Origin of the sequence: Photobacterium japonica (assembly GCF_050337005.1) — a bacterium.
Classification (GTDB): Bacteria; Pseudomonadota; Gammaproteobacteria; order Enterobacterales; family Vibrionaceae; genus Photobacterium; species Photobacterium japonica.
Window position 1 is genome coordinate 1 of sequence record NZ_JAKJSN010000009.1, and the last position, 57,671, is coordinate 57,671.

35 protein-coding genes, 1 tRNA gene, 3 rRNA genes and 1 other annotated feature (1 of these 40 running past the window's edge) are annotated in these 57,671 nt (G+C 52.1%); of the genes, 13 read left to right on the plus strand and 26 right to left on the minus strand.

Translation table 11 applies throughout. From position 1 onward, the window contains the following. The 4 genes from L4C36_RS02335 to L4C36_RS02350 form a co-directional block, all read left to right on the plus strand. A 23S ribosomal RNA gene (locus L4C36_RS02335) occupies positions 1–132 on the plus strand; the annotation flags it as partial. Between the two features lie 134 nt (positions 133–266). Further along, positions 267–382: ribosomal RNA gene (gene rrf, locus L4C36_RS02340) — 5S ribosomal RNA — on the plus strand. A gap of 48 nt (positions 383–430) precedes the next feature. Continuing rightward, positions 431–546 (plus strand): 5S ribosomal RNA (gene rrf / locus L4C36_RS02345). A 42-nt stretch (positions 547–588) separates the two neighbouring features. Next, a tRNA-Asp gene (locus tag L4C36_RS02350) sits at positions 589–665 on the plus strand. A gap of 855 nt (positions 666–1,520) precedes the next feature. Here L4C36_RS02350 and L4C36_RS02355 read toward each other — a convergent pair. The 14 genes from L4C36_RS02355 to hemL all read right to left on the minus strand — a co-directional run bounded on the left by L4C36_RS02355 (position 1,521) and on the right by hemL (position 24,201). Next, positions 1,521–2,933, minus strand: a complete 1,413-nt coding sequence (locus L4C36_RS02355) for a phosphoglucomutase/phosphomannomutase family protein (protein ID WP_428476177.1) — start codon at positions 2,931–2,933, stop codon at positions 1,521–1,523. Between the two features lie 66 nt (positions 2,934–2,999). After that, entirely contained in the window at positions 3,000–5,405 is a 2,406-nt protein-coding gene (locus L4C36_RS02360; protein WP_428476178.1) for a glycoside hydrolase family 94 protein, read from the minus strand. A 38-nt stretch (positions 5,406–5,443) separates the two neighbouring features. Further along, positions 5,444–7,375, minus strand: coding sequence for a beta-N-acetylhexosaminidase (locus tag L4C36_RS02365; protein WP_428476179.1), 1,932 nt, complete (start codon positions 7,373–7,375; stop codon positions 5,444–5,446). Between the two features lie 8 nt (positions 7,376–7,383). Further along, positions 7,384–8,259, minus strand: a complete 876-nt coding sequence (locus L4C36_RS02370; protein WP_428476298.1) for a glucosamine kinase nucleotide-binding domain-containing protein — start codon at positions 8,257–8,259, stop codon at positions 7,384–7,386. Positions 8,260–8,263: 4 nt separating this feature from the next. Continuing rightward, on the minus strand, positions 8,264–9,997 hold the full coding sequence (locus tag L4C36_RS02375; protein WP_428476180.1) for a glycoside hydrolase family 9 protein: 1,734 nt from the start codon (positions 9,995–9,997) through the stop codon (positions 8,264–8,266). Positions 9,998–10,008: 11 nt separating this feature from the next. Then, the gene (locus L4C36_RS02380; protein WP_428476181.1) at positions 10,009–11,004 is read right to left on the minus strand and encodes an ABC transporter ATP-binding protein; all 996 of its coding nucleotides are present in this window, start codon (positions 11,002–11,004) and stop codon (positions 10,009–10,011) included. 21 nt (positions 11,005–11,025) lie between these two features. Then, positions 11,026–11,997, minus strand: a complete 972-nt coding sequence (locus L4C36_RS02385; protein ID WP_428476182.1) for an ABC transporter ATP-binding protein — start codon at positions 11,995–11,997, stop codon at positions 11,026–11,028. Next, positions 11,997–13,025, minus strand: coding sequence for an ABC transporter permease (locus L4C36_RS02390; RefSeq protein WP_428476183.1), 1,029 nt, complete (start codon positions 13,023–13,025; stop codon positions 11,997–11,999). The genes L4C36_RS02385 and L4C36_RS02390 overlap by 1 nt, the downstream gene beginning before the upstream one ends. A 2-nt stretch (positions 13,026–13,027) precedes the next feature. Beyond that, complete coding sequence (locus L4C36_RS02395; protein WP_428476184.1) at positions 13,028–14,014, minus strand: ABC transporter permease; 987 nt, start codon at positions 14,012–14,014, stop codon at positions 13,028–13,030. 139 nt (positions 14,015–14,153) lie between these two features. Then, entirely contained in the window at positions 14,154–15,833 is a 1,680-nt protein-coding gene (locus tag L4C36_RS02400) for an ABC transporter substrate-binding protein (RefSeq protein WP_428476185.1), read from the minus strand. A 614-nt stretch (positions 15,834–16,447) separates the two neighbouring features. Beyond that, positions 16,448–19,837, minus strand: a complete 3,390-nt coding sequence (locus tag L4C36_RS02405; protein ID WP_428476186.1) for a response regulator — start codon at positions 19,835–19,837, stop codon at positions 16,448–16,450. A gap of 386 nt (positions 19,838–20,223) precedes the next feature. Next, positions 20,224–21,243 (minus strand): 16S rRNA (guanine(1207)-N(2))-methyltransferase RsmC, encoded by a 1,020-nt coding sequence (gene rsmC / locus L4C36_RS02410; protein ID WP_428476187.1) that lies wholly within the window; start codon positions 21,241–21,243, stop codon positions 20,224–20,226. A 213-nt stretch (positions 21,244–21,456) separates the two neighbouring features. After that, positions 21,457–22,542: an AI-2E family transporter gene (locus L4C36_RS02415; protein ID WP_428476188.1), complete on the minus strand. Its 1,086-nt coding sequence runs from the start codon at positions 22,540–22,542 to the stop codon at positions 21,457–21,459. A gap of 360 nt (positions 22,543–22,902) precedes the next feature. Next, positions 22,903–24,201 (minus strand): glutamate-1-semialdehyde 2,1-aminomutase, encoded by a 1,299-nt coding sequence (gene hemL / locus L4C36_RS02420; RefSeq protein WP_428476189.1) that lies wholly within the window; start codon positions 24,199–24,201, stop codon positions 22,903–22,905. 266 nt (positions 24,202–24,467) lie between these two features. Between hemL and clcA the strand changes: the two genes are divergently transcribed. Together clcA and erpA are read left to right on the plus strand one after the other, a co-directional pair. Next, positions 24,468–25,871 (plus strand): H(+)/Cl(-) exchange transporter ClcA, encoded by a 1,404-nt coding sequence (gene clcA, locus L4C36_RS02425; protein WP_428476190.1) that lies wholly within the window; start codon positions 24,468–24,470, stop codon positions 25,869–25,871. 58 nt (positions 25,872–25,929) lie between these two features. Continuing rightward, positions 25,930–26,271, plus strand: a complete 342-nt coding sequence (gene erpA, locus L4C36_RS02430) for an iron-sulfur cluster insertion protein ErpA (RefSeq protein WP_428476191.1) — start codon at positions 25,930–25,932, stop codon at positions 26,269–26,271. 144 nt (positions 26,272–26,415) lie between these two features. On the opposite strand, the gene shyC is transcribed toward erpA, so the two are convergent. Beyond that, positions 26,416–27,750: a peptidoglycan DD-endopeptidase ShyC gene (gene shyC, locus L4C36_RS02435; RefSeq protein WP_428476192.1), complete on the minus strand. Its 1,335-nt coding sequence runs from the start codon at positions 27,748–27,750 to the stop codon at positions 26,416–26,418. A 127-nt stretch (positions 27,751–27,877) separates the two neighbouring features. Here shyC and tyrS point away from each other — a divergent pair, with 127 nt between their 5' ends. After that, complete coding sequence (tyrS, locus tag L4C36_RS02440) at positions 27,878–29,065, plus strand: tyrosine--tRNA ligase (protein WP_428476193.1); 1,188 nt, start codon at positions 27,878–27,880, stop codon at positions 29,063–29,065. Between the two features lie 94 nt (positions 29,066–29,159). Here tyrS and L4C36_RS02445 read toward each other — a convergent pair whose 3' ends face one another. From L4C36_RS02445 to gltB (L4C36_RS02480), 8 genes are all read right to left on the minus strand, one after another. Next, complete coding sequence (locus tag L4C36_RS02445; RefSeq protein ID WP_428476194.1) at positions 29,160–29,774, minus strand: TRIC cation channel family protein; 615 nt, start codon at positions 29,772–29,774, stop codon at positions 29,160–29,162. Between the two features lie 117 nt (positions 29,775–29,891). Continuing rightward, positions 29,892–30,698, minus strand: a complete 807-nt coding sequence (gene btuF / locus L4C36_RS02450; protein ID WP_428476299.1) for a vitamin B12 ABC transporter substrate-binding protein BtuF — start codon at positions 30,696–30,698, stop codon at positions 29,892–29,894. Between the two features lie 38 nt (positions 30,699–30,736). Beyond that, on the minus strand, positions 30,737–31,693 hold the full coding sequence (locus L4C36_RS02455) for a cobalamin biosynthesis family protein (protein ID WP_428476195.1): 957 nt from the start codon (positions 31,691–31,693) through the stop codon (positions 30,737–30,739). Continuing rightward, the gene (gene mtnN / locus L4C36_RS02460) at positions 31,693–32,391 is read right to left on the minus strand and encodes a 5'-methylthioadenosine/S-adenosylhomocysteine nucleosidase (RefSeq protein WP_428476196.1); all 699 of its coding nucleotides are present in this window, start codon (positions 32,389–32,391) and stop codon (positions 31,693–31,695) included. The genes L4C36_RS02455 and mtnN overlap by 1 nt, the downstream gene beginning before the upstream one ends. A gap of 109 nt (positions 32,392–32,500) precedes the next feature. Continuing rightward, positions 32,501–33,913 carry an FAD-dependent oxidoreductase gene (locus L4C36_RS02465; protein WP_428476197.1) on the minus strand — a complete coding sequence of 471 codons (1,413 nt, stop codon included), beginning with the start codon at positions 33,911–33,913 and terminating at the stop codon, positions 32,501–32,503. Positions 33,914–33,925: 12 nt separating this feature from the next. Continuing rightward, positions 33,926–38,389, minus strand: a complete 4,464-nt coding sequence (gltB, locus tag L4C36_RS02470) for a glutamate synthase large subunit (protein WP_428476198.1) — start codon at positions 38,387–38,389, stop codon at positions 33,926–33,928. A 448-nt stretch (positions 38,390–38,837) separates the two neighbouring features. After that, positions 38,838–40,310 (minus strand): glutamate synthase subunit beta, encoded by a 1,473-nt coding sequence (locus tag L4C36_RS02475; RefSeq protein WP_428476199.1) that lies wholly within the window; start codon positions 40,308–40,310, stop codon positions 38,838–38,840. Then, positions 40,303–44,850, minus strand: a complete 4,548-nt coding sequence (gene gltB / locus L4C36_RS02480) for a glutamate synthase large subunit (RefSeq protein WP_428476200.1) — start codon at positions 44,848–44,850, stop codon at positions 40,303–40,305. The genes L4C36_RS02475 and gltB (L4C36_RS02480) overlap by 8 nt, the downstream gene beginning before the upstream one ends. Before the next feature lie 642 nt (positions 44,851–45,492). Between gltB (L4C36_RS02480) and mnmL the strand changes: the two genes are divergently transcribed. The 4 genes from mnmL (at position 45,493) to L4C36_RS02500 (ending at position 51,583) form a co-directional block, all read left to right on the plus strand. Then, on the plus strand, positions 45,493–46,440 hold the full coding sequence (mnmL, locus tag L4C36_RS02485; RefSeq protein ID WP_428476201.1) for a tRNA modification radical SAM protein MnmL/YtqA: 948 nt from the start codon (positions 45,493–45,495) through the stop codon (positions 46,438–46,440). A 99-nt stretch (positions 46,441–46,539) separates the two neighbouring features. Beyond that, complete coding sequence (locus L4C36_RS02490) at positions 46,540–48,474, plus strand: GGDEF domain-containing protein (RefSeq protein WP_428476202.1); 1,935 nt, start codon at positions 46,540–46,542, stop codon at positions 48,472–48,474. A gap of 155 nt (positions 48,475–48,629) precedes the next feature. Further along, positions 48,630–50,999 (plus strand): aerobic respiration two-component sensor histidine kinase ArcB, encoded by a 2,370-nt coding sequence (gene arcB, locus L4C36_RS02495; RefSeq protein WP_428476203.1) that lies wholly within the window; start codon positions 48,630–48,632, stop codon positions 50,997–50,999. Beyond that, on the plus strand, positions 50,999–51,583 hold the full coding sequence (locus tag L4C36_RS02500; protein WP_428476204.1) for a hypothetical protein: 585 nt from the start codon (positions 50,999–51,001) through the stop codon (positions 51,581–51,583). Before arcB ends, L4C36_RS02500 begins: the two co-directional genes overlap by 1 nt. Positions 51,584–51,687: 104 nt before the next feature. Here L4C36_RS02500 and arcA read toward each other — a convergent pair whose 3' ends face one another. Then, positions 51,688–52,407, minus strand: coding sequence for a two-component system response regulator ArcA (arcA, locus tag L4C36_RS02505; RefSeq protein ID WP_047874498.1), 720 nt, complete (start codon positions 52,405–52,407; stop codon positions 51,688–51,690). A gap of 743 nt (positions 52,408–53,150) precedes the next feature. Here arcA and L4C36_RS02510 point away from each other — a divergent pair. Further along, entirely contained in the window at positions 53,151–53,642 is a 492-nt protein-coding gene (locus L4C36_RS02510; RefSeq protein ID WP_428476300.1) for a putative 4-hydroxy-4-methyl-2-oxoglutarate aldolase, read from the plus strand. Positions 53,643–53,647: 5 nt separating this feature from the next. Here L4C36_RS02510 and L4C36_RS02515 read toward each other — a convergent pair whose 3' ends face one another. Then, positions 53,648–54,106, minus strand: a complete 459-nt coding sequence (locus L4C36_RS02515) for a hypothetical protein (protein ID WP_428476205.1) — start codon at positions 54,104–54,106, stop codon at positions 53,648–53,650. 180 nt (positions 54,107–54,286) lie between these two features. Next, the gene (gene aceK / locus L4C36_RS02520) at positions 54,287–55,999 is read right to left on the minus strand and encodes a bifunctional isocitrate dehydrogenase kinase/phosphatase (RefSeq protein WP_428476206.1); all 1,713 of its coding nucleotides are present in this window, start codon (positions 55,997–55,999) and stop codon (positions 54,287–54,289) included. Positions 56,000–56,242: 243 nt separating this feature from the next. Further along, positions 56,243–56,360: a sequence feature (Thr leader region), on the plus strand. A 66-nt stretch (positions 56,361–56,426) separates the two neighbouring features. On the opposite strand from aceK, the gene thrA reads away from it, so the two are divergent. Next, positions 56,427–57,671, plus strand: the 5' portion of a protein-coding gene (gene thrA, locus L4C36_RS02525) for a bifunctional aspartate kinase/homoserine dehydrogenase I (protein ID WP_428476207.1). Its footprint extends 1,215 nt past the window's final position; 1,245 of the gene's 2,460 nt are visible here — the first part of the coding sequence; its start codon is at positions 56,427–56,429; the stop codon falls past the right edge of the window.

Consider the following 57,671-nt stretch of genomic DNA (forward strand, 5'->3'; position numbering starts at 1 on the left):
TCAAGATGAGTCATCCCTAGACCTTTAAGGTCTCTAAAGGGTTGTTGAAGACTACGACGTTGATAGGCAGGGTGTGTAAGTGCTGCGAGGCATTGAGCTAACCTGTACTAATTGCCCGTGAGGCTTAACCATACAACACCCAAGGGGTTTTATCTCGCAAGAGACGACGGACTCCACAAACACTTGAATCGTGTATTGAGAACAAAACTAGTTAACTTTTCCAGATTGCTATTTACGGCCATGAGGCGGTAAATAAACCGAATTTGCTTGGCGACCATAGCGTTATGGACCCACCTGATCCCATGCCGAACTCAGTAGTGAAACGTAACAGCGCCGATGGTAGTGTGGGGYCTCCCCATGTGAGAGTAGGACATCGCCAGGCTTCAAATTTTTGTTTGTGTTGTTACAACATGAACAGTGAAAGAATTTACTTAGCGACCATAGCACAGCGGTACCACCTGATCCCATGCCGAACTCAGAAGTGAAACGTTGTAGCGCCGATGGTAGTGTGGGGCCTCCCCATGTGAGAGTAGGACATTGCTAAGTGCCAAAGTGCCAAATTGCTTAATTGCTGAATAGACACGCTGCGGAGCGGTAGTTCAGTTGGTTAGAATACCGGCCTGTCACGCCGGGGGTCGCGGGTTCGAGTCCCGTCCGCTCCGCCACTTATAAGAAAGCCCTGTCAGAAATGACGGGGCTTTTTTACATCTGTAGTTTTTTTGAATCCTGAGTAGAGCGATAGTTCAGTGGGTTAGCCTTTTTACCTTGACGGCAGCGGCCTGTCACGCCGGGGGGCGCGTTGCTCTTAAGGTTGATAGAAAGTCCCGTCCGCTCCGCCACTTATAAGAAAGCCCTGTCAGAAATGACGGGGCTTTTTTACATCTGTAGGTTTTTGAATCCTGAGTAGAGCGGTAGTTCAGTGGGTTAGCCTCTTTACCTTGAGGGCTGCGATCTGTCACGCCGGGGGGCGCGTTGCTCTTAAGGTTGATAGAAAGTCCCGTCCGCTCAGCCACTTATAAGAAAGCCCTGTCAGAAATGACGGGGCTTTTTTACATCTGTAGGTTTTTGAATCCTGAGTAGAGCGGTAGTTCAGTGGGTTAGCCTCTTTACCTTGACGGCAGCGGCCTGTCACGCCGGGGGGCGCGTTGCTCTTAAGGTTGATAGAAAGTCCCGTCCGCTCCGCCACTTATAAGAAAGCCCTGTCAGAAATGACGGGGCTTTTTTACATCTGTAGTTTTTTTGAATCCTGAGTAGAGCGATAGTTCAGTGGGTTAGCCTCTTTACCTTGACGGCAGGGGGGATTTTTACGTCTGCAGAAAAGTTAATGGTGCAGAATTGACGTAGTGGTGGTGGGGATTATTGGCGTCTGCAGAAAAGAAAAAAGGGTAGCAGGGCTACCCTTGTCGTTCATGCCAATAGATTGGCTAACGTAATGTAACAGCTATGCCGCATGTTACTGTTGGTTCAACATATAACCTCAACCCTGCTACGGCAGTGATGCAGCAGAGTATGTGTTCAGGTTAGACGTTCAAAAATTGCTTCATTTGTGCGACAACACGCTCTGCGGTTTCTTTGTCTGCCATTTCAGCAAAGATACGCAGTAAAGGTTCTGTACCCGAGAAGCGAGCGATCACCCAACCGCCGTTCTTAAAGTACACTTTGGCGCCGTCTTCGTAGCTGACTTTTTCAATATCAAAATCGAATTCAGGCAGGAGCTTGTCGACATAGATCTTGCTGTAAAGCGCGTCTTTGTGTGCCGGCTTGAACTTGCAATCCCCTTCGGCGGTATAGGCATAGCCATATTTGCCGTAGATTTCATCAAGCAGTTCAGACAGTTTCTTGCCCGTCACTGAAATCATCTCAACCAATAGGCTTGAGGCGAACACGCCATCTTTACCTTTGATGTGACCACGAATGGTCAAGCCACCCGAGCTTTCGCCACCGATCAGTGAGTCATCGGCTTCCATTTGTGAGCTGATGTGCTTAAAGCCAACAGGGACTTCAAAGCTCTTCTCGCCGTGATCTGCAGCGATCTTGTCAAGAATGTGCGTGGTTGCGATGTTACGCACCACGGAGCCTTTCCAGCCTTTGTATTCCAACAAGTAGTAATAAAGCAGGATCAGGACTTCGTTCGGATGAATAAAGTGACCTTTTTCATCGATGATGCCAAGACGGTCAGCATCCCCATCGGTACCGATACCGATGTCGTAACCTTCTTGAGCCACAAGGTGCATCAAGCGATAGAGCGTGGCAGCATTGGGTGATGGCATGAGGCCACCGAAATCTGGATTTTTACCATCGTTGATCACGTCCACTTCACAGCGACCATTGATCAAGACAGTTTGTAGTGCGTTTTTCGCTACACCAAACATTGGGTCGATCAGTACGCGTAAATTGGCTTTTTTGATCGCTTCGATGTCGATGAAGTTAATGATTGAATCAACAAATGCGTTCATTGGATTGATGATTTCAATCAGCTTGTCATCAATCGCTTGCTCAAAATCGACACTCTTAACTTGTTCAGCCGTTAGCGTGGCAATTTGCTGTTCAATTTTTTGCGTGATGATTTCATCTGCATCACGACCGCCTTCAATGAAAATTTTAACGCCATTGTAGTCTGCCGGGTTGTGCGATGCCGTAATACAGGCAGAGTACGCACAGTTACGTTCTTTGGCTTCAAACATGACGATAGGCGTTGGAACAAATTTGTCGATGAAGCTGACGTTAATGTTATTCGCCGCTAAAACTTCCGAAAACCAACATGCCGCTTTGTCAGACAGAAAACGTCGGTCATAACCGATGATGAAGCCACGATCGGCGACGTTTTCATCGTTAATGATGTTAGATAGTGCTTGGGCCACAAGGCGAACGTTATCTTTAGTGAACTCTTCGCCAATAAAGGCGCGCCAGCCACCGGTTCCAAACTGAATCATGATGGAACTCCTATTTCTCTCGTAGATAAACTGGAAAGTGGGGCGCAAAAGGCGCCCCGAAAAGTCTTAGCCCATGATCACAGTAACGGTGTTCACCGAGCCTTCAGGCTGCGGTGCGACCACGCCAATGACTGGCTCACCGTTGAGAAGGATAGTTTTCACGCCTTTGCTGACGTTATCTGGGTTTTCTACCTTGATTTGGTATGTCGCCCCTAGCCATTGGCGTGAGACTTCAAAGCCCGGCCAGTTGGTTGGGATACATGGATCGATAGTCAGACCATCAAAACCGGTGCGTACACCCAGAATGAAGTTCGTTACGGCAAAGTAAGCCCAACCTGATGTACCTGTTAGCCATGGGTGGTTTGCACGACCATGATCTTGGTGGTCACGACCCATGATGAACTGCACGTATGAGTACGGTTCAGCGATACGCTTTTCAATCATGTCGTTTTGGTTGTACGGGTTGAGTGCATCAAAGAACTTCATTGCACGGTCACCACGGCCTAGTTTCGCTTCTGCTACCCACGCCCATGGGTTTGGATGCGAGAAGATTGCGCCGTTTTCTTTCACGCCTTGGTAAACGCGTGTCACGAAACCGATATCATCGTTCGGTGTGGCGAATGACGGTGAGTTCAGGTGCAGGCCGTACTCAGAGAACAAGTTCTCGTCGACGGCATCCATCGCTTTTTCACCACGGTCTTGTGCAACAGCACCAGACAGTACGGCTAGCGTGTTTGACTCGAGGTGTACGCGCCCTTCTTTTTGCTGCGCAGTACCGATCTTGTCACCGTCTTTGGTGAGACCACGGATGTACCAGCCACCCTCGTCATCCCACAGGTGCGTTTCACACGCTTCGCGCACGTTAGCAGCCATGACGGTGTACTTATCAACGTCTTCGGTTTTGCCTAGGAACTTCGCTAGGTCGATGAATTCTTGCAGTGCCCAGAAGTGTAGGAATGACACCATGGAAGACTCGCCGCCACCCAGGTTCAGACAGTCGTTCCAGTCGGCACGCAGACCTTTACAGATACCGGTTTGGCCGACATATTCCGCCGAGAAATCCAATGCGGCTTTCATGTGGTCGTATACTGTCGCTAGGCCACCGTCAGCGTAAGGGATCATTTCGTTGAAGAAGCTGTGCTCGCCCGTTTCCATCACGTATTTACAGATGGTCGGTACGATCCATAGGTGGTCATCTGAACAGGTGTCGTCGATGCCGTGGATCTTGTCTTCATCCGATGGGGTAGGGACGACCGTTGGTGATTTAGACGGTTTAACATCGGCTTTTTCAGGATCGAACCAGTCTGGATCGAACAGGTGCAGACCGTAACCGGCTTTCACCTGACCACGCAGTAGGTCAACCAGACGCTTACGGGTCATAGCAGGGTTAGCATGAGGGACTGAGATCGCATCTTGTGCGGTATCACGGTAGCCCAGACCGGTACGGCCACCCACTTCAATGAATGACGCGAAGCGCGACCATACAACACACGTTTCTGCTTGATACAGTGTCCATGTGTTGATCATGGTATCCAGGCCTTCGTTTGGCGATTTCACTTGGAATTTCGCGCAACGCTCATCCCAGTGTGCTTTGATGCCCGCGAATGCGTTATCCACTTCAGCCAGGTTTTGGTATTTCGCACGTAGACGCTCACCGTTGCCTTTACCAATACCTAGGATGTAAGCAAAGCGCACTTCTTGGCCTGGCTGAATAACAAATTGCTTGTGTAGAGAACCACAGTGGTTGTAACAGGTTTGCGCCGTGTTGAAACACTTACCTTGCTCTACGGCTAGCGGGTTTGCTTCGTCGCGGTATGCGCCAAGGAAGCTATCACGTTGACCGTCGTATGAATCTGGGTCAAACGTCGACGCTAGGTAGTAGAAACCTTCGAAATCGTTGGTGTTGTAGTAAAGATCGTATTCGATCACGCCATCGTTGTAAGACGTCCCCGCAGAGTACAAAGACATCTGATGGTTTTGGTTGTCAGATTGGATATGGCTGAACGAGAATTCAACAAAAGAGAACGCACTGATGGTACGTGGCTTATCTGACGTGTTTTTGATCACGACATCCCAAACTTCTGCATCTTCACCTTTCGGTACAAACAGCGTTTTGGTGGCTTCAATGCCGTTGTAGTCACACTTGAATTTCGAGTAAGACAGGCCGTGACGCACTTCGTAGCTCGCTTCGTCTAAGCTTTTTGCGACTGGCTGCCATGAGATTGACCAGTAATCGCCTGTCTCATCATCACGCAGGTAAACGTAGTGTCCTGGGCGATCGAAGGTTGCGTTCGGACGGAACTTCGTCACGCGGTTGTGCTCGGGTGAATTGTAGAATGAGTAACCGCCCGCATTGTGAGAAATGACGGTGCAGAACTTTTCCGTACCTAGATAGTTGGTCCAAGGCGCAGGCACATCGGGACGCGTGATCACATACTCTCTGTTGTCATTATCAAAATAACCGTATTTCATTTTTTTCAATCCTTTAAGTGTAATCTTTGTTCTGCGTCTTACTCGCAGCGACGGTAATTAATGCCTACCTTGTCTAGGTATGGCAGCTGACCCTTTAAGCGAGCCTTAAAGTCGGGCCAACTACGTTTTTCTGGTGCTGTCCAACCGATTTCAGCCACGGCCAGTAAGCGGGGATAAAGCATGTATTCAAAACGACTTTGGTTGTTGACCAGCTCACACCACAGGGCACATTGCACCCCTTTGATGTTCTGATGGGCCGGGTCATCGTGCGGCAGATCCGCCAATGGGCGGTAGCTGTACACATGATCCAAGGGCAACTTGCCTGCCCAGTCCACGCCCGGTTCGTCGGCAGAGTAACCCTGCGCCAAATCGAGGTAGGTGTACTGTGCGGGTTGCATGACCACGTTGAAGCCAGCTTGCGCACACTTCTGGCCTGCTTCTTCGCTGCGCCATGAGAAAATCACGGTGTCTTTGCTGACCTTGTCGCCATCTGTGGCTTCTTCCCAGCCCATCATGGTTTTGCCTTTGCTGGCTAAATGCTCTTCAACAAAACGCAAAAGGTGGCCTTGGAGCTCTTTGGGATCGGTGTAGCCGTGTTCCGCCATGAGGGCATGACACGCCGGACTGTCTGTCCATACGCCGACCGGTACTTCATCAGCCCCAATGTGCACATAAGGAGCTGGGAAGAGATCACACACTTCATCTAACACATTGGTTAGGAAGGTATATGTGCCTTTCAGCGCGGGCGACAAGATATTATCAGGGTAGCCTTGAATGCTGCGATATTTTGATCGATCTTGTGGGTCCACCAGCAAATCTGGCAGGGAACGGATCGCGGCGCGGCAGTGACCAGGGATATCAATTTCCGGAATGACGCTGATCCCACGGTCTGTGGCATAAGCAATGACATCGCGGATCTCTTGCTTGGTGTAGTAGCCACCGTAGCGTTGGCTGATGGTTGTAAACTGCGGGACAATCGCTTCGTTAGGCCCACGCCATGCGCCAATACGTGTTAGTTCTGGGTAGGCGTCGATTTCAATTCGCCAGCCTTCATCATCAGTCAGGTGCCAATGGAAGGTGTTGTATTTGTAACGCGTCAAGTTATCGATCAGGAATTTGATCCGGTCAATGCTGTGGAAATGGCGGGAACAGTCGAGCATGAACCCTCGGTAACCGTAGTGCGGCGCATCCTGCACTTCGACCATAGGTAACATGTAGGCGGCTTGTACTTGATGGCTCGGTTGTACCGGAATCAGTTGAAGCAGTGACGCCACGGCGTGGGCAAAACCAGCTTCTGAACCGGCTTGTAGCCAAATGTGTTCTTGCTCGATCAGCAGGTGATAAGCGCCTTCTTGGAGCTGGGCGCAGTATTGAAAGCTGATATGGCCGTTGTCACGCACCGGCATCGGTTCGTGCAACAGGGTGTGTAATTCGTCTTGTAGCCAACGACAACTGCCCGCTGCTTTTTCATGTGCTGGCGTGATGGCAGTATGTTGCGTTAGGCGGAAGTAGCCATCTAACAACTGCATAGATTGCGGCTCAGGGATCACCGAGATCGCTTTGGCTGCCGGTAACGGCGTATTGAAACGGTCTGAGTTCGCGCCCTGCAAGTTAATGGTGGTCACTTCAACCGGCATCGGTGTAATAAAACGGCCTTTGCTGGCGGTGCTGAGGAATGCCTCAGGGATCCCATCATCAAATAGCGTGAACGGTGCGGTCCCGACGGTAAACTCGGTATAAAAGTGACTGTTTGGCGCCAATACGTCACCCGTCTCAGGGGTCAGAATACAGTAGCTGCCGACCTGTTCAAGGGTGCCGGTAGTGAGAGAATCAGCGCTGATCCAGCGACCAATCGCAAAATGCAGCGACCAACCCTCTACGGGACGATCCGTGAGGTTATGTAACGTTAAGGCAAAGCGTGATTGTTGTTCTTGTTGTTCAATCACTGTGAGATCAAGACGATAGCTCATAGTTGCACTCATAATTGATACAGATCGTGGTGACCCTTTGCCATCGCAAGAGCCCCGTCCATGGCATCACCAAGCGGCTTGGCAACGCGTTGCTGCATAGGCGGTGTGAGCCAAGGAATGATCCGCTCCGCAATGCTGCCCATTAAGCAAATTTGTTCAGCCCCGCGGGCGATCAATGCTTGCATCCACATTTCTACATCGCGCGCGGTTTGACTGAGAAGTTCAATCGCGAGTGCATCGCCCTGTTGCGCGTGGGCGAAGATAGCCGGTGAGAACTGACCATAATCACAAGGACGCGCGGTTTTAGACCAACTGACGATGGCATCAATGTCATGCTGGAAGTGCGCCAGTACCTGTGAAGCCAGCGGGGTCATCGGGCGGATGTTATCAACCGCCAACAACACCTGTTGGATCAAGCGTAATCCCATGACAGCACCGCCGCCCTGATCGGAAATCGGGAACTCACGGCCTCCGACAATGTGCTGCTGGCCTTGTGACAAAAAGATCCCGCAAGAGCCTGTGCCTGCAATTAAGATGGCCCCGTCATTGCCCGCCCATGCGCCTAGGCATGCCCCGTAGGCATCGGTATTGAGGGTCACGTGGGCATAAGGGTGGGGCAGCGACATAAATTCACGCCAAGACGCTTGCTGTTCGGCACCGGCTAAGGCTAGGCCCACGGCCATTTCAGCCATGTGTTCTGGGCCTAAACCGGCCAATTCTGCCGCCGTCGCAATCGCATCTTGGATCGATTGCATGGCAACGTTACCGCCCAACATAATATTGGCACTGCCAGTTTTTGCTTCCCCTAACAGGGTGCCGTTAAGATCGGTAATGCGGGCGCGGCAAGAGGTGCCGCCGCCGTCAACACCGACGTAGTAGCGAATAGATTTAGTCACAATGGCGCTCCTTAAATTGCAGCGTAATGGCAAGCAAATACCAACCAGCATGCGGGATCCATTGTTCCCCCCAACGCCAGTTTTGCAGGATATCTTCCGCCTGAGGCTGTGGGTTAAAGGCGATATCGTGCTCGTTTTCAAAGCCACTGGTGATGCCATTACACACACCGCCACGGGCATTGAAGAAGCCTAACTCGGGCAAGTAATCCGGGTTGTTGCGCCCATGACCGTCGAGCATAGAAATATCAAAGGGGTTCAGTCCCAACAGCCAATCCGTCAGGCGCTGTGCATAAGTGCGCAGGGCGGTGTGACTGGTGGTGACAGTTGCGTACTGACAGGCAAGGTAAGCCATACTGGCCAATGAGGCCAAACGGGCATTCTCCCCTTGCCACCAGTATCCGGTTTCATTGTTATGCGGCACAAAGAAGGCGCTGTGTTTCTCGCCATCCACCGCTTTCACGTACTGACGTGGGTAGCCAAAGGGGTTCGTCACTTCGGCTGTCAGTGTCAGTTCAAATTGCAATGCTTGCTCGACCAAGGTTGTGATCGCTTGCTGCTGTGCGTCATCGGTTTCGATGTTGAGATAACGCAACAAGCTGATCACTGGTAGGCCGGCTTCTGCTGCATGGAAATACGGGCGACTGCCGTCGGCATTGGCTGACCAGAAATGGGCCACGTTGCCATCGCTCATCTGGCGAGCAGCCAAGCGGTTAGCCCAGCGGCGCGCTTCGTTCAGGTAGCGATCGTCTTCGCTGGCACGGTACAGATCCGTGGCAGCCAACAAAGCACAGTATTCATCAATGATGTTTTCAGTACCGTCATTCAGGTACTGGGTGTTCATTTCCACCAAGTGCCAGTAACCGCGTTCGGCGCTGGCGAGATACGTTGACGCAGCTTCTGCGTCAAAGCCTAAGATGTGCGCAGTCGGTTGGGTCAGCGTGCGGGCAGCAAAGGCTAATGCCGCAATGGCGACGCCGCCACCTTGACGGAAACCAGCGTGATAATCGTCAGACTTGACGCCCGCTTGGGTGGCGTAAGAGCAGATATCACGCTGCTGCGTGTCTTTGCTCCACTTATCAAATACCGTCATATAGAAGAAGCTATCCGGGCTTTGCATACGTTGCAGGAAATCCGCCCCGTGCAAGGCTTCTTCCAACAGGCGAACGCGGGTGAAGTTAGCCACGCCGTCTTCGTCTGCCAATTGTTCAAAGGCCATCAGCATGTTCCAGACGATCATCGGGATTTGCTGAGGGTTAAAATAGTTGCCATAGGAGAGGTGGCTAAAGTATTTGCTCACATCGCCGGATGCATCGTACCAGCCGCCATGAGCATCCACAGTGAGATCACTGCCGAGTACCGGTGCGGTGCGATCGGCCTTGTCAAACTTGCCGCCGCTGCGCTGGGATTTAAAGTAGTGAAGCACATCGCTAAACGTGCGATGCATTAAAAGCCCCTCGGCAATCACAAATGGCGCAGATAACACCTCTCCAACGCGAAGGCGGAATTCACCGCACTGATCCAGTGCGGTGAAGTCCATGGAGTAGGTGTAGCCGGTGTGCCATTGGTCTACCGGACCATAGGCCTTGAGAGGCAGCTGCATAATGGACGTGGCGCGTTGGTTGCATACCAGCTCGGCAGTGGTGAGGGTGAGCTCGTTCTCTGCTTGCAGGATGGCTTGTTTGGCACCAAAACGTTCATAGCCCAAATGGTTCGTTAACAGCTGCATTGTTGCTCCAATTATTTTTCGTATAGGTAACAGCGGACAAAGTGGTTCTCTGACAGCTGTGTCACACCTGGTAGGGCGTGGTTACATTTTGCGGTGGCATGCGTACAACGGCCCGAGAATGGGCAGCCCACACTGTCAGGGGTCCAAAGTGGGATTTCACCTTTGTTCCCTTTCAGTTTTTCGTGGATCGATTTCTTCGGATCCGGTACAGCAGACACCAGTAGCTGGGTATACGGGTGTTGTGGATCATGGATGATTTCATCCGTGTCACCCCATTCCACCATGTGGCCGACATACATCACCGCCAAATCTTCAGCGATGTAACGCGCCGTTGCGATATCGTGCGTGATGTAAAGCAGCGCCATTTCACGCTCGAACTTCATTTCTTCCATCAGGTTCAAAACACCCGCACGGATAGAGACGTCAAGCATGGAGGTTGGCTCATCGGCCAGTACCACTTCGGCACCCACGGCAATGTTACGCGCGAGGTTGACACGCTGACGCTGGCCACCAGAAAGCTGGTGCGGATATTTTTCCGCGGTCGCTTTCGGTGGGATCAGGCCCACTTGCTCTAGCAGGCTATATACCGTTTCTTCCAATTCTTTCTTGTTGCCTTTGCTGACTTTGTTATGAATAAGCAAAGGACGTGCAATGTGATGGAAGATAGTATGAGTAGGGTTCAGCGACCCAAACGGGTCCTGCCATACCATCTGCACACCTTGGCGGTATTGCATCAAATCGTCTTTTTTCTTGATGTCTGCAATGTCACGGCCGAAGTATTCAATGTGACCATCTGTTGGGGCATACATCTTGGCGATCATTTTTGCCGTGGTGGATTTACCTGAGCCGGATTCACCGACCACAGCCAGACCACGACTTTTGTACATTTTGAACGAAACGTCATTAATCGCTCGCATGAACGGTTTTTTCAGCGAGTTACTGCTGATTTGGAAGTCCTTGATCAGGTTCTTCCCTTCGATAATCGGTTGTCCAGTTGGCTTGCTCATCATGCCTCCTTATTCTTCTTATTAACTGCGCTTCGTGAATAGGTGGCAGTTGCTTAAACGGCCTGGTTCGATTTGGCTAAGCTGCGTCGCTTGTGTGAAACAAGCGTCATGCGTTTTGCTGCAACGAGCCTGGAAACGACAGCCAGTCGGGACTTCCAACAGGTTAAGCGGGTTACCCGGGATCCCGGTTAAACGGGTTTTCGGCCCGGTTAACGGTGGGAATGAACTTCCCAGCCCTTCGGTGTACGGGTGGAACGGCGCCTCTAGGATTTCTTTAGAGGGGGCCACTTCAATCAATTCACCGGAGTACATGATGCCGATGCGGTCTGAGAATTCGACCATCAACGACAAGTCATGAGTAATGAACAAAATCGAGAAACCAAACTCTTCTTTCAGTGCGTAGATCTTCTGCAAAATCTCACGCTGTACCACCACGTCAAGGGCCGTTGTTGGCTCATCCATGATGATCATTTTCGGGTTCAGGGCCAGCGCGATGGCGATAACCAAACGTTGACGCATGCCACCTGAGAACTGGTGCGGATAGTCACGCAAACGGTTCGGGTGAATATCCACGATTTCCAGTAAGCCTTCCGCACGGCGGATAGCTTGCTGACGGTTAAGCGTGGTGTGACGCATGATCACGTCACAGAACTGCTCTTCCATCGTCAATACGGGGTTCAGGGCGTTCATCGCGCTCTGGAACACCATCGACATCTGGCTCCAACGGAAGGCCGTCATGTCGTTGTCGCTGAGCTTTAGAATGTCGCCGTGGCCATCAAAAATTACTTCACCACCGGTAATGAATGCTGGCGGCTTATGCAGACGCATGAGCGAGAAGGCAACGGTGGACTTCCCACAGCCTGACTCACCGGCCAGACCAAAGATTTCGCCTTTACCAATGTCAAAGCTGACATTGTTTACGGCACGCACATCGCCGGACTCTGTGATGTAATCAACACACAGGTTGCGAATGGAAATTTGTGGGTTCGTCATTATTTTTCTCCCCCTTCAAGGGCTGGCTTAGCTGTCACGACAGCGTCAGCGGATTGTGCATTTTTCTGTGCAGCAAGGTTCTTCCAGCGACGCATGCCTTTGTGCGAGCGTAGCTGTGGGTTTGCAATTTCATCGACCGCGAAGTTCAGTAGCGCTAGACCAATCGCGATGAAAATCAAGGCAATACATGGAGCCCATAGTTCCCACCATGCGCCAACCAACATAGACGATGACGTACGTACGTTGTTCAGCATTACACCCCAACTGATTGAGCTTGGGTCACCTAAGCCAAGGAATGACAAGGTGGCTTCGGTCATAATGGCCAGCATGACAGAACCGATGAAGCTGGCGCCAACGATAGAAACAAGGTTCGGTAGAATCTCAACGAAGATGATGCGCCATGAAGATTCACCCAGTACTTCTGCTGCTTTAACAAACTCTTTCTCACGCAAAGACAAGGTTTGCGCTCGGACCACACGTGCACCCCAGGCCCAGGAGGTCATCCCTATGACAATGGCAATGGTGAGTGGCCCTGCCTGCCCAATAAAGGCTGCAATAACAAACAGCAGTGGGAACTGTGGAATAACCAGCATGATGTTCATCGCGGCGGTGAGTACGTCATCAATACGTCCCCCGAAGTAACCCGCAGAAACACCAATCACGGTTGCGAGGAAACACACCACGATACCGGCACTAAAGCCGACCGCCAGTGATGTACGTGTGCCGTACACCACTTGCGACCAAATATCACGGCCCATGCGAGAAGTACCCAGTACGTGCTCTGCTTTTTTCGACATCAACAGCGTACGTTTGTTATCGGCAAGGTTTTCAGCAATCCAACCCTCAGGGTTGCTTTGCGCTGCTTTTACGACAAACGCAGGGTATTCATGTGGGTTACCACTTTTACGGTCTGGTGCGTGTTCGGTGATCAAGGGTGCAAAGGTCGCACCAAAGATAAAAATAGCGATAATGATCAGGCCACACAGGGCCTTGCCGTTGTTTGACAGTAATTTGATTAAGGCTTTCATGATTATTTGCCTCCCTTACGTAGACGTGGGTCAAGGGCTACAATCAGCAAGTCCGCTAAGAAGTTAAAGAACAGCATAAACAGTGTCATGATCAGTAGCTGGCCTTGCAGTACTTGGTAGTCACGGCCATTAATGGCGTTAAGCAGTACCGTACCCAGACCTGGGTAGTTAAAGATGATTTCGATGATCAACTGGCCACCGATAGCCATACCTAATGCCATAGACAGGGCGGTGACACTTGGTAGCATGGCGTTACGTGCTGCGTAGTTGAAGACAACACGGTTCTCACTCAGGCCTTTACCCTTCGCCATGGTGATGTAGTCTTCGTTAAGCAGGTTGATCATGTTGTTACGCATGCTGATCAAGAAGCCGCCAATCTGAATGATGGTGGCACAGACAAGCGGTAGCACAGCATGGTGAAGGATATCTTTGTAGAACGCCCAGCTTGTCCAATCGGCCATCACACCAGGGGTGTAGGCATAACCGGAAGGGAACCATTTTAAGCCAATGGCAAAGGTGTAAAGTGCCAGCATCGCGGTAACCACAGCAGGTACTGCCTGCACTACCAACATGGCTGGAGAAATAAAGGCATCGTACTTACTGCCGCGCTTCCAAGCGGCAAAGATGCCGAGGATAGAACCGATACAGAAAGACAACACAACCGCAGTACCTGCAAGGAACAGTGACCAACCTACGGCGTTACCCAACATGTCGTTAACGGTTTGTGGGTAGGTCTGGATAGAGATACCCAGGTTCCAGCTCAATATACTTTTTAGGTACGTAAAGTATTGCTCGTACAGCGGGCCATCGACGAAACCTAATAGTTTGGTCATTGCCGCAATACGCTCAGGGGTTACCTGTACCGTGGCGTTAGCAAACATCATGGTAACGGGGTCACCAGGCATCGCACGCGGTATAATGAAGTTAATCGTAGCGGCCACGAGGAACGCTATGAAGTAAAATGATAAACGTCGTAGAAAAAATCCCATAACTCACACCTTTCCATACCAACCACACTCCCGAGGCTGGATTCAGGACGAAAAACCCCCTGACGACTAGCGCCATGCTTGACAGTTAAAGAGGGGGAAGAGGCGGTGCGCAAGGCGCGCACCGCAATTTAAGCAGATATTACGCTTTTGGCTTAAGGTCTAGTACTTGAAGGATACGCTCCTGAACACCAGCCCAAATCATTGGACGGCCTTTAGGATTGTTCTCGTTCCACCAACCGTCAAAGCGAGTGGTGTTGTACTGGAAGTTAAACGCGCCTGTCATAACAGGTACTGTGATTTGGTTTTCAGCGATGATCTTCTGGATACCGTGAGCAATTTCTAGCTGCTCTTTGCGGTCTGCCGTCTTGTAGAAGCTGTTTAGTAGCTTATCTAGCTCAGCATTCTTGAAGTGGTGCATCGCGAAACGTGGCTTACCTTCACCTTCTTGTAGCGCAGAGTTGTAACCATCGTTCCAGTAAGTGTGTGGATCCGCACCTAGGAAGTAGTTGGTATAAGCAACGTCGTATGTACCGTCTTGCATCGCTTTGTTGTATACAGCGAAGTCAGGCGTACGTGCTTTCGCATTGATACCCACTTCTTGTAGCTGCTCAACACCTAGCTGAACGGTGTTGTTGAAGTCAGTCCAACCGTTTGGAGAGATGATTTCAAATACGATTTCTTTGCCGGTTGGGGTTTCTACGAAGCCGTCACCGTTCACGTCTTTAAAGCCCGCTTTTTTCAACAATGCTTTCGCGTTTTTCGCGTCATACGTGTTGAAACCTTTGTACTTGTTGTGTACAGCCGCATCAGACCAGCTCTTATGCGCGTCGCCTAGGCCTGACGCATAATCGTTTGGAGAACCGTTACCGTAGAAAGCGATGTCAATGATCGTTTGACGGTCAATGGCCATAGAGAACGCACGGCGGAAATCAACGTTGTTGATGGCTTCGTGGTTGCCCTTGTTTGGCGACTTGAAGTTCACAAGGAATGACTGAGTACCTGCTGCAGGGTACCAGTACTTGTGGTTCGGGTTCGCTGCTGCGTAAGTGCTGTCGATGTCAGGAATGAACGATGAAGTCCAATCAAGCTCAGAGTTGATCACTTTAGCAAGAAGCTGGTCGTTACCGGCGATCTGAGGCATACGTAGACAGTCAACGTCTAGGTTTGCTTTGTCCCAGTAGTTCGGGTTTTGACACTGGATGTATAGCTGAGGCGTGAAGGTGTCAATCGTGGTGAATGCACCAGAACCTACTGGGTTTTCGTTTGCGAATGACTCAGGGTTCTTTACTTTGCTCCAGATGTGCTTAGGAACAAACGAGACTTTAGCGATTTCAAACGGTGCGTTTGATGTTGCTTCAGTCAGGTCAAAAATAACCTTGTTGCCTTGAACTTTAGCGCCTTTCACCCATGCGTTAATACCGGTACGGTCTAGCTCAGGCTTTTGCTGTAGCAACTCGATGGTGTAAACCACGTCGTGTGCAGTTAGCGGTTTGCCGTCAGACCATTTTAGGCCATCACGCATTTCAAAGGTGACTTGCATCAGGTCGTCAGACATGTAGTAGTCTTTCGCCAAACGCATAACTGGCTCGTTACCGTGCATTTGGTTAAAGATCACTAGAGGCTCATACAAGAACTCTGTTGTTGTGTGAAGGCTAGTATCTAGGAATGGGTTAAAGTTACGCACCATTGTAGGGTAGAACTGAGGTACGATTGTTAGCTCACTACGTTCAGCTGCAGAAACTACTGGAGCGGTTAGTGCCGATGCGGCTGCGGCAATCACTGCCATGGCTAACTGAGTTTTCTTTATATTGGCAAGCATAGCTGTTCCTTACTCTTTGCTTTTTGTTTCACTTATTGAAAGCCCCGTAACTACGGGGAGCTGCAGAGCCTACTTCGTCTGGGGTGAGTAACGCGACCCAATCCGAATGGCCTTGTAGGCTCTTAGTGCCCCTAGGAAACTCCGGAATAACAATTCGGTCAATCTAACTTCCCGTTAAAAACGTCAAATCCCGCCACCCATCCGTAAAAAACGTTAATTAACGAGTGTGATCTTACGCTGGGTTGGGATGCGCTTGTGCTCAATGTCACATTTGGTGTTTGTTTTTGCATTTAATGTGACTGGTGATAATTACAGTTAAGACAATGACTTGCGTGTGTTATTTTTTACTGTGAATGTAACGAGGTCAATTTTGTGGGTTAATTCCCTGCGGAAATTCTTTGGTCTGGATTTGTTGTGATTGGCTTCTCATAAACTGAAACATTTTCCTTGATCTGGCGTTTTTCATGGCGATTAGCGCGCGGATGGAGGGTTTTTGACCGTTATTTACGCGCGGTCAAAATCGTTTTTTTGCGGTTTTAAAGTGATATTTCGAGGCAAAAAAAAGCCTGCTCGGTGAGCAGGCTTAGGTGGTTGTTGATGGGCGTCTGTGGCCGTTATTGATGGATAAGCTGCTGCAGCTGTTCTTTCATTTTCGCCAGTTGCTTGCGGCCTTCAGGGTGGCTGTGACTGCGTTCTAATACAAAGTCGATGGTGCTGAGGACCGTTCGCCAACGCGGGGTTTTCGGTAAGGTCTCGACATGCAGGTATTTATCCAGCGTGCGGGTTTGCAGCGTACTGCGGTCAAGGTACACCCGCCACAGGCCACTTTCTTCTGCCAGCTCAAACTTACTTTTATGGTTGCTGTTTTCCCATACTTTCAGGGTGTGTTTCATTATCTCTACCAACAACTCTCGCAAGGTATCGCCTCGGCTTTTGCCATCTGTATCGAGCTTATCCGCTAAATCGCTGAACTCATCACCCAGATGGCGCAGGGTGGTGAGTTGATTGCGGTCACGGTTAAAGGCAAACCCAGACAGCACTTCTACCGCCTTTTCTAAGACCTGAATACGGTGTTCTTCGGTCGGGCCATGGTTATCAAAAATAAACATGCGTAATAGCCCCGACTCTTCGGGCAGGTTAATGACATCGGTATCGAGTGCGATTAACCCATCTCCAATGCGGAACATCAAGCTGCCGTGGAAATGGTGACTGTTGCTGATGTCATCGGGCAAATGGGTCGCGAGAATGTCATCGATTTGGTGGCGTTCAATTTGCTCCGGGGCGCGGCCAAACAAGGCCCCCGCGGCGCCGTTCGCGTAGCGAATGCGGCCTCCGCTTTGCACGCAGATGATGGCTTCATTGGTTGACTCTAGCAGCCCTAATAAGCGGCCTTGGGTTTCGATGAGCCCCGCTTCCACTTGTTCGCGGCGCTGAATTTCTTCCGCTAACCGTGCGTTTTCGTGGCGCTGACGCTCGGTTTGACCGGCTTTCAAGTGTGCCCCAATGCGCGCAATAAGCTCTTCTTTATTAAAGGGCTTGGTCAAGTAGTCATTGGCACCGGATTCAAAGCCGCGGATCCGGTCTTGTACCTGCCCCAATGCCGACAACATGATGATCGGTAACGCTAACACATCGTATTGCTGGCGGAGCTGCTCACACACTTCATAGCCTGACATTTCCGGCATCATGATATCCAGCAACATCAGTGCGGGCTGGTGGCTTTCGACCAGTTTGATCGCTTGCGGGCCATTTTCAGCCGTGATCACGCGGTAGCCTTCCAAGCGTAAGAAGTTATTCAGCACCTGCAGGTTCACGGGCTCATCATCAACGATGAGCAGCAGTTCACCGTCTGGGTTTTCTGCAATGGATTCGGTTTCACAGAAGGCCGTTTCTGCCGCTGGCGCCTGGAAATGCAGGCTACGGTGAGACAGTTGGCTGCTGGCGATGTCATCTTCGGAGGCCAAATTCAGCGTGAAACTGAAGGTGGTGCCTATCATCGGCTGGCTGCTGACATACAATCGTCCGCCCATCAGTTCAATCAATTGACGGCTGATGGAGAGCCCAAGCCCCGAGCCCTGACGGTAGTTGGCCGAATGGGTGTTGGCTTGGATCAGCGGTTCAAAGATGTGTTCCAGCTGTTCGGCAGGGATCCCTTGGCCGGTATCCACCACCTGAATGCGAATTTGGTTCTCCAGCATGGTCGCGGAAAGGATGATTTTGCCTTCTGAGGTGTACTTGATGGCGTTCCCGACCAAGTTATACAAGACCTGCTCAAGACGTTGTTCATCAGCCAGTACCGGCGGTAAATCGTCAGGAATTTGGTTGATGATGCGTACCGGTTTGGTACCCAGCAAGTGGCTCGACAGTTCCAGTACCAGACGTACGGCGGAGGATACTTCTACCGCGTGGCGCTGAATGTCCATGTCACCGTAGCGCATCTTGTGATAATCGAGCAGATCATCAACCAAGTTGGTCAGGCGCTGACCGCTGCTGATCATGATTTCCAGCTGGCGGCGCTGTGAACGCTGCACGGGTCCGTTTGCCCCAGCCAGCAAGGATTCGGCGATCCCGACCATGCCATGCAGTGGGGTGCGCAGTTCGTGCGAGGTAGTCGCCAAGAATTCATCTTTCAGTTTATCGGCCGTTTGCAGTTCTTTGTTTTTCTGTTGAATGACCGTGAGGTTCTGTTCCAGCTCGGTATTTTGCTTACGGATCAGGCTCATTTTCTCTCGGATTGAGGACTGCATGCGGGCAAAGCTGATCGCAAGGCGACCAATTTCATCGCTACGGTCGGTACTCTCAATCTTTTGCTCCAAATCCCCGGCGGAGGCGCGTTCTGCCGCCCAGGTTAAGCGCAAGAGCGGGGCGGTGATGGAGTTGGACAGCCAGTGTGAGGCCATGATCACCAGTACGATAGCGGTGAGCATAGCGACCCAGAAGATGATTTCAAGTTGGCGAATACGGGCAAAGGCTTCTTCTTCCGGCAGTTCCACGACCAGCGCCCATGGGGTGCCATCCATGATAGGGAGTGGGGTAAAGGCACTCAGTACCGGCACACCGTTAAAGTTGGCAAAACTGCCCACGCCGCTGTCACCGGTCAGCGCTTGATCTATGCTTGGGCTGGAATAGGTCAGCGGTTTTTCGTTTGCCATCGGCAGGCGGGAGCGGTGGTCGTTACCGACCAGCAGGGTTTGCACCGAGTGGTTACCCATGTCCGATTCATTCAAAATTTGCTGCAGGGAAGCATTACTGAGCTTAAAAAAGACGTAACTGTGCAAGTAGCCTTGCTGAATGATCGGGGCGGCGAACCAGGCAGAGAGATCTTGTTGGCCCGGCTCGCGACTGAAATCAGTAAAGACCACTGGCACGCGGTCTTGCTCATCTTTGGCGTTTTCTGTTTGCTGCTGAATGGCGGCAAAGGTTTGACTCAGCGCAGGGTAAGCATGGGTTGTCTGCTGCAGATTGATACTGAACGTATCGGGATTATGAGCGGAATAGACAATGTTGCCCTTAATATCGACCAGCAAAATATCCGTAAACGGGGAGCGTTTAAGGTACTCGTCATACGCCCAGTTGTAGCGTTTGTACATCAGGCGATAGCGTTCATGGCCAACGTAGTTACCATTGTGCTGGGTATTGAGTGACTTGGTGGTCAGGGTTTCGGTGTAATAACGACTGCGGCTGGTGGTTTCCAGCGTTACCGACAGATCCCCAAGTTGATGGTACGCCCCGACTAACCCATAGAAGCGGCCGCCACTGGCATTGGCTAATTCTGAACGGGCAAAGCTCTGCACTTCCGATTCTCGCGCGGCAAAAAAACTGTTGAGTTGGGTGCGCTTGTTGTCGAGCAACGATGCCAAATGGTTCGTGCTTTGCTCTTCCAAATCGGTGCTGTGAGAGTTAAGAAAGAAAAGGGCGGAGAGGGTTAATGGGGTGATACTCAATACTAAAAACGCCAACATTAACGTGTGTTGAAGGCGCTTGAAACGGGTAGTCTTCTGCATTCCGGTGCCTGAAATTACCTGTGTGATAAAAACAAAAAAACGGATAAGCCAAGGCTTTACCCATTGTTATTTGGCGTTTTTACCGAAAAATTGACGAAATTAACGAGTGTGAAAACCGGTAAATTACCATGCCCCTTTTTATACGTTGTTTTTTGTTGAGGCAAGGAAGGGATTAGGGAACCGTGTAGCGTCACACAATTTTGACGGTATTTACGGAGCTCATAACAGGGGATCTGCCCGGAATGACTCAAAACACAATAAGAGAACGCCGAAAGCCGTGACGGTTCAGCAAAGCCGGTGTGGCGAATAAGCCGCGCGGATAAAACGGCGAGATTAAGCCAGATCGTGAGGTAACACGGCCGAGCGGAAAGGCTCGGCCTGTCGGTTTATTTTTGCGCGGTGTAGATGTTGAATTTGTTATTTTTCGCGCTGATGGTGCAGTTGCCAAGGCTTTCTTCAATCAATGGCGGGTAGCGCAAGAAACTGTTGGCCACGATGATCAGCTGGCCTTCATTGTTGAGGTGCGTTGGCGCTTCTGCAATGAAGTTTTCTGTGGCTGAGTAGAAGGTTTTTAAGCCCGCGTGGAACGGCGGATTACTGATCAGATAGTCATAGCTCTCTGGCAGGCTTGCGTACACATCGGTGGCCGTGAAGCGCGCCTCGAGATTGTTCTCGCGGAAGGTTTCTTTGGCGGATGCAATGGCCAGCGCGCTGATGTCACACAGCTCCAGATCAATCGTTGGGTTATTGGTTTTCATGACCGCCCCGATCACGCCAGCACCACAGCCAAAGTCCAGTACCTTGCCAGACAGTGCCGGTAGGGTTTTCAGCAGTAACTCTGACCCTTTATCAAACTCACCGTGGCTGAATACGCCCGGCAGTGAGCGGATCGTGATGCTGGTGTTTGCCACGTTTAGCGGGTAGCTGCGGAACCAGTCATTGATGTTAAACGCCGGCGCAGCGTGCTCACAACGGCCCCAATAGAAGCTGCAACGACGAGCGGAATCGTATTTTGTCAGTGGGCCAAATGCCGCAAACAGTTTTTCGGCGCTGCGTACGCCACTGCGGTTTTCGCCGACCACACAGATTTCCGTTCCCGGACCAAACTTAGCCAGTAGCATCGCCAATAAGTATTCGGCTTCCGCTTTCGCTTTTGGCCAGTACAGCAGGATCATGTCGACGGTCGCGTCGGCGGTGAATTCGGCACCGAAGACGGTTGTCACAGCACTGTGTTTACTCAGGTTGCGGTGGTAACCGAAGTTGGTGGTGAACACCGTGACAGAGGCGGCGGTTTGCGCGAGCTCAACAGGGAATGTGTCGGACAGTTCGCCGGCGACCAAGACATGGCGGTTTTCAAAAAATTCCAGTTGGCGGACGGCGACTTCGCTTGCTGCACAATAAGACATAACGGCCTCGAAAAGGGTGTGTGGTAAGTGAGTTGGGGCGCGATTGTTCCACAAATTGGGGGATAAGAAAAGTGGCAGTACCGAGGGGGCAGATTTGCGCGTAGGTACCAGTGTTGTGGTGGTGTTGATGCAGGTGTGGATGTTTGGGCGACAGACACCCGAGAAGAAGATGACGGTCGATAGGGCAATGCCTCATCGACCCTCATGGATCACTTAGCGTTGATCTTGGTGGCTGAGGAAGTCTTGGAATTCGACTTCATACAGCTTGAACAGCACCAAGGTGACGGCAAAGATGATCGGACCGTAGATCAGGCCAATCAAGCCGAACACATGTAAGCCACCGATGATTGAGAAGAAAATCAACAAAGTGCTCATGCCCGAACTGCCTTGCATCAGCAATGGACGCAGGAAGTTATCGATGGAGCCGACCACAATGGCGCCCCACGCGGCCAAGAACAGCGCCCATTCCCATTGGCCAGTCAGCAGCAAGTAGATACTCGCGGGTAGCCAGATCAATGCGGTGCCGACCACGGGGATCAGCGAGGCAAAGGCCATCATCGACCCCCAGAACAGGCCAGGGAAGCCCGTTAGCCACATGGCAAAACCACCGGCAAAGCCTTGGGCGAGCGCCGTCAACAGTGAGCCCAGTACCGCAGACTTCGCCACTTCTTCCACTTCATTCAATACCGCGTCTTCTTGGCTGCGGGACAGTGGCAGCACATGGCGAATTGCTGCCACAATGGTGTCGTGATCGCGCAGTAAGAAGAAGAGCACAAACAGCATCAACATGAAATTCATCAGGAAGCTGGTGGCATCCCCTAAAATTTTGGCACTGACGTTGAGCAATTGCGCGCCAAATTTCGAGGCCATGGTCGCCACTTTCTGGATCACCGCTTGGGTATTGAGCGGCTCAAACGGGGAGTATTTCTCGATCAAGGCAAACAGTTTGACCACATAAGGGTGAGATAACACCGTTTCCACCCCGCCTTGGGTGAGCCAGGTGTAGCTCTCTTTTGAGAAGGTGGTGCCTTGATGAATGATGGAGCTGAACACGACCAATAAAGGGATCATGATCATAAAGGTCAATAGGGTACATGACAGCACGGCTGACAAGTTTGGCGATCGTGGCATCCAGTTTGCCATGCGGCAATGCAGCGGGTAATAGAGCAGCGAGATGATAAACGCCATCACGATCGGGCCTATGTACGGCTGTATGAGTTGATAGCTGGCATAGGAAGCGAGTGCCAAGGCGGCAACCAACATCCAGTGGCGAGACTCAATTTTAAAGGGTTTTGGCACGGTAGCGTCCTTCCAAAAAAGCGCAGATAATGGCTGAAAATAGCCTGATCTTATTGTTGCTTGGCTAATGATTGCACTGCAATACGCCAGAGGCAATGATTAGCTGTTGAATGTGCGCGAGAAACTCGACGGAGAATGAAATGGGATGCTGTGATTGCGGTAACGACAAGAAAAAAAGTTGGCTAAAACGTGTACCGTTGGCGGTGTGGATATTGTTGGGGTTCGCGGGCTTGGCATTGTTTTTCTGGCAGCCGTAAACCGTTTCAGATGGTACAGCCCCACCGTACTTGCATAAAAAAGCCGCTCTTGAGAGCGGCTTTTGCGTATCACGTTTGCGTATGTCTTGTGAAAAAAGACGAATTACGCGTTGGCTTCTGCTGCAATCGTGGCAAATGCATATTCTGCCGCGTCCAATGTGGCTTCGATCTCTTTGTCGCTGTGCGCCAGAGAGGTGAAGCATGCTTCAAAGGCTGAAGGCGCTAGGTACACGCCTTTTTCTAGCATCAGGTTGAAGAAACGCTTGAAGCGTTCCACATTACACAGTGCCACTTCATCGTAGCAGGTTACGGCTGCTTGATCGGTAAAGAAGAAGCCGAACATCGCGCCCACTTGGTTGGTCACCAATGGCACGCTGTATTTGTCAGCCAATGCTTGGAAGCCTTCTGCCAAACGTTTCGTCGTGGTGTTTAGCTGCTCTTCGTGACCGTCTTTGGTCAATACGTTCAGACAGGCAAAACCCGCGGCCATGGCAACAGGGTTACCCGACAGGGTACCGGCTTGGTAAACCGGACCGGTTGGCGCAATGTATTGCATCACGTCACGACGACCACCGAATGCGCCGACAGGCATGCCGCCGCCGATCACTTTACCCAGTGTTGTGAGGTCAGGTTTGATGTTGTAGTAGCCTTGTGCGCCGCCATGCGACACACGGAAGCCCGTCATTACTTCATCCAAAATCAACAGGGCGCCGAATTCGTCACACAGTGCGCGCAGACCTTCAAGGAAGCCCGGTACTGGTGGGATGCAGTTCATGTTGCCCGCGACAGGTTCCACGATGATACACGCGATTTGTTCTGGGTGTGCTTCAAAGGCTTCACGGACCGAGTCAACGCTGTTGAACGTACACGTTAGGGTGTGTTTCGCGAAATCTTCAGGTACACCCGGCGAGCTTGGTTGGCCCAGTGTCAGGGCGCCAGAGCCCGCTTTTACTAGCAAGCAGTCAGCGTGGCCGTGGTAGCAGCCTTCAAACTTGATGATTTTGTCACGGCCAGTGTAGCCACGCGCCAGACGGATCGCACTCATGGTGGCTTCTGTACCCGAACTCACCATACGCACCATTTCCATTGATGGTACTAGGGTGGTCACCAACTCTGCCATGGTGATTTCCATTTCGGTTGGGGCACCAAAGCTCAGGCCTTGTTGGGCGGCTTTGATCACCGCATCGCGGATCGCAACGTGGTTGTGACCCAGGATCATCGGACCCCATGAGCCAACATAGTCAATATAGGCTTTGCCATCGGCATCAAAGATGTAAGCACCGTCGGCGCGTTCGATGAAAAGCGGGCTGCCGCCTACACCGGCGAAGGCACGAACCGGTGAATTAACACCACCTGGGATCGTTTGTTGTGCTTTGGCAAATAAATCAGCTGACTTGCTCATTATGATGTCCTGTATTGATAACTGTCCGATTTGAACTGTCGGCATTGTACCTAGGCTCACAGGGGCTTTCAATTAGGGTGATTGTCTGTGGGGAACCGCGTATACACACTGCGACAGGCATACAGGGATGAAATGCTAGTTTTCAACTCTGTCGATGTAAAATTCGCCGTCTGTCCGCTATCCTTGGCAGTAGCGTTGCTCACGCACCGCACCCTCACTTACGCCCCCACTCTGGGGTCTGTTCACATACAATGACGGCACGTTGCATGACGGATAACAATCAAGGTACACCTGCGCCCGAGCGGCATCAGCCCAGTGGCTTAGTTCGGCGTTTTCTTTCTCGCGATAAAACCCCGTTGTCAGTCTTGCTGCTGTCAGCCTTGGTCGGGCTGGGGGCGGGCTTGCTGTCGACCTTGTTTGAGATCGGGGTACATTGGGTGGCAGATCTGCGCACCGTGTGGCTGCGCAATGAATTCACCAGTGCGTTGCCGCTGTGGTTATCGGCTTTTTTGATCAGCGCCTTGTTGGCCGGTCTGGGGTACTACCTTGTGCACCGTTTTGCGCCGGAAGCGGGCGGGTCCGGGATCCCTGAAATTGAAGGGGCGATGGATGGCATGCGGCCGGTACGCTGGTGGCGTGTGTTGCCGGTGAAATTTGTCGGCGGGTTAGGGGCGCTGGGATCGGGCATGGTACTGGGCCGAGAAGGGCCATCAGTGCAGATGGGCGGCAACATCGGCTGCATGATTGCCGATATTTTTCGCCTGAAAGACAAAGAAGGTCGCCATGCCTTGCTAGCCTCCGGGGCCGCGGGCGGTTTAGCCGCGGCGTTTAATGCGCCGTTGGCGGGGATCATGTTTGTGGTCGAAGAAATGCGCCCGCAGTTTCGTTACAGCCTGATCTCGATTAAATGCGTGATGATCTCGGCCATTATGGCCAACATCGTGTATCGCAGCATTGCCGGACAGGAAGCGGTGATCACCATGCCGCAATATGATGCGCCGATGCTGGAGTCATTGTGGCTGTTTTTGGTGTTGGGGATGATCTTTGGGGTGTTTGGCGTGATGTTTAATCGCCTCGTCACTCTGACGCAAGACATGTTTGTCCGTATCCACCGTAATGAACGTCGCCGCTACCTGATGGTCGGGGCGGTGTTAGGCGGTATCTTCGGTCTGCTATTACTGTATTTACCGGAGTTAACTGGCGGCGGGATCACCTTGATCCCGACGGCGACCAATGGGGAATACGGCATCAGCCTGTTGCTCATTTTATTCTTGGCCCGTGTCGCGACCACCTTATTGTGTTTCGGATCGGGCGCGCCAGGCGGGATCTTTGCCCCGATGTTGGCAATGGGCACGCTGTTCGGCACCTTCTTTGGTACCTTGGTGCAGTGGTGGATGCCGGAGTTAGGCTTGGATCCGGGGATCTTCGCCATTGCGGGCATGGGCGCGTTATTTGCCGCCACGGTACGTGCACCGATCACTGGGGTGTTACTGGTGATTGAGATGACCAATAACTACCATTTGATTGTGCCGTTGGTGATCACAACGCTGGGCGCGACCATGTTGGCGCAAGTGTTGGGCGGGCAACCAATTTACTCACAATTGTTACATCGGACGATAGAACGCGAAAAAAAGGCCCAACAAGCGGCCTCTTCGGTGGTCAATACTTGAACGAGATAGTCAGGTATTAGATAATCACAGCCATAACCGAGAATGTGAGAGGTTTCTAATGAGCGATGTCAATGTGCCGCTAAGTTTTTCTGATGTGGCTGCGAATAAAGTGAAAACGCTGATCGCCGAGGAAGAAAACCCAGAGCTGAAGTTGCGTGTCTACATCACCGGTGGCGGCTGTAGTGGTTTCCAGTACGGCTTTACCTTTGATGAAAAAGTGAATGAAGGCGACATGACCATTGAAAACAGTGGCGTGACCTTGGTGGTGGACCCAATGAGTCTGCAGTACTTGATTGGCGGTATCGTCGATTACACCGAAGGCCTAGAAGGGTCGCGATTCTTCGTGAATAACCCTAACGCGACAACCACCTGTGGGTGTGGTGCGTCGTTCAGCGTATAAGCTTGGGCGTCGACCGATGTCCGGACGGACAGTGAATAAAAAAAAGCCGCAATCGTGATTGCGGCTTTTTTATGTCTGGCGTTTGCCTGTCAGGTGCTTTTCTGCCCGATGCTTTCTTGCCAATGGCAGAAAGGGCTGAAAGACTTAACTGCGGTTATTCAGTAGTGGGCTGTTGTCTGCCAAGAACTGAGTGAATTGCTGCAGTTGCGATAGACGATCTTTAGCCATTCGCTTGAAAGCGGCTTTCTCTTTGCCTGAAAGCGATTGGGCCTGTGGCAATTTCACGGTGCGCGGGTTCTGGTGCGTGCCGTTGACCAAGAATTCATAATGGAGGTGTGGACCCGTCACACGGCCGGTACCGCCTAAGGTACCGATGGTTTGGCCTTGCTTCACGCGTTGACCGGTTTTTACCATGCGCTTGGTCATGTGTAGGTACTTGGTTAAGTACGTCGCCGTGTGGCGGATAAACACATAGTTACCGTTGAATTTGTTGTAACCCGATTGAGCGACGATACCATCACCGGCGGACCAAATAGGCGTGCCCACAGGGGCCACGTAGTCGGTACCCCGGTGTGCGCGCACACGGCCGGTGACAGGGTGCAAACGGCGCGGGTTGAAGTTCGAGCTGACGTAACGGAAGTTGATCGGCGAGCGCAGGAACGCTTTACGCATCGCATTGCCGTTTTCGTCGTAATATTTGCCGTCGTCACTGCGTATGGCGGTAAACGTCTGGCCAAGGTTGGTGAAGGTGGCGGCCAGAATGTCTCCGCTACCAATCGATTCACCTTCCACTAACTCTTCTTCATACAGCACCGAGAACTGATCGCCGGCACGAATATCTAACGCAAAATCGATATCCCAACCAAAGATTTCGGCAATCTTCATGATTTGGTTGGCGGTCAGCCCCGCTTTGTCTGCCGCATTCCAAAAGCTGGAGGTGATCACGGCTTGGGCCACATTCAATTGAATGTCGACGTTCTTTTTTTCTTGTTTGGAATAGAAGGTGTCGGCGGTACGGGTGATGACTAATGTTTCGGTGGCGCTTTGTGGCTGGGTCAGCTGGACGAGTTGGTGGTTTTCATCAAAACCGAAACGCAACGTGTCACCCGGTTGCAAATTGGTCAAACTACGGGTGCCATCGTCGGCATTCACCAAGCGATACAGGGTATTGGGACTTAAGCCAACGCGGGTAAACACGATCGCGAGGCTTTCACCGGATTTAACCGTGTGCTCTTTCCAGGTGAGTGCGGGGAAAACCGGGGTTTCATCACCGGCCATCGGGCGTAATTGGTTGGCCTCTGCCGCCTCGGGACGTAAGTCGAGATCGAGCGGATAGAGTTTACCGATTTCAAATTTACGGTCAGGGTGACTGGAGCGCTCCGCGCCAGGCCAAAACAGCAGTAATACGACAAGGGTGCTTATGGCGCCAATGAGAACCTGGTGCATCCTTGGCAGTTGGCGGAGTATAGTCAGTGGCATGGGTGATTTTTTTGTGTAATCGGAAAAAATAAGACGACCCATAGTTTAACTGGTTTCAAAACACAGCGCTATTCAAGTAAGATTGTCGATTATTACTTTTTTGCCAATTCTGCGGGAGCGAACAAGAATGGCCAGCATTGAACAAGCATTAGCTGAAATTAAGCGCGGTGTGGATGAGCTGATTCCGGAAGAAGAGCTTATTGCCAAACTGAAAGAGAACCGTCCTCTACGTATTAAATTGGGTGCCGATCCAACAGCACCTGATATCCATCTTGGTCACACTGTGATCATGAACAAACTGCGTACGTTCCAAGAGCTGGGTCACGAAGTAACGTTCCTGATCGGTGACTTCACCGCGATGGTGGGTGATCCAACCGGTAAAAACACCACGCGTCCACCGTTGACCCGTGAACAAGTGCTTGAAAATGCCAAGACGTACACCGAGCAGGTGTTCAAAATCTTGGATCCCGCGAAAACCACGATTGCATTCAACTCAACGTGGTTGTCTGAGCTGGGCGCTGAAGGCATGATCCGTCTTGCGGCGAACCAAACGGTTGCCCGTATGCTTGAGCGTGACGACTTTAAAAAGCGTTACAGCGAAGGCCGTCCAATCGCGATTCACGAATTCATGTACCCACTGCTTCAGGGTTATGACTCTGTTGCGATGGAGACTGACGTCGAGCTAGGCGGTACCGATCAGAAATTCAACTTGCTGATGGGCCGTGAAATGCAAAAAGCCCACGGTCAGAAGCCACAGGTTGTATTGACCATGCCACTGCTAGTGGGCTTGGACGGTGTGAAGAAGATGTCGAAGTCGGCGTTTAACTACATCGGTATTTCTGACGCGCCAAACGATATGTTCGGTAAAATCATGTCGATCTCTGATGATCTGATGTGGAGCTACTACGAGCTGTTGTCTTTCCGTCCATTGGAAGAAATCGATCAGTTCAAGACTGACATGGCGAACGGCACAAACCCGCGCGACATTAAGATCCTACTGGCGAAAGAAATCATCGCGCGTTTCCACACAGAAGCGGACGCGGATGCGGCTGAGCAAGAGTTCATTAACCGTTTCCAGAAAGGCGCAATGCCTGAAGAAATGCCTGAATTCACCTTTGAAGCGGGTATTGCGATCACTAACTTGTTGAAAGAAGCAGGTCTAGTGAACTCAACGTCTGACGCGATGCGTATGATCCGTCAGGGCGCCGTGAAGCAAGACGGCGAGAAAGTGGAAGACACCAAGTTGGTGCCTGCTGCGGGTACGATCGTCTACCAAGTAGGTAAGCGTAAGTTTGCTCGCGTGACCATCAGCTAATTGCTGATTGTCAGAAAGAAAAAAGGCGCATGATGCGCCTTTTTTTGTGCCTGCGGTTTACGGTTTATGCGTTGCCGCCAAGCGAAGCGTTGATTTAGTTACGCAGCGCAAAGGTTGGCAGTGACAGGTGCCAGCGGATCGCCGCCAAGCGAATCGTCAGGGTGGTGATGATACCGGCTAAGGTCGCGACGGAAGCGGCCACCCCAACGGTTAACGCCGTGGTATGCACAATACCACCAAGAATACAGGCGGTGGCATACACTTCGGTACGTAGCACCATCGGGATCTCGCGGGCCAGTACATCGCGGATCACTCCGCCACCACAACCCGTGAGTACACCCATGATCACCGCGACCATGGGGGTCGCGCCAAAGCGTAAGGCTTTTTCCACCCCGATAGCGACAAACACGGCCAAACCGATGGCATCCGCGACGGGCAAAATGTACCACGGCATTTGGCGAGGGCGACGAATGGCAATCATGCTGATCAAACACGTTACGAAGATCACCCACAGGTAAGTGGTATCAGTGATCCAAAAAACGGGCGTGGCGCCCAGCGCCATATCACGAATGGTACCGCCCCCGATGGCCGTCACGCTGGCCAGTACCACGACACCGAAGGGATCCATACGGAGTCGGCCTGCCAATAATACGCCGGATGCGGCAAACACTGCCGTGCCGAACATATCGAGAAGATAGATGAGAGTCATGATACCTGCTTGAGCGAAAGAGTTGAGAAATCGCCGCCGATTGTACGAGTAAATAGCGGCCTTACAACTTGGTGCAACGGATTTGTGCTACGACTCACAGTGTATGTTGTGGGGCTGTTAATGGCCGGTCTGACGCACCTGATCCAGATAGCCGCACACCTGTTCGACAGCGTTGATCGTGCGGGGCGTTGGGCGATTGAGCCAGTCCGCGGTCAGGGTATACAGATGGCCATTGGCCACGGCGGGGATCTGTTGTTGCCACGACTGCCACACGCCCACATCGGTGCCACTGTGTGGGGTGCCAAAAATGACATCAGGCTGGCGCACGATCACTTGTTCAACTGACACTTGCGGATACGCTGCAGGGCTGTCGGCAAAGATGTTTTCGCCGCCACACAGGGTAAAGACTTGGCTGGGCCAACTGGTACCGGCCACGGTAATGATCGGGCTGTCACTCAATTGGTAGAAGTATTTCACCGGACGTTCGCCCTGCCGTGTTTGTTTGAGTGCGGCCAGTCGGGTACGAAAATCGGTCGCAACCTGATGGGCGTGATCCGGCGAAGCGGCATACTGGCCGAGTTGTTCGACCGTGCGCGGAATGTCGTCCAGCGTTTTGGGATTAGAGTAGAACAGGGTAAAGCCCAGTTGCTCGAGGCGATCCATTTCACGCACCGGATTGCCACCTTTCCACGCCAAGATCAGATCCGGTTTCAGAGCAACGATACGTTCGAGTTTGATCCCGCGGTAGTTGGCGACACGCTCAAGCTGTTTGGCTTGTTCAGGGTAGTCACTGTAATCGCTGGCGGCGATCAGTTTATCGCCCAAGCCTGCGGCGTAGGCCAGCTCGGTGGTGTGCGGTGACAAGCTGATGATCCGCTGCGGCAAGTCTGTTGTTGGCGGTGCGGCGGCAAACGCCTGAGCCATAAGGGAGAAAACACTGACGAGGAAGATCACAACGCGCACTACACAGTTCCTTGAAATAAAACGAGTAAAAGGCTTTGCACGCCGACCCAAACCCACAGGCGGTGTTGTACCAGCCGATCGATTTGTGCCAAGTGCAACGCGGCAGGGGCAATTTTGCCGCCTATCCGAGGCCGGTCCATTTTTATGTTGTCATAGATCGCCGGTCCACCCAGCGACAGGGAATATTTGTGGCCAGTGGCCGTTAACAACCAGCCGGGGCCGGGCAGTTGCCATTGCTCCCCACATTGCGCCAGCCCTTTCAGGGCGGCTTTGCCGTTGCGACCGAGGCTGATTAATACTGCAAACAGGCGCAATGGCACGATGTCCATGATGGCGAGCAGGATCACCAGCGGGCGACCAAAGTGCTGATAACGTTGACGGCTGGGGGACCAAGTGCGGGCCAAACTGATCAATAAGCGATAGATCAGGGCGCCAATGCCACCGGTTAAGCCGTACCAAAACAGCACGCCAGCCACTAAGCGGCCGTAGGCCAGTAATTGGGTTTCTGCACCGGCCTTTCCCAGCCCCAGCAGGGACAGGTTATCGGTGTGGCGATTGAGTCGCTCAGCCAGTAATTGGCGGCAACGCGGCTTCTCTTCGTGCTGATAGGCGGTAATGAACTGCTTGCTGAACTGGGCCGTGGTGCGCCAGTCGAGGGCAAGCCAGAGTAAAATCAGGTGAAAGGGGAGATCAAACCACGCGAGTTGATATAAACAGAGTAAAATGATCAAGACAGTGAAGATCATCAGGCTGCCGGCAAGTAGACCGGATTGCATTTGTTGGCGTGGGGTGTCCTGCGGGTTATTGACCTTGTCGGCCAGCAGGAGGGACAACTGCCGCCAGATCCCTAAGGGATGCAGGGCGGCAGGGATCGGTAACAGCCATTGCAAAGCAAGCGCACCTGCCATCGCAAGTAACGCGGTGTTGCCGGTGAGCAGAGCAATGGCGTCGTTCATTATGCGTTTAGCAGCTCAACCATTTTCGCTACCATCACTGACGAGCTCTTCGCCGCCAATGGTAGGAATTCGTCAAAGCTCATTGGTGATTCTTTATCAGCCACGTCAGAAATCGCACGTACCACCACAAACGGGACGTTGAACTGGTGACACGCTTGTGCAATCGCTGCTGCTTCCATTTCTACCGCGATCACGGTTGGGAAATGTTCACGGATGAAGTGTTGCTTCTCTGCCGAGCAAACGAACGCATCGCCGGTGCAGATCAGGCCGCGAACCGCGTGCATCTCACCCATGGTCGCCAGGGCTTTTTCTGCCACGTCCATCAGGTTCGCATCAGAAATGAAGGCGGCTGGCTGTTGTGCCATCTGACCCATTTCGTAGCCAAATGCGGTTACATCTGCATCGTGGTAGCGAACTTCAGTCGAAATCACCACATCACCGACGTTCAGGCTGCTGTCAAAACCGCCCGCAGAGCCCGTGTTAAGTACAACGTCTGGCTGGAAGATTTCTAGCAATACAGCGGTGCCCACAGCGGCCGCGACTTTACCAATGCCTGATTGTAGCAATACCACGTCAGCACCGTTTAGGGTACCGGTGTAGAACGTACAACCTGCTTTTGCGTGCATTTCACAGTTAGCCAGTTGATCTTTTAGGATGGCAACTTCTTGTTCCATCGCGCCGATAATGCCGATTTTCATCAGTAGGATCTCTTTATTGGGTGAATGAAGGCGCCCGAGAAGGGGCGCCTTATTGATAGGGCGATTGTAGCATGAGGGAGACGAACATTACCAAGTCCGCGGTAGGCGATCAGGCGTCGAGATAATCCAAGATCCCCTCGGCGGCACGGCGGCCTTCATCTATGGCGGTGACCACCAGATCCGAGCCCCGCACCGCATCCCCGCCCGCAAAGATTTTCGGGTGGGTGGTTTGAAAAGCAAACTGACTGTCGGCCGGGGCTTTGATGCGTCCCCACGCGTCCAGCTCGACTTCAAAAGCTTGCAACCACGGCATCGCATGGGGTTGGAAGCCAAAGGCCATGATCACCGCATCTGCTGCGATAACATGCTCGCTCCCGGCCACGGGTTCAGGGCGACGGCGTCCTGCGTTATCCGGTTCGCCGAGGGCAGTTTTGACGACGGTTACTCCATTAATGTGGCCGCGCTCATCCACGGCTAAGCCGATAGGCTGCAGGTTAAACTGAAAATGTACGCCTTCCTCGCGGGCGTTTTTCACTTCGCGCTTAGAGCCGGGCATGTTGGCTTCATCGCGGCGGTACGCACAGGTCACGTGCTGCGCGCCTTGACGCACGGCGGTGCGGACACAGTCCATGGCCGTGTCCCCGCCACCGAGTACCACCACCCGTTTGCCCTGCATATCAATGAACGGCTGATCGCTGTCGAGCCCCATGACCTGATAGGTATTGGCGATCAAATACGGCAGCGCATCGTAAACGCCGGACGCGTCTTCATTGGCCAATCCGGCGCGCATGTTCTGATACGTCCCAACGCCAAGGAATACCGCATCGTAGTCAGCCAGCAAGGTGTCCATGGGGATGTCTTTGCCGATCTCGGTGTTGAGTTGGAACTCGACCCCCATTTCGGTAAACAGGTGACGGCGGTGGATCATCACTTCTTTTTCCAATTTGAATGAGGGAATGCCAAAGGTCAGCAGGCCGCCGATTTCCGGATAACGATCAAACACCACAGGTTTAACCCCGTTGCGTACCAGAATATCCGCACAAGACAGGCCCGCAGGTCCCGCCCCAATGATCGCCACTTTTTTATCGGTCCACTCCACGTGTGACATGTCGGGCTTCCAGCCCATTTTGAGTGCCTGATCGGTGATGTATTTTTCCACGTTGCCGATGGTGACGGCCCCGAAGTCGTCATTCAGGGTACACGCGCCTTCACACAAGCGATCTTGTGGGCATACACGGCCACACACTTCCGGCAGGGTATTGGTTTGGTGCGACAACTCAACCGCTTCTAAAATCCGCCCTTCATTGGCCAGCTTCAGCCATTGCGGAATGTAATTGTGTACCGGGCATTTCCACTCACAATAGGGATTACCACAGTCTAAACAGCGATCCGCTTGAGCGCGGGCTTGCTGTTTGGTGAACGGTTCGTAGATCTCCACGAACTCAATTTTACGGATGTTCAGTGGCTTTTTTGGTGGGTCAATCCGTGCCACATCAATAAATTGGTATATGTTTTGGCTCATCGGTGTCCCTTCCTATTGTGCTTGTACGCGCAGCTCGGCGGCTGAGCGACTTTGGTGGCCGAGCAGGGTATTCACATCGGCCGATTTCGGTTTGGCTAAATAGAATTGCGGGATCCAACGGTCAAAGTCCGCCAGAATCGCCTGTGCCCGATCGGAGCCTGTCAGCGCAAGATGCTGATCAATCAGCCCACGCAGGTGCTCTTGATGGATCTGCAGATCGGCCAAGGGCACCGCCTCCACTAACTCCGGATTCACACGGCCGATAAAGTCGCCGTCTTCATCCAGAATATAAGCAAAGCCGCCTGTCATCCCGGCGCCAAAGTTCACGCCCGTTTTCCCCAAAATCGCGACAATGCCGCCGGTCATGTATTCACAAGCGTTGTCCCCCGCACCTTCAATCACGGCAATGGTGCCTGAGTTGCGCACCGCAAAACGTTCACCGGCTTTGCCGGCCGCGAACAATTTGCCGCCCGTGGCACCATACAGACAGGTGTTGCCCATGATGGTGGCCTCGCTGGAGGCAAAGGCGGAACCTTGTGGTGGGCGGATCACGATTTTCCCGCCGGTCATGCCTTTGCCGACATAGTCATTGGCATCGCCTGTCAGGGTGAGGTGTAAGCCACCGGCGTTCCAGACGCCAAACGACTGGCCGGCGGTGCCGGTCAGGTGGATCTCAATCGGTGAGGCGGCCATGCCTTGGTTGCCGTAACGCTTGGCGATTTCACCGGACAAACGAGCCCCCACCGAACGGTCGGTATTACGGATCGCATGATAGAAGCAAGCGCCGCTGCGCGCTTCTATGGCGGGCAGGGCTTCTTCCAGCAGTTGGGTGTTCAGCATGGCCGGATCGAACGGCGTGTTCGCTTCACTGCAATACACGGTGTGGCCACCGGGAGGGGTGACGGTGGCCAATACCGGTGACAGATCCAATTTGCTTTGCTTGGCGGTGTAGCCGTCAATCACGTCCAGTAAATCGGTACGGCCGATCAAATCAGTGAGTTTTTCCACGCCCAGTTGTGCCAACCGTTCACGCACTTCTTGCCCGAGGCCGATGAAGTAATGCATCACTTGTTCCGGCAAGCCTTTAAAGAACTCGCGGCGCAAGGTCTCATCTTGGGTGGCGACCCCGGTGGCACAGTTGTTTAAATGGCAAATACGCAGGTATTTACAGCCTAGTGCAACCATAGGGGCGGTACCAAAGCCGAAACTTTCCGCGCCAAGGATTGCCGCTTTGATCACGTCTAAACCGGTCTTGAGTCCGCCATCCACTTGCAGGCGGATTTTATGGCGTAACCCATTGGCAACCAGTGCTTGCTGGGTTTCGGCGAGGCCTAATTCCCATGGGCTACCGGCGTATTTCACCGAGGTCAATGGGCTGGCACCGGTACCGCCGTCATAACCGGAGATGGTGATCAGATCGGCATAGGCTTTGGCCACGCCGGTGGCGATGGTACCGACACCGGGCTCGGACACGAGTTTGACCGACACCATGGCGTCCGGATTGATTTGTTTCAGGTCGAAGATCAGCTGCGCCAAGTCTTCAATCGAATAAATGTCATGGTGTGGTGGCGGTGAGATCAGGGTGACGCCCGGCACGGCATAGCGCAGTTTGGCGATCTCCGTGGTGACTTTGTGGCCGGGCAGCTGACCGCCTTCACCGGGCTTAGCGCCTTGCGCCACTTTGATTTGCAGAACATCGGCATTGACCAAGTAATGGGGGGTCACGCCAAAACGGCCAGAGGCCACCTGCTTGATGCGCGAATTACGCTCGCTGTTGAAGCGGCGGGGATCTTCCCCGCCTTCGCCGGAGTTAGAAAAGCCGCCGAGACGGTTCATGGCGATGGCGAGGGCTTCATGGGCTTCAGGGCTTAATGCCCCAATCGACATGGCGGCGGAGTCAAAGCGTTTATACAGCTCGGTGGCGGCTTCCACTTGTTCAATGGCAATCGGAGAAGTATCGTCTTTCAGCCTCATCAAATCACGGATGGCAGCGACCGGACGGGTGTTGACCTGCTCGGCAAAGCGCAGGTAATCCTGATAATCACCGGATTTCACCGCGCGTTGCAAGGTTGTGACCACGTCGGGGTTATAAGCATGGAACTCACCACCGTGGACGTACTTGAGCAGACCGCCGTGATCGATTGGTTTGCGTTTGAGCCACGCTTTGCGTGACAGGTTAAACACGTCTTGCTGGAAATCGGTAAAGTCGGCCCCTTGGATGCGGCTGGCGACCCCTTTAAAGCAGAGGTTGACGATCTCATCGCTTAAGCCGACGGCTTCAAACAACATGGCGCAGCGGTAGGAGGCGATGGTGGAGATCCCCATTTTCGACATGATCTTATACAGACCCTTGTTGATGCCGTTGCGGAAATTCACCATCACGTCTCGATAGGGCTTGCTGATGGCACCGCTGTCGACCAGCTTGCCGAGCGACTCATAAGCGAGATACGGATACACCGCGGTGGCGCCGAAGCCGAGTAATACGGCAAACTGATGCGGATCCCGCGCGGTGGCGGTTTCGATCACGATGTTGGCATCACACCGCAGGTTGGTGTTGACCAGTCGTTGCTGCAAGGCGCCGACGGCCATTGCTGCCGGTATCGGGAGTTTGTCGGGGTCTATGCCGCGATCGGACAGCACCAGTAATACGGTGCCATTACGTACCAAGCGTTCAGCTTGATCACACAGGTCGATAATGGCTTGTTCGAGATGCTTCTCGGCGGGGGAGTAATTGATGTCGAGAATGCTGTTACGGTAATACTGATCGTCCAGTTCGAGCAGCTGCACCAAATCCGAGTACAGCAGTACTGGCGAGGCAAATGCCACACGGTAGGCATGACCGTCCGTTTCACAGAACACATTCATTTCCCGCCCGATGCAGGTCGCTAACGACATGACGTGCTTTTCCCGTAAGGGGTCAATGGGCGGGTTGGTGACTTGTGCGAACATTTGGCGGAAGTAGTCGGTCACGGCGCGTTCTTTGGATGACAGTACCGCCATCGGTGCATCGTCACCCATGGATCCCGTAGCTTCCTGACCATTTTCCCCGATCACTTGCAGTACCTGTTCGATCTCTTCGCGGTTCATTGCGAACAGTTTCTGGTACGTGCTGAGCTCGGTATCGGAGAGCAAGCGGCTGCCGACATGTTCTTCGCCTTGCGCCTCAAACGGCACCAGACGTTTCACGTGGCTGTCGAGCCATTCGTGATACGGGTGACGACCCATTAATTCATTATCAATGTCGGCGGAATGCCAAATTTTGCCAAACTTGGTGTCGATCACCAGCAGTTCACCGGGGCCGACACGGCCTTTCTCGGCCACTTCATCCGGGCCGTAGTCCCAAATGCCGATCTCAGAGGCGAGGGTGATCAGCTTGTCTTTGGTGATCACATAACGGGCTGGGCGTAGGCCGTTACGGTCGAGGTTACAGGCGGCGTAGCGACCGTCGGACATCACGATCCCCGCCGGGCCATCCCACGGTTCCATGTGCATGGAGTTGAAATCATAAAACGCGCGCAGGCTCGGATCCATGTCTGGGTGATTTTGCCACGCGGGCGGCACCAACATGCGCATGGCGCGGAACAAATCCATGCCACCGGCCAAAAACAGCTCCAGCATGTTATCGAGACTGGAGGAATCAGAGCCGGTTTCATTGACGAACGGGGCCGCGGTTTGCAGATCGGGCAGCAGCGGCGAGGCAAACTTGTACGCGCGGGCTCGTGCCCATTGGCGATTACCGGCAATGGTGTTGATCTCCCCGTTGTGGGCGAGATAGCGAAACGGTTGGGCGAGAGGCCAGCGGGGTTGGGTGTTGGTGGAAAAGCGCTGGTGGAACAAACAAATGGACGATTCGAGGCGAATGTCGCCTAAATCGCAATAAAAGCGCGGTAAGTCGGCGGGCATACACAGCCCTTTGTAAACCATCACTTGAGTCGAGAGGCTGCAAATATAGAAGTCCGGATCGCACGTGATGCGTTTTTCGATGCGGCGTCGGGCGATATACAGTCGACGGTCGATATCGCGGGGTTTCCAGCCGGCTGGCGCATTAATAAAGGCTTGCTCGATATTGGGCAGGGTGTCAGCCGCGATGGGACCAAGGACACTCGGTGTGATGGGCACTTCTCGCCAACCTACCAGCGACAGGGTCTCTTTCGCCAATTCTTCTTGAATGACGGTGCGGGCCTGTTCAGCGAGCACGGGATCTTGACTCAGAAAGATCATCCCGACCGCAAATTCCCGTGACAGCTTCCAGCCTTTTTCTTCGGCGACGATGCGGTAGAAGCGATCCGGTTTTTTCATTAATAAGCCACAGCCATCACCGGTTTTGCCGTCGGCGGCGATCCCCCCGCGGTGGGTCATGCGGTCAAGGGCGGAAATGGCGGTGCGAACAAGCTTGTGGCTGGTTTCGCCTTCAATGTGGGCAATTAAGCCGAAACCACAATTATCTTTTTCCCGAGTGGGATCATACAGTGTCATGAAACTCTCCCTGGCGTCTGCTTCACTCAAGCAGTGTGGCTGTTTTTGCAGCCATCCTCGCAGTGCGCACGATGGTAATGTGCCTTCGCTGAACCGGGGTGGCCTGCCAGTGGCGCAGGCGGGAAAGGGGTCAGCGGTGTATGGGCATACCTCGGCATTTTGCGATTTTCACGTTAAACACTATTTACAAAAAGGTCAAATAATCATCAAGCCATTGATGCGGGGTTGATGTGATATTGATGGTTGTGTCGTAAAAGGTGTTACTCATCGCGTTATCGGCAGGGAACGAGAGACGTCATTATCCCCCTGCGGATAACAGGCAGTACCGTTAAGTATGGGGGCGAAATGCGGAGGCATGGGATGTTGAGGCGAAAAAAAACCGACTCAGTGAGTCGGTTTTGAGAATGTCATGCTCGCCGGTATGTACGAGCTGTGCTAATGATTGCGGTTAGGCGTTAGACAGCATCAATGAATCGGCTTTGGCTTCAAGGTGGGTGCTCCCCATCAAGAAGGCATCGATATCACGGGCACATTCACGGCCTTCGTTGATACAACGTACGACCAATGACTGGCCCGTTCGCATATCACCGGCGGCAAACACGCCTTTCTGGTTAGTGGCAAACCCGTTGGTCGCCACATTACCGCGGTCATCCAGCGCGATATCCAGTTGCGCCAGCACGCCAGTTGGCTCTGGGTGCAAGAAGCCCATGGCTAAGAAGGCCAAATCACACGGAATGATACGCTCAGAGCCGGCCACTTCGGTAAAGCCTGGACGTTCGCCCGGTGCGGCCTCATTCCACTGAATATCGGCAATACGCAACGCTTTCACGTTACCGTCTTCATCGCCAATGAATTCCTTGGTCAGAATATTCCAGTGACGATCACAGCCTTCCTCGTGTGAGGTGGAGGTTTTCATGATCATCGGGTATGACGGCCAAGGCTGATTGGCCGGGCGTTTTTCCGGTGGGATCGGCATGATTTCGACCTGTGTGATGCTGGTTGCACCATGACGGTTCGAGGTGCCGACACAGTCAGAGCCTGTATCACCGCCCCCGATCACGACCACGTGCTTACCATTGGCATGGATTTCGTCTGTTTTCAGATCCATGTCGTTGGCGCGGCGGTTGTTCTGTGCGAGGAATTCCATCGCAAAATGCACGCCTTTCAGTTCACGCCCCGGGATCGGCAGGTTACGCGGAACGGTTGAGCCGCCCGTCAGTAGCACCACATCAAAGTCCTGACGAAGTTGACGGGCATTGATGTTCACACCTACGTGGGCATTCACTTCAAACTGTACGCCCGCGGCCGCCATGAGGTCGATCTTACGATCAATGATGTCCATGCCGAGTTTGAAATCCGGGATACCAAAACGCAGCAGACCCCCGACTTTCTCGTCACGCTCAAACACGGTCACGGTGTGACCCGCGCTGTTGAGCTGCTCGGCCGCCGCCAGGCCGGCAGGGCCGGAGCCAATGATGGCCACGGTTTTACCGGTACGTGAACGCGGTGTTTTCGGCTTGGCGTAGCCTTCACGGTACGCCGTTTCCACGATGGTTTTTTCGATGTTACAGATGGTGATCGGGTCTTGGTTGATCCCCAATACACAGCCACTTTCACACGGTGCAGGACATACGCGACCGGTAAATTCAGGGAAGTTGTTGGTGGAACTCAAAATGTTCCACGCTTCTTCCCAGCTGTCACGGAAGACCGCATCATTGAATTCTGGAATGATGTTGCCGATCGGACAGGCGTTGTGACAGAACGGGACACCGCAATCCATGCAGCGTGACGCCTGTGTGTTGATCTTGTCACCGAACTCGGTGTTCAGGACAAACTCTTTGTTATCCTGAATACGTACGCTGGGATCCAGCTTTTTTGGCAGTTCACGGCCAAATTCTAAAAATCCTGTAGGCTTACCCATTGACGGCCTCCAACTCTTCCTTGTTTTCTGCTTCCGCTTTACGCTTCAGTAGTACGGCTTTGTAATCCCTTGGCATCACTTTCACGAGGCTCTGAAGGTTTGCTTCAAAGTTGTCGAGGAAAGTCTGCGCTACCGTACTGCCGGTAAGGGCAACGTGCTTGGTGAGCATCGCGTGTACGAGCTCGCGATCTTCTTGTTCGATTGGGTCCAAGTCCACCAGCTCTGGGTTGAGTTTGGTTTCAAAATCTTGGAACTGATCCCAGACATACGCGACACCGCCACTCATGCCCGCGGCAAAGTTACGGCCGGTTTGACCGAGAATGATCGCGACACCACCGGTCATGTATTCACACCCGTGATCACCGATCCCTTCGACGACCACTTTGGCACCGGAGTTACGTACACAGAAGCGCTCACCCGCGAGGCCGCGAATGTAAGACTCACCGGAGGTCGCGCCGTAGAAACAGACGTTACCGACCACGATGTTGTCTTCCGGTACGATGTCAGACTGGGCATCTGGGTAGAGTACCAAGGTACCGCCCGACAGGCCTTTACCCCAATAGTCGTTCGCATCGCCTTCCACTTCAAAGTGCACACCTTTGCTCAGGAAAGCCCCGAAGCTTTGTCCTGCTGAGCCTTTGAATTTCACGTTCATAGGTTGTGGCAGGCCATTGTCTTTGTAGATCTTCGAGATCTCGTTAGACAGCATGGTACCGGCACTGCGATCGGTGTTGATGATGTTAAATTCAGCATTCACCGCTTTGCCTTCATACAAGGCAGGGGCCGCGGCTTTGATCAACTGACGGTCAAGCACGTTTTCCAAGTTATGCTCTTGCTGGCGCTGGTTGTACACGCCGTCTTCTTCACGCGCTGGCTCAACAAAGAGCACAGGGCTGAGATCCAGGTTCTTGTACTTCCAGTGACCGATATCATCACGGATCTTTAGTTTCTTCGATTGGCCGACCATCTCATCAATGGTGCTAAAGCCCAATTCCGCCATGATTTCACGCAGACCTGCAGCCATGTATTGGAAGAAGGTGACGACGTCATCGACGCGGCCGTCAAAGCGCTCACGCAGGGTCTTATTCTGGGTTGCGATACCGACAGGACAGGTATTCTTGTGACACTTACGCATCATGATACAGCCTTCCACGACCAAGGCGGCGGTGGCGACCCCCCATTCCTCAGCACCCAATAGGGTCGCGACAGCAAGGTCACGCGGGGTTTTCATCTGGCCGTCAGACTGCACGACGATACGGTTACGCAGGCCGTTTTTCAGTAGTGTCTGGTGAGTTTCAGCCAAGCCCAACTCCCACGGTAGACCCGTGTGACGGATAGAGGACATTGGCGACGCACCGGTACCGCCATCGAAACCAGCGATCAAAACGACGTCCGCTTTGGCTTTGGCCACACCGGAGGCGATGGTGCCGACACCGGCTTCGGATACCAGCTTCACGTTAACGCGGCCAGCACGGTTCGCATTTTTCAGATCGTAGATCAGCTGCGCCAAATCTTCGATCGAGTAAATGTCGTGGTGCGGCGGCGGCGAGATCAGGCCGACCCCCGGGGTGGAGTGACGGGTTGCCCCGATCCAGTCATCGACTTTATCACCCGGTAGCTGACCGCCTTCACCCGGCTTCGCGCCTTGCGCCATTTTGATTTGGATCTCATCGGCGTTGGTGAGGTAGTAAGAGGTCACACCGAAGCGGCCTGAGGCTACCTGTTTGATGGCAGAACGTTCCCAGTCACCGTTGTCTTTTTTCTCAAAGCGGATTGGGTCTTCACCGCCTTCACCGGAGTTCGATTTCGCGCCAATGCGGTTCATGGCCACGGCAAGCGTGGAGTGCGCTTCGTACGAGATCGAACCAAAGCTCATGGCACCGGTCGCGAAACGCTTGAGAATACTTTCAATCGGTTCCACTTCGTCCAGTGGGATTGAGCCCGCTGGGTTTTTAATGAACTCAAGCTGGCTACGCAGGGTGGCCGCATCGTCACCTTGCGAATCCACCGCATGGCAGTATTGCTTGAACTGATCGTAGTCTTTTTCGCGGGTCGATTGTTGCAGCAACGAGATCGTTTCAGGGTTGAACAGGTGCTTTTCACCACGCTGTTTCCACTGATATACGCCGCCGACATCGAGCATCTGAACCGGGATCTCACGGGTCGGGTAACCGGTGCGGTGACGGATCAACACTTCTTTGGCGATGTCATCGATGGTCAGGCCCTGAATACGCGAGACGGTACCGGTGAAGTACTTGTCGACCACGGCTTTGCTGATCCCCAAGGCTTCAAAAATTTGCGCGCCATGGTAAGACTGCAGGGTGGAAATCCCCATCTTCGAGAAGATTTTCAGCAGGCCGCCGTTCACGCCTTTACGGTAGTTGTTGAACAGCGCATCAGTCGACAATTCTGGGTCAAGTTTGCGTTTCTTCTGCAAGTCGACCAGCGTTTCGGTCACCAAATACGGGTTAACCGCGTTGGCACCGTAGCCCACCAAAGTGGCAAAGTGGTGCGTTTCGCGGGCATCACCGGTTTCGACCACAATGTCACACTTGGCGCGTAGGCCTTTGCGGATCAGGTGGTGGTGTACGGCGCCGACGGCCAGCATCGCAGGGATGGCGGCATGGTTAGAGTTCACCGCGCGGTCCGTCAGGATGATGATTGAGTAGCCGTCGTTCACTGCATCTTCGGAATACTGACAGATACGCTTGAGCGCACGCTCGAGCTTGCCGGCTTCACCGCTGGCACGGAATACGATATCCAGCGTCTTGGCTTGCAGGTGCTCGTTGTCGATGGCGCGGAGCTTTTCTAGCTCGGCATTCGACAGAACAGGCGATTCCAGTTCGACCTTCTGGCAGTGCTCTGGGGTTTCAGTCAGCAGGTTCTGATCTTTACCTAAGTAGGTGTTGAGTGACATCACCATACGCTCACGGATCGGATCGATCGGTGGGTTGGTGACCTGCGCAAACAGCTGCTTGAAGTAGTTAGACAGGTGCTGTGACTGGTGAGACAGCACGGCCAATGGCCAGTCGGCCCCCATGGCACTTAACGGTTCATAACCGGTTTTGGCCAGCGGGACGATAATTTCGTTCACTTCTTCCGAGCTGACACCGAAGGCTTGTTGATGATGCAACAAACGTTCTGGCGTTGGCTGGTGGTGCATGTTGTCGGCATCTGGCAGCGACTTGAGTGTCAGCAGGTTGTCTTTTACCCATTGCTCATACGGCTGCGCGGTCGCAATGCTGTCTTTGACTTCTTCGTCAGAGATGATGCGACCTTGTTCCAGATCGGCAACAAAAATACGGCCTGGCTGCAAACGGCCACGGAACTGGACGTTTTCAGGGGCAATTTCGACCACGCCAGATTCCGATGCCATGATCAAGAAATCATCTTTGGTCACGGTATAACGGGAAGGACGCAGGCCGTTACGGTCAAGGGTAGCACCGACTTGTACGCCATCGGTGAAACAGACGGAGGCGGGGCCATCCCACGGTTCCATGACGTTGGCATGGTACTGGTAGAAGGCACGGCGCTTGGGATCCATGCTGGTGTTTTCTTGCCACGCTTCTGGGATCAGCATCATCAGTGCATGCGGCAGGCTACGGCCTGATAGCACTAACAGTTCGAGCGCCATGTCGAAGTTGGACGAATCGGAACTGCCTTCCTGACAGATAGGCAACAGCATGTCGATTTCTTGCTGGCTGAACAGGTCGGATTCTAAAATCGCTTCACGCGCTTTCATCCAGTTCAGGTTGCCACGAACGGTATTGATTTCACCGTTGTGCGCGATGTAACGGAAAGGCTGGGCCAAGCGCCAACGCGGGAAGGTGTTGGTCGAAAAACGGGAATGGACGAGTGCCAGCGCCGTGACCATGCTCGGGTTTTGCAAATCGAGGAAGTATTGCGGTACCTGCTCGGTGGTGAGCTGGCCTTTGTAGACCAATGTTTTGTATGACAGTGAGTTGATGTAGAAGTCATCACCGATGTTCGACACGCTCTCAAGGCACACACGCACGGTGTAGTTACGCAAGACGTACAGTTTGCGCTCTAAGACCGCAGGATCAAGGTTAGGACCGCCGCTGATGAAGACGTGTTCGAACTGCGGTTCGGTGCTGAGCGGATCGTCCCCAATCATGGAGTTGTCGACCGGGAGTACACGGTAGCCAATTACGTCGAGATCGAGGCGTTTGGCATTGCGCTCAAGGATATCGCGGCACTGCTGACGTTTGTATTCGTCTTTAGGGAACAGTACGACACCGACACCGTATTGGCTGAAGGCCGGCAAGCGAATACCCAGTTTAACGGTTTCCTCGAGCAGGAATTCATGCGGTTTCTGTAGGAGAATACCGGCACCATCACCACTGCATGGATCACAGCCTTGACCGCCACGGTGCTCCATTCTCGCAAGCATATCAAGGGCTTGGGTGACTATGTCATGGGATTTACGGTTCTTTAAATGGGCCACAAAGCCGATGCCACAGGCATCGTGCTCCAGTTCAGGCACATAAAGTCCCTGAGCATTCAGCTCTTGATCTGTCATAGATACTTCCTTCCAGTTTCAACAGGCTACAATCCACGTGCCTGAGTTATCCCTAATTCTGTATGACATCGTTCAGCGACCTACAACGGACTCCTGTCCGGCAGTGAACGATGGGTTTGCTGTGGGATGATGTTGACTATCAATAGCAAACTAAACTCTGTAGCACTCCGGCTCTGGTATGCAAAAACACTACAGTTTTGAGGGGTTGCGACATATTCCACTTTATAAACAAGGAATTTAGTCACAATTGTTGTTCATAAATTGCACACAGCTGTAACTATCCTACATTTTTGATTTATTAATTACCAACAAAATATACCCATTGGCGTGCAGTAATTGGACAGGAGGGTGAATTAAACACCAAGCGCAATGGGTAACTATTCGATAACTGTTTTCATTTTGAATAATCCTGCGTAAAAGCCTTATGGAATGAAGGGTTTATGCGGGTTGCAGAACAAAACATGGACAGATGAAGTGTGTTGCTTATTTTCATTCCACCTTTCGTCTCTTTCTCCCTGACTTTTTACCACTTCGTGCCCTTTTTTTTGCTTTCGCACAACATTACCCCCCTTGAAGGGTGCTAACCTTTGCCGCTTTTTTCGACACCCTTTTCGATCTCCCTCTACTTCACTAGGTGACAAGATGCAATTGCATGAACTCGTAAATACCTTTGGTCAGGACCTACAGCGTCGTTATGGCGAGAAAGTGCATAAGTTGACGCTGCACGGAGGTTTTACCTGCCCAAACCGGGATGGCACGATTGGCCGTGGGGGGTGTACCTTTTGTAACGTGGCCTCGTTTGCGGATGAGCAGGCCCAGTTTAAGCCAGTGACGGAGCAATTGGCGCAACGCGCAGAGGAAGTGAATCGAGCGAAGCGATATTTAGCGTATTTTCAGGCTTACACCAGCACCTATGCGGAAGTGCAAACGCTTAAAGCCATGTATGAAGAAGCGTTGGGTGCGGCGGACATTGTGGGGTTGTGTGTCGGTACGCGCCCTGACTGTGTGCCGGATGCAGTGCTAGAGCTACTCGCTGGCTATCAGCAACAAGGCTATGAAATTTGGCTTGAGCTGGGCCTACAGACCGCCAACGATAAAACGTTGAAGCGCATCAACCGAGGGCATGATTTTGCTTGTTATGCGCGCATTACTCAGCGTGCCCGCGCGATGGGACTGAAAGTGTGTGCCCATCTGATTGTCGGGCTACCGGGTGAAACGCAAGAGGATAACCTTGAAACTATCCGCCGTACGGTGGCGGCTGGCGTGGATGGCATCAAACTGCACCCGCTGCACATTGTAGAAGGCAGTATCATGGGGTTGTCATGGAAAGCGGGACGCCTGAGTGAGTTGAGCTTGGAAACGTACACCGAGATTGCGTCTGAGATGATCCGCTTAACGCCGCCCGAGGTGGTATTCCATCGCGTATCGGCAACGGCACGTCGCCCGACCTTATTGGCCCCGATGTGGTGTGAAAATCGCTGGTTAGCGATGACAGAAATTGGCCGTAATTTGGATGCACAAGGTGGTCAGGGGCACGCATTGAATACGCCGTTTGTGTATCAACCGGTGTGTCCGCCAACCGTTAAATAAGGCATGTTGGCCTGCAATAGGCCAGCCTGTGATGAGGCGTAGTGATTGTTTTATAAAATATGGTAGATTACGCTTAATTTTACGCCTCAATGACATGCTATGCCTTTCTCTCTCCCTGAACGTACTCCATTGCGTTTCGTGTTTCGCTTATTGTCGACACTATGGTGGCTGTCAGGCCGTCTGATGACTGTCGTTTTTGCACCCTTCTCTATTAGAGGGTGCTTGGCGTTCCTCTTGGGGTTTGTCTCACCCGTGGTGAGCGCCGCAGAGGTGATAGGCTATGCTGATAATCCTATTTTTGTGACGGCCTTTTTATTGGTGTTGATGGCGATGTGCGGCGCGTTGATGGCGTTGTTATTGCACCACATTGACGTGCGTTCTTTTCGTCAATTGCAGGGATTATTGCGGCGCATGCCGATCGCGGTGGCGATCATTCGACAAAAAGACGGCCAATTGATTTACAGTAATCGACTGTGCCGTGAATTATTGGGGGCGCGCAAACTCAATGGTCGATACCTCTACCCTGAAAACTTCAGTGCCGCGACAGTGCGTGATTTCTTACGCCCCTACGCCTCTCAACCCGATGGCTTTTATCATGTGAGTGATGAGATTTTTCTCGCCCAAGGTAAACGACTGCCGTTGTCTATTTCGGGTCAGTCGCTGAGCTGTAATTGGCAACGTTGCTGGTTATTGTTCATTGAAGAAGAGACCCCCCTTCATGCGGAACAGGATAAACTCGAGCAAGATCAACGGGTTTTCCAACAGGTGCTGAACTCGTTGTCAGAATTGGTGTATTACCAAGATAAATCGGGCGCCCTGATGGGCACCAACAAAGCCTTTGATCGTTTTTGGCGCGGCCGCTTTGACGAGGGGATTGATCATGAAGGCAATCAGGATCAGAGCCGTTATGCCCCTTCACATACGTGGACAACTGCGCCGGATGGATCGAGCCGGTTGCTAGAAACCAAGCGTAATTTATTGGTGGATGATCACGGGGAAGTGATTGGTACCTTGAGCTTGTCGCATGATGTGACCGAGTGGCACGACATGCAAGAAGTGCTCAAGAGTGAAATTGAAAAACGCGAGATCACCGAGCAGGAACTGGCACAGCGCAATACCTTGCTGGATACCATTTTGAGTGCCAGCCGCGATCCTATCGTGTTGTATAACGAGCATGAGGTGTATGTGGGCTGTAATGAGGCGTTTGCGAAATCGCTGGGCCACACCCCACGGAGCTTATTGGGAAAGACAGCCCAAGACGTGTTGACCCCTGAACTGCTGGAATTTTCCCGTCAGGCCGATCAGACGGTGATTCAGCAAGGGATCAGCGTGAAAGCCGATGACTATGTGATCCTCGAAGATGGCACGCCCATTTGGTATGAAGTGCTGAAATCCCCTTATCAAGATCCCATTGATGGTACCAAAGGGGTGCTGATGATGGCCCGTGACGTAACAGAGCGAAAGATGGCTGAACAACAGTTAGCAGATGCCATCATGGAGCTGCAAGAGCTAAGCTTCATTGATAGCCTGACCAAAGTGGCCAACCGTCGCAGTTTCGATGAGCAATTACGTAAAATGTGGTTTGGTCACATTCGAGAGCAGCAACCACTCACTTTGATTTTGTGTGATATCGATTATTTCAAAGCCTTTAATGATAATTACGGTCATCAACACGGTGATTTGGCACTGCGGGAGGTGGCCCAAGTGCTGCGTAGTGTGATCCGCCGGGAAACCGATGAAGTCGCCCGTTATGGGGGGGAGGAATTTGCCTTCTTATTGCCCAATACTCCCTTAGACGGCGGTGAGGTGATCGCTGAGAAATTGCATCTCGCCTTGGCCGACAAAGCGATAACGCATCGGTACTCAGACGTAGATGACAAGCTGACGGTCAGCTTGGGTATTGCCACGTTAATCCCGCAACCGCATCAAGATTACGGCATGCTGGTGAAGTTGGCTGATATGGCGTTGTACCGTGCGAAAGCGGCCGGGCGTAATGGCAGTATGTCGATGACCTATCACGAACATGAAGAATGATTAACATGGAAAGCCTGCAATGCAGGCTTTTTTTATGTTATCGCGTGGTTAGCGACAATAATTGTGACCGTTAACAGGGAATTACGGGTGAGCGGCTTGGGCTTGAACGGTGAGTCATTTATGATGGATGTAGCCATAATGATTAGGAATAAATAATGAAACAAATCAAAGTGCTGGCACAGTATTACGTGGACTTGCTGGTCAAGTTAGGCATCGTACGCTTTAGTTTATTGCTGGCCTTAGCCTTGGTTATCTTGGCCGTGGTGGTGCAAGTATTCGCCACCTGGGTCCTGCAAGGTGAGGTGCACACCATCGACATTGTTCGTTCAGCGTTCTTTGGTTTGTTGATCACGCCGTGGGCGGTGTACTTTTTATCGGTGGTGGTCGATCAGCTGGAGGAGTCGCGCCAGCGGTTATCCAAACTGGTCACAAAGTTGGAAGAGATGCGCTCGCGCGATATGCAGCTTAATAAGCAACTGAAAAAAAATATCACTCAGCTGAATTCGGAAATTGAAGAGCGGGAAAAAGCCGAGGAAGCGCGTCGGGAAGCGATGCAGGATCTCGAGAATGAAGTATATGAGCGTGAAAAAGCCCAGATGGCGCTGGCTTCACAAAGTGCCTTGCTCAAATCTTTCTTGGATGCGTCACCGGATTTGATTTACTACCGGAATGAAAAAGGGGAGTTTTCTGGGTGTAACCGCGCGATGGAAGAGTTGACCAGTCGGACGGAAAAAGAGTTGGTCGGCCTGACGCCGTGGGATGTCTACAGTGAAGATGTGGCACGTAAAATATCCGAAACCGATCAACGGGTGTTTGAAGACAGTGAGCCACTGACTTACGAGCAGTGGTTGGAATACCCGGATGGACGTAAAGCCATTTTTGAACTGCGTAAAGTGCCGTTTTATGGCCGTGATGGCCGTCGTTTAGGTTTGATGGGCTTTGGTCGTGACATTACCGAGCGTAAGCAATATCAGGATGCGCAAGAGAAAGCCAGCCAAGATAAAACGGCGTTTATCTCGACGATCAGTCATGAGTTGCGTACGCCACTGAACGGCATTGTGGGCTTGAGCCGTATGTTGCTCGACAGCCCATTAGACGATGAACAGCGCGGTTACATGCGCACCATTTTGGTCAGCGCGATCACCTTGGGCAATATTTTTAACGACATTATTGACATGGATAAGTCGGATCGCCGCCGGTTAGAGTTAATGCCTAGACCCATCGACTTTAATGAATTTGTCGATGAGGTCGGTAATATCTGCCATTTGATGGCGGATCAAAAGGGGCTGCGGTTTGATTTGGAGCGCTTAACGGCGCTGCCGAGTCATATTGAGGTCGACGGGACGCGCTTGCGCCAAGTGTTGTGGAATTTGATCAGCAATGCCACCAAGTTCACTAAAGAAGGCGGTGTGGTGATGTCGGTGATGTGTGAACAAGACGAGACGCACGCCCACATTACGTTTGAGGTGGAAGACAGCGGCGTGGGGATCCCGCAAAGTGAAATCGACAAGATTTTCGCCATGTACTATCAGGTGAAAGATGAGAATGACAACCTGCATGCAGTGGGCACAGGCATCGGCCTGGCCGTTTCTCGTCAGTTAATGCAGATGATGGGCGGGGACATTACTGCCTGTTCCGATGTGGGCGAAGGCAGTACTTTTACTGTGACCTTCACGGCACCCTTGGTGGCACAGGCGGTGGAAGAAGACGCAATGCCTGTCACGCCACAAGTGGGGCTGAATATTTTCATGGTGGAAGATATTGAGTTGAATATTACCGTGGCGAAGGCCTTACTGGAGAGCTTGGGTCACACGGTGACTGTCGCTATGCGCGGTGAAGAAGCGTTGGCCATGTTTACCCCAGAAGCCTATAACTTGGTGCTACTCGACATTCAGTTGCCAGATATGACTGGGTTTGATATTGCGCAAACCTTGCGTGAGCGCTACACGTCGTTACCGCCGCTGGTGGCCTTAACGGCGAATGTGATCAACGATAAGAATGAGTACCTTGCCAAAGGTATGGATGACGCATTAAGTAAGCCATTGAGTGTAAAAGCCATTACCAACGTGATTCAGAAACTGGTGCTAACGTGCTCGTTAGAGGATGCACCGTTCAGTCCTGCCAGTGAGGCGACACAAGAGGCCGACGTGACGTTTAGCGATGAGATCATTAATACCTTGTTGGATCTTGAGATGCTGACGTCATACGTAGAGATTGTTGGGCCACAGCCGGTGTATGACAGCATCAAGATGTTTGAAGAAAAAATGCCGGAGTACATCGCCATTTTGGACTCCAACATGACAGCCAAAGATCAGGACGGCATCAAGTTTGAAGCGCATAAAATTAAAGGGGCTGCTGGCTCTATTGGTTTGAAACACATTCAGCAAGTCGCGCAAAAAGCGCAATCGCCAGAACTGCCGGCCTGGTGGGAAAACATCAACGATTGGGTCGATGAAATCAAACATGGCTACCAAGATGATTTACGGGTACTCAAAGAATGGCTAGCCCAGCAAGAGAGGACGTGATGAGCAAGACAAGACAGCAACAATGGACACGATTTGTTTACGCCATCAGTGGCGTTGCATTGGTGACGCTGGTGGGATGCGATACGGCGAAAGAGCCTTCTTCTCCTCAGGTCGATCCTCAGACAGAGCAGGCTGCAATGCCTGCCAGTGAGGCGGAGGCGTCGCCAGTGCAGTTACCGCATGCGGTTGATATGTGGCAATCGCCAGAGCAGGTTGTTCTGGGGAAGGTGCCGCTGCATTTGGGCGCCGAGCTATGGTTGAACAGTATGCCAGTGATTGGCGATGACGGGGCGAATCCGGCCCGTAAATTGTTTGCGTCTATTCGTCTGCTTGCGGCCGACCATCAATCCTTACCTAAAGGGATAGACATCACGCAGGTGCTGCTTGAGCAAGGGGAGCAACAATGGTTGGTGCAACAGCAGTTGGATATTCGTCGTGATGGAAGCAAGAGCTTGGAAGTGGCGTTACGCGGAGGCCCAGAGTGGTTGCCAGATAGCGAGGTCAATGTGGCCGTCACGGTGTTGTACCAAGGGCAAGAGCATATCGTGATCCAAAAAGCGGTTGTGATCAGTCAGGTGTTTTAAGCGGTTAGCGGTTATAAAAAAGCAGCACCGAAACCGTAAATACAAAAACAAACAAGGCGTCGATAAAGGCGCCTTGTTGTTATGTTCGGAAGTCAGCCGATGGCTTATTCTTCTTCTAGATCACCACAAAAGCGGTAACCTTCACCGTGAATTGTCGCGATGATCTCAGGGGTATCAGCAACAGATTCAAAGTGCTTACGGATACGACGAATGGTCACATCCACAGTACGGTCATGTGGCTTCAGCTCACGGCCTGTCATTTTCTTCAGCAGTTCAGCACGGGTCTGGATCTTGCCTGGGTTTTCACAGAAGTGAAGCAGGGCACGGAACTCAGAGCGTGGCAGTTTGAACTGATCACCGCTTGGGCTAACCAGTGAACGGCTGTTGATTTCTAGTGACCAGCCATTGAACTCGTAACGCTCAACCAGACGCTTGTCTTCAGTCGGTAGGCCTTGGTTCATTGCACGGGTCAGTAGGTTACGTGCACGGATTGTCAGTTCACGAGGGTTGAACGGTTTTGTGATGTAGTCATCCGCACCGATTTCAAGACCAAGGATCTTATCGACTTCGTTATCACGACCGGTTAGGAACATCAGTGCCATGTCGCCTTGCTCGCGCAATTCACGGGCTAGCAGTAGACCGTTTTTACCCGGCAGGTTGATATCCATGATCACCAAGTGCACAGGATGCTCAGACAGCATCTGGTGCATTTCAGCGCCGTCATTAGCTTCAAATACCGTGTAACCTTCAGCTTCAAAGATGCTCTTTAGGGTGTTACGTGTTACGTGCTCGTCTTCTACAATTAGAATGTGAGGGGTTTGCATTGGCAGTACCTAAGTTCAAAAAACGAAATCTGATCAAAAGCAGAATCGTTAAATTCTATAAAAAAATTCACATACAGGAAAAGTCTTGATCAAAATGCAGGTTAAATCGCATTGAACTCTCCTGTTTGGTACGCCATCCATTTATTCAGGCCTTCATTGCGTGAAGGTATAATCCTGAAAAAGCCCCTATTCTAGGGCATTGGCTACAATCTCCATGGGATGGCGGCAATTGTATTCACTTAACAGCTCTCTAACAATATTCGACGATTGTTTCGGAGCAGCTATTATGCGTTTTGTTGATTTATATCAAACAGGATGAAGTGTATTACGATTCCACACTTTGTGTAACATTCGCTACAAAAAAACGCACCGCATCCAAGGTGTGACGGCAGAACTGTGAACAACTCTCGCTGTCGTGTAGCCCCTCGTCGATGCTTATTAAGCATGAGTAACACCCTGTTTACCCTTGCCTTTCAATTCTAACAGTATTTGTGCTGACCTGCATGGTTCTTCGCAACAATATCGACTATTTGGTAGCGATAAAATGCGATGAAACCGGAATATTCAGCCGTTTGCTCTGGAGCAGTGTAACATTCTGTCTTCATTGCGTTTGAGCCATGGGGGAAGTCGAGACCGCAGCATTGAGGACAAAGATTGGGTGATTGGGCGGAGTTTCTCTACACTTAATTGAGCAATGCGCCGACTGGCAATAGGAAGGGTGTGAGATGGATAAGAGCAAGGATATGAAAGATTTAACCCCAGACTTGTGCGATCACTATGAAAACGCAGTGCGGTGGTTACCGTTATCACTGCAGAGTTACGGGGGACGCGATGTGTTTTTTGGCGAAACGGTGACATTACGCTGTTTTGAAGATAACAGCTTGGTCAGAGACATTGTGTCACGGCCGGGTAAAGGCAAGGTGTTATTCATTGATGGCCACGGCAATAGCACGAAAGCCTTGTTGGGCGATCAATTGGCGTTGTTAGCACAGCAACATGGCTGGGAAGGCATTGTGGTGAATGGCGCAGTGCGTGATGTCGGCACGATTGCGACGTTAGATCTGGGCGTGAAAGCCCTTGGTACGTGTCCCATTAAAACGGTGAAACGGCAAACGGGGGAAGAGAATGTGACGTTAACGGTGGCTGAGACGTTGATTTACCCGGGCGACATGTTGTATGCCGATCGTAATGGGGTGGTGTTTAGCCAGCAGCCGTTGGATTTGTCTGTGTTATAAGCCAGTCAGAACTTAAAGCCGATGCCTAATTGGTAGACTTGTTCAATGGCTTCGTAGTCCATGGTGGCATGGAGGTTGATACGCTCAGAGACTTCGTATTGGCTCGACACTTCCACCCCCAATGTGGTGTCACGATCTTGCGTTTCAGAGGTGACCGCACTTTGTAGGCTCAAACGGGACGTAAAATGATACTTCACCCCTGACAGTAATCCACGGCTGGCCGATTCTTTATCGTTACCGCTTTTGAGTCGCGTACTGAGGTACAGGGCGGTATTGTCGGTGAGGGCATAGGCATAACCGCTGTCGATTTGCCACAGATCAAACTGCTCGGCACCACGTGATTGAGACGACAGAAACCAGCCGGATGATGCGGGATCATCAGCTTTGGATAAGAGGCTGTGTTCTGCTGCAGTTGTCGGTAATGCCACTACTAGCAGGGTTGCTGTGATTAGCTCCAAGCGCATGGATCACCTTCCCTGTTCGATTATGATTTATTTGTCTTTCTAGTTAGCAAAATAATACTAGAATAACTTGCTGCAAAAAGACATGCACACATGTGCATGATGAGATCCTTACGCCATTTCTTCACGTAATAACGCGAAAAACTTCTGCGGAAAGCTTCTGCGCAAAACTACCGTGAAAAGCTACCGTACAAACCGGTGGCGCTGACCATACGGAAACACATCCTCAAATTGCCCGTCTTGGATATTTTGCTGCAATTGTTGCCAGTAAGCCGGATCAAACAAATCACTGTGCAGTTCATTGAACAGGGCGCGGACTTTCGGGTTGATCAGCAAAAAGGTGCGAAATTCTTCGGGAAACACATCATTCACGCCCACGCTGTACCACGGTTCGGCGGCCATTTCATCTTCTGGGTAACGCGGGGGCGGAATATGACGAAAGTGCATTTCCGTCATGTAGCTGATCTCATCGTAATCATAGAACACTACGCGCTTGTGACGGGTGACGCCAAAGTTTTTAAACAGCATATCGCCGGGGAAAATATTGGCAGCGGCCAGTTGTTTGATGGCGTTGCCGTACTCGTCGACGGCATGGCGTAGGTCGTCATCATTGGCGTGTTCAATATACATATTGAAGGGGATCATGCGCCGCTCGGTGTACAAATGTTTGATGATCACGTGTTCGTCCGTCACGGTCAGCGCGGAGGGCGCGACCAGCAGTAGCTCTTCCAGTAACGCATCACTGAAGCGGTGGCGATCAAAACTGAACTGGCGGTACTCCTGTGTATCGGCCATGCGCCCCACGCGGTCGTGTTCTTTCACTAAGCGGTACTTTTCTCTGACCACGGCATGGCTGATGTCTTTTTGTGGTGCAAATTTGTCTTTGATGATCTTAAACACGAAATCGTAAGAGGGCAGGGTGAACACTGACATCACCATGCCTTTGATGCCCGGCGCCAGCACAAACTTATCATCGGAGTGTTCAAGGTGATGGAGAAACTCGCGGTACAACTCGGTTTTGCCGTGTTTTTGGCAGCCAATAGCGGTGTAGAGTTCGGCCTTGGTTTTATTCGGGATCAGCTCCCTCAGAAAACGCACCAAGGCCGCTGGCGCAGGGGCGTACACCATAAAATAGGAGCGGGCAAAGCCAAATAAAATACTGACATCATCGACATTGCACAGGCAGGCATCGATATACAACGTGCCAGCGGGTGTTGTGAGTACCGGTAACACGAGCGGTATGCTGGCGTGATCATTGAAGCGAATACGGCCGATCAGGTACGCGGCCTTGTTACGGAAAAAGGGCTCGCGGATCATCTCAATGACGGGCGGGGAGGTGGCGGCTTGCCAGTCAGATGCCAAATGCTGGCTGATGGTGTGAATGTCTCGTGCTTTGTTTTCCCACGATAAACTGAACGGTGTGTCATCCAACACCCGTTCGATCAGGGTGGGAAGACCGGCCCCGGTGTTGTAGAGCCGTGTGAGCGCGGTGGGGTAAGACGGAATGCGCCCTTCTTGTGAGCTGTGAACAAACAACTTATCGCGGTTAATATGGCGATGGTCGAAGATACGGCAATAGACGGAATTAAAGAAACTTTCCGCTATTTCAAAGCGGGGGTAATCCAGCAGTAGATCTTCGTACGCATTTTTTACCGCCATCAGGAACGTGTGGTTGGCATAGCGGTGACCAAGCATGATAGTGATCTGTCGGGTCACCAGGCCGACATGGTGGTCATAGAAAGAGATGCGGTTTTTCAGCGCTTGTTGAACCGCGGGCCAGTCTTGCGATTCAAACCGTTCCTGTGCCCCCCCCGTGACATCCAGGAAGCGGCCATACATAGCATCAAAACCTTGTAATATCGTATGGGCAACGAGTTGTTCCATTGCTGCAGCCATTCAGCACCTCCTTTTCTGCCTTATTGTCACCGCCGCGATCATCCTAAGGATAGTGATAGCATTGGATGCTCGCCCTTGCGTAAATTTATCCATTCTTTGGCGGTTTTTCAGACAAAAACGTTACCTCGGATGACGGTTTAATGCGCGATACGGTAAAAATTGATGGTTGACTCGCCAAAGGGATTCCGGTAAACGTAGAGACAGACAGGTTATTACGGCGCTTCAGGATAATTATGTACAACGTTATCAGCACAACCACCACCATCATTATTATTACCGGCACCATGGTTGCTGGGGTGGGCTGATACGCAAAAGAATTGCAGAAAAAAGCCCACATCCCAGCGATGTGGGCTTTTTTTTACCTGAATATTGAAAAGCCCTGTGCATGACACAGGGACAGGAATTAGGACGTTGGGAGTAGTAGGGAATGCGAGTATTAAAGTTTGGCGGATCATCGTTGGCGGATGCTGACCGTTTTGCAAGAGCGGCGGACATCATTGCAAATAATGCCCAGCAAGGGGCGGTATCGGTGGTGCTCTCAGCCCCCGGTAAAGTGACCAATAAGCTGGTGTCTGTGATTGAAAATAGTATTCAACACGGCGAAGCAGAATTACAGGTGAAAGAGTTAGAGGTGGCGTTTCAGTCGCTGTTCTTGGGATTAAAAGCGCTAGAACCAGACTTTGATTTTACGTCGATGGAGGCGAAGCTCGACAGTTCACTGGGTCAGCTTAAACAGTATGTCCATGGGATCAAACTGTTGGGCCTGTGCCCGGACAATGTGTACGCCAAGATCATCAGTAAGGGTGAGCGCCTGTCGATTGTGGCGATGCAATCCTTGCTTCAAGCGCGCGGCCAAGCGGCCAGCCTGATTGATCCGGTGGCGTACTTGGCAGCCACCGGCGACTATTTGGAAGCCCATGTCGACATTGAAGCCTCTACCCAACATTTCCGTGACAAGCCATTAGCGGAAGGCCATGTGCACATCATGCCGGGCTTTACTGCGGGTAACGAAAAAGGCGAGTTGGTGACACTGGGTCGTAACGGTTCGGATTACTCGGCTGCCGTCTTGGCCGCGTGTTTGCGTGCGGAATGCTGTGAGATTTGGACCGATGTGGATGGTGTATACAGTTGTGATCCTCGTCTAGTGCCGGATGCTCGCTTACTGAAATCCTTGAGCTACCAAGAAGCGATGGAGCTGTCTTACTTTGGTGCGTCTGTCCTTCACCCGAAAACTATCGCGCCGATTGCGCAATTCCACATTCCTTGCCTGATCAAAAACAGCTTTAGCCCACAAGGGGCCGGCACGCTGATCGGTATGGATACCGGTGAAGATCAGCTCGACATCAAAGGCATCACGACCTTAAAAGATCTGACCATGGTGAACGTATCAGGGCCGGGTATGAAAGGCATGGTCGGGATGGCTGCCCGTGTGTTTGGGGCGATGTCCTCGGCGGGCGTGTCGATTGTATTGATCACGCAGTCCTCGTCGGAATACAGCATCAGTTTCTGTATTGAAAGTGCTGACAAGCTACGTGCGCAGCAAGCACTGAAAAACAATTTTGAACTTGAACTGAAAGAAGGCTTACTTGAGCCGGTTGAGTTTATGGATAACGTGGCCATCGTGACCTTGGTCGGTGACGGCATGCGTACGTCGCGTGGCGTAGCATCACGC

Bases quoted from the DNA above. Each gene is read 5' to 3' on its own strand.
- L4C36_RS02405 (WP_428476186.1), bottom strand. From the start codon at position 19,837: ATGCAGAAGACTACCCGTTTCAAGCGCCTTCAACACACGTTAATGTTG.
- L4C36_RS02445 (WP_428476194.1), bottom strand. From the start codon at position 29,774: ATGACTCTCATCTATCTTCTCGATATGTTCGGCACGGCAGTGTTTGCC.
- aceK (WP_428476206.1), bottom strand. From the start codon at position 55,999: ATGGCTGCAGCAATGGAACAACTCGTTGCCCATACGATATTACAAGGT.
- rsmC (WP_428476187.1), bottom strand. From the start codon at position 21,243: ATGTCTTATTGTGCAGCAAGCGAAGTCGCCGTCCGCCAACTGGAATTT.
- gltB (WP_428476200.1), bottom strand. From the start codon at position 44,850: ATGACAGATCAAGAGCTGAATGCTCAGGGACTTTATGTGCCTGAACTG.
- L4C36_RS02465 (WP_428476197.1), bottom strand. From the start codon at position 33,913: ATGAGCCAAAACATATACCAATTTATTGATGTGGCACGGATTGACCCA.
- tyrS (WP_428476193.1), top strand. From the start codon at position 27,878: ATGGCCAGCATTGAACAAGCATTAGCTGAAATTAAGCGCGGTGTGGAT.
- mtnN (WP_428476196.1), bottom strand. From the start codon at position 32,391: ATGAAAATCGGCATTATCGGCGCGATGGAACAAGAAGTTGCCATCCTA.
- L4C36_RS02400 (WP_428476185.1), bottom strand. From the start codon at position 15,833: ATGCTTGCCAATATAAAGAAAACTCAGTTAGCCATGGCAGTGATTGCC.
- arcB (WP_428476203.1), top strand. From the start codon at position 48,630: ATGAAACAAATCAAAGTGCTGGCACAGTATTACGTGGACTTGCTGGTC.
- L4C36_RS02395 (WP_428476184.1), bottom strand. From the start codon at position 14,014: ATGGGATTTTTTCTACGACGTTTATCATTTTACTTCATAGCGTTCCTC.
- arcA (WP_047874498.1), bottom strand. From the start codon at position 52,407: ATGCAAACCCCTCACATTCTAATTGTAGAAGACGAGCACGTAACACGT.
- L4C36_RS02365 (WP_428476179.1), bottom strand. From the start codon at position 7,375: ATGAGCTATCGTCTTGATCTCACAGTGATTGAACAACAAGAACAACAA.
- L4C36_RS02380 (WP_428476181.1), bottom strand. From the start codon at position 11,004: ATGAGCAAGCCAACTGGACAACCGATTATCGAAGGGAAGAACCTGATC.
- L4C36_RS02355 (WP_428476177.1), bottom strand. From the start codon at position 2,933: ATGATTCAGTTTGGAACCGGTGGCTGGCGCGCCTTTATTGGCGAAGAG.
- shyC (WP_428476192.1), bottom strand. From the start codon at position 27,750: ATGCCACTGACTATACTCCGCCAACTGCCAAGGATGCACCAGGTTCTC.
- L4C36_RS02490 (WP_428476202.1), top strand. From the start codon at position 46,540: ATGCCTTTCTCTCTCCCTGAACGTACTCCATTGCGTTTCGTGTTTCGC.
- erpA (WP_428476191.1), top strand. From the start codon at position 25,930: ATGAGCGATGTCAATGTGCCGCTAAGTTTTTCTGATGTGGCTGCGAAT.
- L4C36_RS02515 (WP_428476205.1), bottom strand. From the start codon at position 54,106: ATGCGCTTGGAGCTAATCACAGCAACCCTGCTAGTAGTGGCATTACCG.
- clcA (WP_428476190.1), top strand. From the start codon at position 24,468: ATGACGGATAACAATCAAGGTACACCTGCGCCCGAGCGGCATCAGCCC.
- L4C36_RS02390 (WP_428476183.1), bottom strand. From the start codon at position 13,025: ATGAAAGCCTTAATCAAATTACTGTCAAACAACGGCAAGGCCCTGTGT.
- mnmL (WP_428476201.1), top strand. From the start codon at position 45,493: ATGCAATTGCATGAACTCGTAAATACCTTTGGTCAGGACCTACAGCGT.
- L4C36_RS02360 (WP_428476178.1), bottom strand. From the start codon at position 5,405: ATGAAATACGGTTATTTTGATAATGACAACAGAGAGTATGTGATCACG.
- hemL (WP_428476189.1), bottom strand. From the start codon at position 24,201: ATGAGCAAGTCAGCTGATTTATTTGCCAAAGCACAACAAACGATCCCA.
- L4C36_RS02385 (WP_428476182.1), bottom strand. From the start codon at position 11,997: ATGACGAACCCACAAATTTCCATTCGCAACCTGTGTGTTGATTACATC.
- gltB (WP_428476198.1), bottom strand. From the start codon at position 38,389: ATGACACTGTATGATCCCACTCGGGAAAAAGATAATTGTGGTTTCGGC.
- L4C36_RS02500 (WP_428476204.1), top strand. From the start codon at position 50,999: ATGAGCAAGACAAGACAGCAACAATGGACACGATTTGTTTACGCCATC.
- L4C36_RS02510 (WP_428476300.1), top strand. From the start codon at position 53,151: ATGAAAGATTTAACCCCAGACTTGTGCGATCACTATGAAAACGCAGTG.
- L4C36_RS02455 (WP_428476195.1), bottom strand. From the start codon at position 31,693: ATGAACGACGCCATTGCTCTGCTCACCGGCAACACCGCGTTACTTGCG.
- L4C36_RS02375 (WP_428476180.1), bottom strand. From the start codon at position 9,997: ATGCAGCTGTTAACGAACCATTTGGGCTATGAACGTTTTGGTGCCAAA.
- L4C36_RS02475 (WP_428476199.1), bottom strand. From the start codon at position 40,310: ATGGGTAAGCCTACAGGATTTTTAGAATTTGGCCGTGAACTGCCAAAA.
- btuF (WP_428476299.1), bottom strand. From the start codon at position 30,698: ATGGCTCAGGCGTTTGCCGCCGCACCGCCAACAACAGACTTGCCGCAG.